Genomic DNA, 55874 nt, shown 5'->3' with positions numbered 1-55874 from the left:
TCGTCACGAGCGCCGCGGGCGAGTTGGGGCCGTGCTCGGCCTGACCGAGGAGGTCCGCCGCGACGATCTCGGCGTCCGCGGTCTCGTCCGCGATGACGGCGACCTCGGAGGGGCCCGCGAGGAGGTCGATCGCGACGCGACCGAAGAGCTGGCGCTTGGCCTCCGCGACGAAGGCGTTTCCCGCACCGACGACCATGTCGACGGGCTGCTCGCCGAGCAGACCGAAGGCCATGGCGGCGAGCGCTTGCACTCCCCCGAGCGTGTAGAGGTGATCGACGCCCGAGAGGTAGGCGGCGTACGCGACCGCGTCGTTCGGTCGGCCGTCGGGGCCGGGAGGCGTGCAGCCGATGACGGTGGGCACCCCGGCGACCTTGGCGACGCCGACGGTCATGAAGGCGCTCGCCGTGAGGGGGAAGCGACCGGCCGGCAGGTAGGCTCCCACGCGGGCGACGGGGATGTAGCGCTGTCCTGTCACGAGTCCCGGGACGAGCTCGGCCTCGAAGTCGGTGAGGTGCTCGCGCTGAAGACGGGCGAATTGCTTCGTCCGCTCCGAACCGAGCTCGATGGCCTCGCGGAGGGCGGGCTCGAGTCGATCGCCCGACGATGCGAGCCGTTCCGCCGACATCTCGAAGTCGGCGTCCTCGAAGCGGTCGAGTTCGCGGGCGTAACGCCGCACGGCGTCGATCCCGCTGGCCTCGATGTCCGACAGCATCTCCGAGACACGCGCACGGACGGCCGGGTCCGACTGGGCCGGGGGCGCGTCGACCGCGGGCGCCTTGAGGTGGCGGAGGCGATTGTCGTACTCGGAGAGGAAGCGGGGGCTCAATTTCATGATGTTCACCCTGCCAACCGGCTTCCCCCTGGACAATACCGAATTACCGTCGACATCCCATAGGTTTGACCTATGGTCGCCAGCAACCTCACGCTCAATCAATTGCGTGCCTTCCTCGCCGTCGCGGACGTCGGGACGTTCACCGCCGCCGCGAGCGCGCTCGGTATGTCGCAGCCCTCCGTGTCGGAACTCGTCAAGCGGATCGAGCATCTCTACGGGGTGAGGCTCTTCACGCGCGGGCCCCGGAAACTCGCCCTGACCAGCGCGGGCGAGGAGCTGCTCCCCTTCGCGCGTGAGGCGGTCACCGCGGTGGACGGCGCCGACGCCGCCCTCCGCTCGTCCACGTCCCTCCTCGGCGGCGTCGCGACGTTCGGGCTCTTGCGCAACGCGAACTTCTACTTCCTCAGCCAGTTGCTCGAGACCTTCCATGAGCGCTATCCCCGCGTGCGGCTGCGCATCATCGGGCAGAACTCCGTGGAGGTCGCCGACGCCGTGGCGGCGGGCGACCTCGAGGCCGGACTCGTGGTGCTGCCGATCGAGAACGAGGGACTCACGGTCACGCCCCTCATGCGCGACGAGGTCGTCTTCGCCTCCGCCGACCCCGCGAAGACGGCGAAGCCCGTGACGATCGCCGACCTCGGCGCGACGGATCTCGTGCTCTACGACGCCCACTACGGCTGGCGCGACCCGACGAGACGCCAGCTCGCGAGCCGGGCTCAGGTCGAGGGCGTCGACCTCACGCCGACCCTCGAGGTCGAACACGTCGAGTCGGCCCTCAGCATCGTCGCGCGGGGCGGGGGCGACACGATCGTCTCGCGAGCCGTCGCGGCGAGCCGCGTCTTTCCCGAGAACCTCCACACGGTGGGCTTCGCGGAACCGCTCTGGGACGTGATCGCGATGGTTCAGCGCCGCGACACCGTGCTCTCCCCCGCCACACGTGAGATCGCGCGGCTCGCGCGGCGGATGCTCCTCGAGCACTGACGCGGGAGGATCCGCGGTGCATCGCGGCGCCTGATGCGCCGGGTCAGTGCTCGACCGGGGCGTTCCACACGCGGATCGCCGGGCGGCCGTGCTCGAAACCGAGTTCGCTGAGCGTCGACGTCGAGAGGGCGAAGATCGTGCCGGCCGTCGGCGCCAGCTCGACCCAGGCGATCGCGATGGCGCGCAGCATGTGGCCGTGGGCGAAGAGGATGACGTCGCCGTCGGGAAGCGCGGCGCGCGCCCGGTCGAGCACGCGATCGGCACGCTTCCGCACGTCAGCCGCACTCTCCCCCGGGGTCGTCCCGGCCGGGACGCCGTCGTGCCAGAGGTCCCAGCGGTGTCCGAGCTCTGCGCTGATCTCCGCAGTCGTGCGGCCCTCGTAGGCGCCGTAGTCCCACTCGATGAGGTCCGGCTCGACGATCGCGTCGGGGAAACCCGCGAGCTCCGCCGTCCGGCGCGCCCGCGCGAGAGGACTCGAGAGCGCGAGCCCGAAGTCCGACGCATCGAGGACGGTCCCGAGGAGCATGGCCTGCTGCTCGCCGACCGTCGTGAGCGGGAGATCCGTCGACCCGGTGTGCTGACCCGATCGGCTCCACTCCGTCTCGCCGTGGCGGACGAGGACGATGCGTCCGGTCGGTTCCGCCGGCGTTGCCGGTTGGGGATCGATGCGAGATTCCGTTGAAGTGGTCACTCCTCCATCTTGGGCCACGAAAGGGCAGACATTGCCCGCTTGCCCCCGTCGGGCGGGTGCTCTAGCCACTTCCCGCGACTCGCGCCATCCCCGCCGTCGATCCGGCGTGCACGAAGCCGGCGCGTTACCCTCGCTCTTCACGGAGAAGATCACGAGGAGTCGCCACGATGACGGACAAGAACCTCCTGGGCCGGCCGAGACCCGACGAGACGGGACCAGAGGGCGAGCTGCGGCACGACCGGCGCGTCGGATCCCAGGAGCTCACGGACTGGCGGACCCCGCTCGGCCGGTTCTTGGCCGCCCTCTTCCACCGAATCAGCCGTGCGCTCGGGCCGAACAAGGCGCTCGTGCTGCTCCTCGTCATCGGAGCGGCCATCGCCACGGCCCTCACGTACGTCGTCTCGGAGGTCTACGAGGCCGTGACCGAGACGGACGGCGTCGCCTTGCTCGACCAGCCCCTCCTCGATGCCGCGATCTCCGCGCGATCGCCGTGGCTCGACGGCGCCGTCACACACTTCACCGACATCGCCGGCGTCATCGGCATGCCGGTGCTCGCCGTCGCGACGATGCTCGCCCTCGCGTTCCGCCGACGGTCCTGGACCCCCGTGATCCTCATCGCCGCCGCTGGCGTCGGCTCGCTGCTCATGACCATCGCAGGGAAGGAGCTCATCGGACGCGCACGTCCCGAGACCGAGGACGCCGTGCCGCCGTACGAGACATCGCCGTCGTTCCCGTCCGGGCATACCCTCAACGCGACGGTCATCGTCGGCATCGTCGCGTATCTCCTGATCCTGCGGCAATCGAGCGTCGTCGCCCGGGTCCTCACGATCTCCGTCGCTGCGGTCTTCGTGCTCGCGATCGGAGCGAGCAGGGTGTTCCTCGGTCACCACTGGTTCACGGATGTACTCGCCGCGTGGGTCCTGGGGCTCGCCTGGCTCGCGGTGGTCATCACGGCGCATCGCCTGTACCTCACGACGCGAGAGCGCGATGCGGCGGGGATCGACCCGGGGAAGGGCACGGCGGCACCGTCCCGGTGATCCGCGGCCGCGGGTCCGATCGGGGCGAGGACCGTCAGCCCCGCCGCGCCACCCGATACGCGGGTTCGCGGAGCGCCCGCGTCCAGCCGTAGGTCGCGGCACCGGGTGGAGGCGACAGCACCGGGTCGAAGCGCAGCGCAGCCGTGTCGAGCTCCGCGCCGGGCCTCGTCGAATCCGGGGCCGTCGGAGCGCTGAGCGAGACGGTGGCGAACGGGCGCCATCGACCGTTCGGCACCGCCCACAGCAGCTGCAGGAGCCACGGCGTGCGAGCGAGTTCGATCGCGACTCCCCGCGCCGAGGCCGACGCCGGCGCTCCCGAGACGGTGCGGGCGCCCACGAGCACGGGTCCGTTCGGCGAGCGGTACGGCATGACGGTCGTGAAGACCGCTCCGTGCGCCGACAAGCGGGCGACCGGGACGAACCGCCACGGCACGCCGAGGTTCCCGACGCTCGAGAGGAGCAGGTCGCCGACGCCCTCATCGGCGAACCGGGCGCCGTCCGACGGGTCGCCGCCGTGCAGGCGGAGCGCGAGTCCCCAGATGTCGGGGGCGGGCACGGGCGTTCCGATACCGCGCGAGACCCGACCCGTCAGTTCGAGTGCGTGTGGGTCGTCGATCCACGCGATGCCGCTCGTCGCGGCGCGATCCCGCACAGGCTCGAGCCGACCCCTGACGACGACTCCCGCCGAGTGGATCGGCCGCGGCGAGCGGACGAGCCGCACCGCTCGCACGAGCGCGGCGATGCCGACTCCCGCCAATCGCGAGGCGACCCCGCCGCGAGTGCTGCTCGATCGGGACACGTCAGGACCCGAGGCTTCCCTCGCGCGCGTCCTTCCAGAGGTCGACGCCCGCGTCCGTCGCGTAGCGGTCGATCTCCTCGAGCTCCTCCGCCGTGAAGGACGTGTTCTCGAGGGCGCCGACGTTCTGCTCGAGCTGCTTCACCGAGGAGGCGCCGATCACGAGCGAGGTCACGCGATCGTCGCGCAGCGCCCAGGCGAGCGCGAGCTGGGCGAGCGACTGCCCTCGCCGCTCCGCGATCCCCGCGAGCGCGCGCACGTTCGCGAGCACGTCATCGGTGAGGACGTCGGGCGAGAACGACGTGCCCAGGGAGGCGCGGGAACCCTCGGGGACGCCGTCGAGGTACTTGCCCGTCAACAGGCCCTGCGCGAGCGCCGTGAAACCGATGACGCCGGCCCCGACCTCGGCGGCCGCGTCGAGGAGGCCCTCGGTCTCGATCCAGCGGTTGAGCATCGAGTACGACGGCTGGTGGATGAGCAGCGGGGTGCCGAGCTCGCGCAAGTGGCCAGCGATCGTCCGGGTGTCGTCCGCGCCGTACGAGGAGATGCCGACGTAGAGGGCCTTGCCCTGTCTCACGGCCGTGTCGAGCGCGACCGCGGTCTCCTCGAGCGGCGTCGTCGGGTCGAAGCGGTGGGAGTAGAAGATGTCGACGTAGTCGAGGCCGAGGCGTCCGAGGGACTGGTCGAGCGAGGCGAGCACGTACTTCCGGCCGCCGCCGCCCTGGCCGTACGGGCCGGGCCACATGTCCCAGCCCGCCTTCGAGGAGACGACGATCTCGTCGCGGTAGGGGGCGAGGTCCGTCGCGAGGATCCGCCCGAAGTTGAGCTCGGCCGCGCCGTAGGGCGGGCCGTAGTTGTTGGCGAGGTCGAAGTGCGTGATGCCGAGGTCGAACGCGCGCCGGACGATCCCGCGCTGAGTCTCGAACGGTCGGTCATCACCGAAGTTCTGCCAGAGGCCGAGCGACAGCAGCGGCAGGTCGAGGCCCGATCGACCCGTGCGACGGTACCGCATCGTTCCGTCGTAGCGAGAGGGGGCGGCGACGTAGGTCATTCGTTGTCCTTCCGAGGTGGTGCGCGGCGTGGCGGGCGTGCGCCCGGCGACGGCGGATCGCGCTCGTCCTACTCTGGTCCGCTTCACCCGCCGGCGTCCAGCCGTGGCGCGTCGAGCCGGACCCCTTGCCTCACGGGTGCCGACCTGTAAAGGCCCCGACCCCGCGCAGCGCCACGGCTATCGTCGCTCACGACACGACACGAAGGAGAACCCCATGGAGAGTCGCACCATCGGAAACCGCACCGTCAGCGCCATCGGCCTCGGCGGCATGCCCATGTCCATCGAGGGCCGGCCGGAGCGCGAGCGGTCGATCGACACGATCCACGCCGCCCTCGACGCCGGTGTGACGTTCATCGATACGGCCGACGCGTACCACCGCGACGCCGGCGAGGTCGGCCACAACGAGTCGCTCATCGCCGAGGCGCTCGCGAGCTACGGCAGCGACACGTCGCACGTGCTCGTCGCGACGAAGGGCGGACACCTCCGGCCGGGCGACGGGTCCTGGACGCGCGACGGCCGCCCCGAGTACCTGAAGCAAGCGGCGAAGGCATCGCTCGCGCGTCTCGGAGGCGACGCGATCGGCCTCTACCAGTTCCACCGCCCGGACCCCGACGTGCCCTACGCCGACTCGATCGGAGCGCTCAAGGACCTGCTCGACGAGGGCGTCATCGAACTCGCGGGCATCTCGAACGCGTCGGTGGACCAGATCGACGAGGCTCACGGCATCCTCGGCGGATCCCTCGTCTCGGTCCAGAACCAGTTCTCGCCGCGGTTCCTCTCGAGCCGCCCGGAGCTCGAGCACGCCGCGTCACTCGGCCTCGCCTTCCTCCCGTGGAGCCCGCTCGGCGGCATCTCGAACGCCGCGGAGCTCGCCTCGAGTCACGCCGCCTTCGCCGAGGTCGCAGATGCCCACGGAGTGAGCCCGTACCAGGTCACGCTCGCATGGGAGTTGTCTATCGCGTCGACCGTCATCCCGATCCCGGGAGCGTCGCGGCCGGCATCGATCACCGACAGCGCGAAGGCTGCGGACCTGCAGCTGACGCCCGACGACATCGCCACGATCGAGGCCTCGCTCGTCGGGTCCTGACCGGTCGTCGACGGACGAGGGGGCGAGGCGACTCGCGGCCAGCGCGCAGCCGGAAAGGGATACGTTGGAATCATCCCCGACCGGAGGCACCATGTCCGAGAACTCCGCCCCCTCCTCGCTCGACGACATCCCGTTGACGACGATCGACGGGGTCGCGACGACCCTCGCCGACTACGCACCGGTGAAACTCATCGTCAACGTGGCATCGCGCTGCGGCCTCGCGCCGCAGTACGAGGTACTCGAGCAGCTGCAGAAGACGTACGGGGAACGCGGCTTCACCGTCCTCGGCTTCCCGAGCAACCAGTTCCTGCAGGAGCTCTCCGGTACCGAGGCGATCAAGGAGTACTGCTCCACGACGTGGGGTGTGACGTTCCCGATGTTCGACAAGGTGAAGGTCAACGGCCGCTCGGCGCACCCTCTCTACTCGGCGCTCACGCAGACGCCGGACGCGAGCGGAAAGGCCGGCCGGGTGGCGTGGAACTTCGAGAAGTTCCTCGTGACCCCGGACGGCACCGTGCATCGCTTCCGTCCGAGCGTGCAGCCCGACGCGCCGGAGATCGTCTCAGCGATCGAGGCGGCACTGCCTGCGTGAACACTGCCGGCGTGAACACGGTCAGCGTGAACACTGCTGGCGCGAACACGGCCGGCGTGAACACCGCCGGCGTGAGTCGTGTGCGGGGCTCGGCCCGCTAGGCAGCGACGGCGTGGGCGTCGACGACCCGCACCTCGAGGTCGGAGTCGATCGTGACCCAGTCGCACTCGTCACTCGCGCAGCGCGTGACGTCGACGGGGCCGTCGATACCGGGCCAGGAGGCGAGACCGGCGTTCATCGTGTCGTCGCCGCATTCGGGGCAATTCCTGATGTCCATGGCTCCACGGTAGATCGCACCACCGACATCGCCCGGAACGCTCGTCGGCGCGCCTCCCGACCGATGTCAGACCGGTCCACGACCGGTCCCCGGCCGGTCTCCGCAGGCCCCGCAACCGGTATCCGGAGCACGTCGCACAGGGCACAATGGAGCGCATGCTCGCCGTCGACGCCCTCAACGAGATCGGATTCTGGCTGGAGCGATCCTCCGCCCCGTCGTTCAAGGTCGGCGCGTTCCGGAAGGCCGCCAGGATCATCGCCCCGCTCTCACCGGAGGAGTTGGCCGACCGGACGCGAAGCGGTCGGCTCACGTCCATGAAGGGCATCGGCGGACGAACGGCAGAAGTCATCACCCAGGCCGTCTCCGGCCAGGTGCCGGACTACCTCGCGGATCTGCGCGAGCGCAACACAGACCCCCTCACGACGGGCGGAGCGGAGCTTCTCGCGCAACTCCGCGGGGACCTGCACGCGCACAGCGAGTGGTCGGACGGGTCCACGACGATCGAGCAGATGCTGCACGGCGCGGAACTGCTCGGCCGGGAGTACCTCGCTCTGACCGACCACTCCCCCAACCTCACGATCGCGAACGGACTGAGTGCCGAGCGATTGACGGAGCAGCTCGCCGTGGTCGCCGACATCAATGCGGCCGGCGGACCCGTCCGGCTCCTCACGGGTATCGAGGTCGACATCCTCGAGTCGGGCGAGCTCGACCAGTCGCCCCAGATGCTCGACCGGCTCGACGTCGTCGTCGCGAGCGTGCACTCGAAACTGCGCTCGGATCGAGCGACGATGACCGAGCGCATGCTCGGGGCGATCCGCACTCCCCGGACGAACGTCCTCGGCCACTGCACGGGTCGGCTCGTGCAGGGATCGCGCGGAACGCGGCCGCAGTCCGAGTTCGACGCCGCGGCCGTGTTCGCGGCGTGCGCCGAGAACGACGTCGCCGTCGAGATCAACTCGCGGCCGGAACGGCAGGACCCGCCCGACGACCTCATGAGGCTCGCGCTCGACGCCGGGTGCCTCTTCAGCATCGACACGGACGCGCACGCGCCCGGGCAGCTCGACTACCTGGCGTACGGGGCCGAGCGCGCCGAGCGCAACGGCGTCCCGGCGGACCGCATCATCACGACGTGGCCGGCCGATCGCCTCCTCGACTGGGCGCGCGGCTGAGCCCGACGGAACGAGCGATCACCGGAACCGCAGCCCCCGTCCAGCGAGCAGACGAGTGACGATCAGGTAGACGAGGTGCGTGCGCGGCCTGGGTCACGTCGGCCCGTTCGGGCGGTTCACACGAGCAGCCCCGTCAGGTCGCGCGCGAGGTCGCGCGTCGCGTCTTCGAGCTCCGCTCGTCTCGACGTGACGGCATCGGCCCCGCCCGTGAGGCACGCCGCCCCGACCACGAGGCCGCTCGCATCCCGGATCGGGGCGGACACGGAGAGCAGCCCGGCCTCCTCGATCGATTCGATCGAGATGACGCCGTCGCGCGAGACCACGTCGATGCGATCGATGAGCGCGTCGAACTCGAGCTGCGGATGCCGCTTCCCGAGCAGCCGCCCGAGATCGTCCGGCGCGAAGTCCATCACGAGCGTCGGTCCACCGTCCGAGCCGATGATCGGGTGGGGGCGTCCGAGCCACGGCATCATGACGAGCCCGCCGTCGGGATCCCCCAGCTCCTCGACGACCGTGAAGCTGCGGATGCCCTTGAGGATCGTGATGAAGCCGTAGGTGCCGGTCGCCGCTGCCGCGGCCGCGACGAGCGCACGGCCGCGTGTGACGAGGGTCGGCCCCGTCGCCGTACGGTGCCAGCCGTGCACGCCCCAGCTCATCTCCCACACGCCGCGTTCGGGACGCTCGGCGACGATGCCGGCGACGGTGCAGGACTCGACGAGTCGGCTGACGCGGTCCGGCCGCAGTCCCGTCGCGCGGGCGATCCCCGCGAGCGAGTCGGGTGCCGTCGCGAGGTGCGCGAGGATCCGTCCGGCCGCCTCGAGAGCGGCGGCGCGATCGGACGTCGTGGGCGTTCCGCCGGGCTCCGCGGGCTCGGGGGGCCGGGGGGCCGTCATCTCGACCTCGGCCGCGATCACCGCCTCGATCCGACGTCGCGCGGCCTCCACGGCGCGGCGCGCTCGCGGCACGCCGCCACGGGAGCGATTGACGGGCAGTCGCACCGCGACAACGGCGATGCACTCGCCGTCGGGCCCGAGGACCGCCGAGGCGACCTCGATGCGCTTGCCGCTCGTGCCCTCGACGATCCGACCCGTTGCGCCACCGGGGGCGTCTCCGCGATCGGCACCGCTCACCCCGGCCGCGCGGGCGATCGCGCTGCCACCGGAGATCCGTTCGCCGAGGTCCGCCGACGCGTGCAGCGTCCACTCCGAGCCGACGGTCGCGACGACGTGCAGCTCCTCGCCCGCTCCGGCGGCGAGGCACGCGGTCTCGCCGGTGAGCTGCGCGGCGATCGTGAGCGCGTACCGGACGGCTTGGGCGAAGGGAGCGGCGGCTCGCCCGGAGAGCCGCATCGCCGTCCCCCCGAGGCGGAAGGTGCCGTACGCGCTCCCGTGATCGAGCAACCCGACGCCGACGAGGTCGGCGCAGAGCCTCGAGGCGCTGCTGGGCGAGATGTCGAGCACCCGGGCGATCGCACCGGAGCCGAGGGCGGCCGTCGGATCGGTGCGTTCGGCCACGACGCGCACGGCACGGAGCGCCGCCTCGAGACGGGCCGTCACCGGTCGGCTTCCGCCGTGAAGTGCAGGGACCGCAATTCGCTCAGCCTGGGATTGCGCACGGCAAGCACTGTAACAGCCGGGCATCACGCGCTCTCTAGAGTGACGGCACCCCGCGAACGGACCACCCGCCGCCGGGGAGTGACAGAGCCCCACCCCCGTCCGCCCTGCCTTCACGCTCGAGGAGACACTCATGACCGCCCTCCCCCCACACCGACGCCCGTCGCTCTTGCTCACGACCCCGCGACCGTTCCGCCGACGCATCGCTGTCGTCGTCACGATCGCCACGAGCGGGCTCCTGCTCGCGGGGTGCGCGTCCGACACGAGCGGCGGAACCGGCGCGGGTTCCGACCCCGCTCCCGTCGAGACGATCGGATCGGACTTCATCGCGGGCACGTTCGATCAGGAGGCGGCGGATCTCCTCCCGGCCGACTTCGCCGAGGCCGGCGTCATCCATGCCGCCGGTGGTCCCGGTTACGCTCCGCACTTCCTCCTGGCCGACGACGGCACGACCCTGACCGGCAACGACATCGAGCTCCTCCTCGCCGTCGGCGACGTGCTCGGCGTGACGGTCGAGCACGAGGACGTCGGGTTCGACGCAATGATCCCGTCGCTCCAGTCCGAACGCGTCGACATGGCGAACGGCGCGATGAGCGTCACCGACGAGCGGCTCGCGGTCGTCGACTACGTCACCTACTTCGCCGGCGGCACCTCGCTCATCGTCCCGACCGGCAACCCTTTGGACATCGGCCTCGACTCCCTCTGCGGACGGCGCATCGCCGTCCAGCAGGGCACCGTCTACGCCGACGACTACATGCCCGAGTTCCAGGCGGCGTGCGAGGAAGCAGGCGACGAGGAGATCGAGGTCTCGGTCTTCCCGACGCAGCCAGACGCGACTCTCGCGCTCACCTCGGGGCGCGCCGACGCGAGCATGTCCGACTACGGCCCGCTCACCTACGTCGCCGAGCGGTCGGGCGGCGCCCTCGAGGTGCTCGAGGAGACCTACGACCCGAGCACATGGGGCTTCACCTTCCCGCAGGGCTCCGATCTGACCCCGGCCATCGCGGCAGCCGTCAACGTGCTCATCGAGGACGGCACCTACGAGGAGATCCTCTCGAAGTGGGGCGTGACGAGCGGAGCGATCGAATCGTCCGAGATCCTCACCGCCGGCGCCTGATGACGTCTCGCAGCGGAACCGACGTGGACGGGGGCGGGACGACGATGACGGAGGATCGGGGGATCGACGGGGACGCCGTGCGCGTCGTCCCCGTCCGCCGCTACGGCCAATGGCTCGCAACGATCGTCGTGCTCGTCGTCGCCGGCCTCGTCGTGACGTCGCTCATCACGAATCCGCGGTATCAGTGGAGCCTCGTCTTCAGCTACCTGTTCAACGCCCAGATCGTCGAGGGCCTCGGGACCACCCTGTGGCTCACGGTCGTCGCGATGGTCGTCGGCGTGGTCATCGGCATCGTGATGGCGCTCGCCCGCGAGTCCCGCAACCTCGTCGTCGCCGCAGCCGCGTCCGTCTACATCGCGTTCTTCCGCGGAACACCCCTGCTCGTGCAGCTCATCTTCTGGTTCAACCTCGCGGCCCTCTACCCGGTGATCTCGCTCGGCGTCCCGTTCGGGCCGACGCTCTTCTCGGAGAGCACCAACGTGCTCATCACCCCGTTCCTCGCAGCCGTCCTCGGACTCGGGCTCAACGAGGGCGCATACATGTCCGAGATCGTGAGGGCCGGTCTGCAATCGGTCGATTCGGGACAGACCGACGCGTCGCACGCGCTCGGGATGCGGAAGTCGCAGACGTTCCGCCGCATCGTCCTGCCGCAAGCGATGCGCGTCATCATCCCCCCGACGGGCAATGAGACGATCTCGATGCTCAAGACGACCTCGCTCGTGAGTGTCATCGCGATCCCCGAACTGCTCTGGCAGGCCCAGGCGATCTACTCGCGCACGTACCAGGTGATCCCGCTGCTCATCACCGTGAGCCTCTGGTACCTCGTCGTGACGACGGTCTTGAGCATGGGGCAGTACTACCTCGAGCGGCACTTCACGCGCGGCGACTCCCGCCGGCCCGAGCGGTCGCTGCTCGGAACCATCGTGCACGGTCTCGTCCCGCGGCATGCAGCGGTCCGGAGACCGGCGACCACCGACGTTCAAGACGAAGGGACGCGCTCATGACGGACGACGCGACGACGGGAGCAGCCCCCGTGCTCGTCGAGGCGAAAGGCGTGCACAAGCGCTACGGGAGCAACCTCGTCGTACGCGGCATCGACATGACCGTGCGGACGGGTGAGGTCATGTGCCTGCTCGGGCCGTCGGGATCGGGCAAGAGCACCTTCCTCCGCTGCATCAACCACCTCGAGAAGATCGACGCCGGGACCATCAGCGTCGGGGGCGAGCTCGTGGGCTACCGGCGCCAGGGCGACCGACTGCACGAACTGCGCGACGCCGAGATCGCGACACGGCGCAGCGAGATCGGCATGGTCTTCCAGCAGTTCAACCTCTTCCCCCACATGACCGTGCTCGAGAACCTCGTCGAAGCGCCCGTGCAGGTGCGGCGCGAGAGCGTCAAGAGCGCTCGCGAACGCGCCAGGGCACTCCTCGACGTCGTCGGCCTCGCCGACAAGGCGGACGCCTACCCGCGCTCGCTCTCGGGCGGCCAGCAGCAACGCGTCGCGATCGCCCGTGCCCTCACCATGCGCCCGAAGCTCATGCTGTTCGACGAGCCCACGTCCGCTCTCGACCCGGAACTCGTCGGCGAGGTGCTCGACGTCATGCGTGGGCTCGCCGCCGACGGCATGACGATGATCGTCGTGACGCACGAGATCGGCTTCGCCCGGGAGGTCGCGGACACCGTGACGTTCATGGACGGCGGCGTCGTCGTCGAGAGCGGGCCGCCCGAGCAGGTCCTCCGTGCTCCGCAGCACGAGCGCACCCGCTCGTTCCTCGCGAAGGTGCTGTGACCGATCCCCTCCCCCTCACCCCCTCTTGCCCACCCCCACGAATGAAGGACACGCACCACATGGAGACATTCGACGTCGCCGTCGTCGGACTCGGCGCTCTCGGAAGCGCCGCCGCCTACCACCTCGCGCGGAAGGGGGTGACGGTGGTGGCCTTCGAACAGTTCGATCTCGGTCACGTGCGGGGAGCGTCGCACGACACCTCCCGCATCGTCCGCACCTCGTACGGCGCACGCGAATACGTCCGCCTGGCACAGTCCGCGTACCGCGACTGGGCCGACCTCGAGGCCGTGACGGGCGAACGACTCGTCGACATCACCGGCGGAATCGTCTTCTTCCCCGACGACGGGCCGCACTCGATCGACGACTTCGTCGAGAGCCTCACCGCGACGGGCGTGCCGTTCGAGATGCTCGACAACGAGAGCGTGCACGCGCGCTTCCCGCAGTTCACGATTCCCGCCAACGTCCGCGCCATCTACACGGCCGACTCCGGGATCGCCCATGCCTCCCGCACCGTCGCGACGCTGCAGATGCACGCCCGCACTGCGGGAGCGGAACTCCGCGACCGGACTGCCGTCGACCGTATCGAACCGGATGCCGACGGGGTCGTCGTCCGCACCTCCCGCGGCGACGTGCGCGCCCGCAAGGTCGTGCTCGCGACGGACGCGTGGACGAACCGCCTCCTCGAACCGCTCGGAGCGGCCATCCCGCTCGTCGTGATGCAGGAGCAGGTCTCCTACTTCACCCCGGCGGACCCGGCGACGTTCGATCGGAGCCGTTTCCCCGTGTGGATATGGGAGGACGTGCAGTGCTACTACGGCTTCCCCACCTACGGCGAACCGACGATCAAGGCGGCTCGCGACGTCTCCGACAACGTCATGGCGCCGGAGGACCGCACGTTCGTCCCGTCGCCCGCTCTCATCGACCAGTTGTCGAGTTTCATGGCGGGCACGATCCCGGCGAGCGGCGAGGCGCTCCGCACCATCACGTGCCAATACGCTCTCACCGATAACCGCCGCTTCGTGATCGGTCCTCTCGACGACCACCCGGACGTCATCGTCGCCCTCGGTGCCGGCCACGCCTTCAAGTTCACCCCGACGATCGGCCGCGTGCTCGCGGAACTCGCCGTCGACGGCGTGACGACGGAGGACATCGGGCGCTTCACCGTCACGGCGCCCGTCGAGGGCGCGGTCCCCTTCCCCGTGGGGTGAGCCGACGCTCCTCCGGGCCACTCGCTCCTGGTCCCGCCTCTCGCACCGGAGGCGGGATCAGGACTCGTCCAGGGCGACCGGCTGCCGCAGGATCGTCCGCAGCCTCTCGGCAGCCGTTCTTCGCGCGTCGCTCACGTAGATCTCGTGGTGCCTCCCGGTGAGGCGGAGGCCCCGCTCGGGGACCTCGTGCTCGTGGAGTCGCGCGAGCACGGCGGCCTCGTCGTCGTAGGGACCTACGTGGAGCGTCTGGAGGCACATCCCCTCCTCGAGGACGTCGAGGCGGACGTCGCGGACGCGGGAGGGCTTCTTCCGTGCGGCGACCTCCTCGATCGCCTCGGAGAACAGGGAGGCGGTGACGGCGTCGGGCACCAGGATCATCGCCGTCCACCGCCAGCGGGCCTTGTCGCGCCGGGTCGTGAAGGTGCTCATGTCGTCCGACCACCACAGGGCCTCGAGCGGCATGACGACGAAGTCGTCGCCGGCCTCCCGGCGTACCGCGGCCTTGAGCGCGTAGGCGACAGGGAAAAGCGCGGCGATCGCATCGGCGTAGAGCGGCGAGGTGTTGGGGTCGCCCTGCCCGTCGACCATGAGGTATCGGCGCGCCGGCACCTCGACGACCCGGAACTCGCCGCGTCGCGCGCGGTAGTCGTCGAGCGTCTTCTTCCGGTCGATCGCCATGCCGTCACCCTGCCACTCGCGATCAGGTGAGGCAACGACCGGCGCGGTCCGTCACCGCGGTGCGTTCGAGCGGCCGCCATCGTCCGACCGTCCCGCTTCCGCACTTCCCGATCGCAGCGCCTCGGCGAGAGCGGCGATCGCATGCCGGCGCTCCCCTCCACGCCGGACGGCGAGCGAGACGACCCACTCGGGCATGCGGTCGGAAAGCGGGACGACTCGACACCCGACGGCGCCGATGACATCGGGAACGACGGCCACACCGATCCCCGCGGCGACGAAGGGGCCGACGCTCGGCAGGTCCGCGACCTCCGCACTCAGGCGTCGCGTGATCCCCTCCTCGCGGAGCCGGGCGTCGACCTGCACGCGGTTGCCGAAGCCCGGGAGGACGTCCACCCAGTCCTCGCCCGCGAGATCCGCGAACGACAGGGTCCGGCGGGTCGCGAGGGCGTGCGCCTCCGGGACGACGGCCACGAAAGGCCTTCTGACGACCGCTTCCGCCGCGACCCCGGCGGGCACGGGGAGAGCGACGAACGCGAGATCGAGTCTGCCCTTCACGAGGTCGTCGATGAGGCCCGTCGAGCCGGTCGCCGACGTCACGAGTTGCACGTCGACGCCGGGGTGCTCGAGGCGGAAACGACCGAGGACGCCGGGGAGGTCGAAGACCCGGAGCGCTGCGAACGTGCCGACGCGGACGCGACCGCGCAGCCCGCTGCCCGCCTCCCGCGCCGTCGAGCGCATCGTGTCGAGACTGTCGAGCATGTCGCGGACGATCGGGAGCAGGTCCTGGCCAGCAGGCAGGAGCGACACCGACTTCGTATCGCGGTCGAAGAGGCGGACGCCGAGCTCCGTCTCGAGGCTCCGCAGACCCGCTGACACCGTCGATTGCGCCACGAAGAGCCGCCCAGCCGCTCGTGTCAGGTTCCGCTCGTCCGCGACCGCGACGAAATACTCCAGCATGCGCGTGTCCATGACGTGATCATAGACCGCCTCGATCGTCATGATCGAAAACATCCGCTTCCATCGATGAATCGGCGAGAGCATGATCAACGCATGACCACCACCGCCTCTCCGTCCGTCGCCCCACACGGTCCTACCGGGACTCGACGCGCCGCGCTCCCCCGCGTGCCCCGCGTCCCCCACCGCGCGGGCTTCTGGATCACCGCCGTCGCCTTCCTCGTCATGATGGCCTTCAACACGGTTCCGACGCCGCTCTACTCCCTCTACGCGGCTCGCGATCACTTCCCGACGATCATCGTCACGGTGGTCTTCGCCGCCTACTCCGTCGGCGTGATGATCGCGCTGTACCTCGTCGGCCACATCAGCGACCGCGTCGGCCGCCGCCGCATGATCCTCTCCGCCGTCGTGCTCGAGACCGTCTCGGCCGTCCTCTTCCTCGTGTGGTCGACGACACCCGGTCTCATCGTCGCGCGCCTCGTCGCCGGGTTCGGCATCGGCATGCTGACGGCCGCCGCGACCGCGCACCTCGCCGACCTCCGCCGCATCACCCACCCCGCCGCGACGGTCGGCTTCGCCGCCACGATCGCGGGCGTCGCGAACATGGGCGGTCTCGCCATAGGCCCCCTCGTCGGTGGCGCCTTCGCCGAGTGGGCGGACGCCCCGCTCGTCACACCCTTCGTCGTCTTCCTCGCCGCCCTCGTCGCGATCGGCTTTGCCTATGCCTTCGTGCCGGAGACCGTCGTGAAGAACGCAGCTCCCTCCGCGTACCGTCCACAGAAGGTGCGCGTGCCCGCGGAGAGCCGCTCGACCTACTGGGCCGCGGGGATCGGCGCGTTCGCGGCGTTCGCGATCACGGGGCTGTTCGGCTCCATCGCCCCGACGTTCCTCGCTCAGATGCTGCACGAGCCCGACCACCTGCTCGCGGGCGTCGTCGCCTTCTCGGTGTTCGGAGCGGCGGCCGCGTCGCAACTCGTCTTCGCCCGGATGGCCGCGCGCCCGCAACTCGTCCTCGGCGTGTCCGCGATGGTCACGGGACTCCTCGTCCTCGGCGCGGCCGACGTGTTCGTGTCCGCCGCGGCCTTCGTGATCGGCGGGGTCATCGCCGGAGCGGGCGTCGGGCTCGTCTTCCGCGGGGCTCTCGCGACCGCGGGAACCCTCGCGATCGACGGCAACCGCAGCGAGGTCACCTCGGGCATCTTCCTCCTGGCCTTCGCCGGCATGACGATCCCGCCCCTGCTCGTCGGCGCGGCGCTCCTCGTCCTCCCGCTCGTCCCGGTCTTCGGAGGTTTCGTGGTTCTCGTCCTCGCGCTCATCGCCTGGGCGGGTCCGCGCATGATCCGCACCACCGCCTGATCACCAGATCCGGCCGTCGGCGAATCCGGCTGGACGCCTGACCGCGGACCCTCTGTCCCCGCTCAGGCGTCGAGCTGCTCGTGGAGCCAGGTCGCGATCCGCTCGCGCAAGTCGTCGTCCAGGATCGCGAGCGCGTGCCCCGATCCCGCGACCGGCACAAACTCGGCCTCGATCCCGGCCTCCTCCAGGCGGGCCACGAACGCCTCGGCCTGCTCGACGGGGATGAACTCGTCCGTCGAGTGCGCCACGAAGAACGGCGGATCGCTCGCATCGACGCTCGTGACGGGTGAGGCGTCGGCGGCGATCCGGCAGTCGTCGTAGCTTGCACACCCGAGGTAGTCGAGCTGCACGCGCTGGAAGTCGCTGCTCAGCCCGCCGAGCGCCGTACCCGCGAGGGTCAGGTCGATGGGTGCGCTCAACTCGACGACCGCGTCGACGCGAGTCCCCACAGTGCGTGGTCCCTCACCGCGAGTCCCGAGCAGGGAGACGAGGTTGCCTCCGGCGGAATCGCCGAACGCGCCGATCCGCTCGGGATCGTGTCCGAATCGCTCGACTTGCGCGTTCTGCCGCGCCCAGCGGACGGCTCGCGACACGTCCTCGATCGCCGCGGGATACGGATGGTCGGGAGCGAGGCGGTAGTTCGGTTGGAAGACCACGAAGCCCTCACTCGCGAGCCACGCGCACGTGTCGCGCCACGGCCGCTGCGCCTTGTCACCCTGTCGCCACCCCCCGCCGTGGACGGACACGACGGCGGGCGCGTCCTCCTCGACGTCGTCGGGCAGGCAGATGTCGAGGAGGACTCCCTGGGGAGCTCCGAAGTCCACGTCGTCGACGAACGCCACGCCGGCGTAGTCGGACGACGGCGGCACGATGCCGGCGACCGACGGTTCCGCGGTGCAGCCCGTGAGCGCCGCAAGGAAGACGACGGCGCCGGCGGCGGCCCGGCGGCCGATGCTCCTCTCGGCGGCGGCCCGGCGGGTCCTCACCCGACGTCCTCGAGGTGGGGAGCGAGTCGCGCGGACAGGGCCGTCGCGAGGGTCCGCGAGAAGGTCGCCGTGAGGTGGTGCTCGTCGGAGTAGACGAGTGTCGCCCCGATGACGGCCGGACACATCGACACGTTGCACAGGTAGTCGGTGAGGTCGATCACGGCTCCGTCGCGCTCGGCCGCGACCGTTCGCTGCGCCTCCCGGATGGCGGGGTTGAGCGCGTCGGCCCGCTCGATCGCACACGCGTCGGCCGCGTCGAGGTGTGACGAGAGGCACAGCACGGGTGAGGCCGCGAACTCGGGAGAGTCCGCGAGGGTGATGACGCGGCTCGAGGCGGGCAACCGGTCGTACAGCTGCGAGAGTCCGTCGATCCAGTCGGCATTCTGCACATCGGGGTCCCGGCCCGGCGTGGGACCGAGGTGGTTCGCGAGCACGACGATGTCGGGCGCATCGGCCGTGATGCGGGCGACCGCCGCCTCCCGCCAGGCGGAGCAGGAGGCGTTCTTCGACGATTCCCACGCCGCCGCAGTCTCCTCCGAGCGGCACCCCGACTTCGTGTAGGTGTCGAGGCGGTAGCCGAGCGCCGTCGCGGCCCGTTCGAGGGCCGGGAACCACCGCCCGGCGTGGGAATCACCGAAGAGGGCCATCGTGCGCGGCGAGTCGAGCTCCCCGAAGGAACACGTCAGCACGGTGGACTCGCGGAGGTTCTGCTGACAACCGTTCGTGTAGATCTCGCCGGTGTCGGCTATCGCCCGGTCGAGGGTCGGCGAGAGATTCGCGGGGACGAACGGCGTCCCGGCGGGGAGCTCGCCAGCGGAGCGCTCCGGCTCCGTGCGCGCCGAGGTGAGCGGAAGCACCGACGCCGCCGCGCTGCCGGCGACGAGACCCGTCACGACGACGAGGGTCGCGGCCGTGAAGGCGATGAGGACCCGGCGCGACGGGCCGCGCCAGCGACGGACCGGGGTCTCGACGACCGTGAAGAGCACCCACGCGACGGGCACGGCCGCCGCCGCGACCGCGAGGCCGACGGGCAGCGCGAGCGGCGCGTCGATGCCGAGGTGCTCGTGCGCCAGGACGAGCATCGGCCAGTGCACGAGGTAGAGCGAGTACGAGATCGCGCCGACGACCTGCAGCGGCCGTACGGAGAGCGCTCGATCGACTCCCCCTCGCGCCCCGAAGGCCACGACGAGTGCCGCTCCCCCGACCGGAACGAGCGCGGCGGACCCGGGATACGCGACGTCCGACGAGTAGAGCACACCCGTCACGAGGATCGTGAGGAGGCCGGCCCAACCGAGCGCCCCGGCGATCACGCCGGGGACGCGCGCGATGGCGGCGCCGAACCCCGCGACGAGCGCGCCGACGCCGAACTCCCACGCCCGTGTGTGGGGCGAGAAGAAGGCGAGGGACTCGGACACGGGCGTCGTGACGACGCTCGCGCCGAACGAGGCGACGGTGATGACGGCGATGGCCGCGAGGAGCACCGTACGGGACCGCCGACCGATCAGATACGCCGCGAGAAGCAGCACGGGCCAGACGATGTAGAACTGCTCCTCGACGCCGAGCGACCAGAAGTGCTGGAACGGCGACGGCGCCGTACCCGCGAGGTAGTCGGTCTGCCGCACGGCGAAGACGATGTTCGGGACGTACAGGGCTGACGCGACGGCGTCGTGCACGATGTCGACGAGTCGCAGCGGCGACACGACGAGGAAGCTCGCGAGCGTCGTGAGGACGATCGTGACGAGCGCAGCGGGGAGGATGCGGCGGGCCCGCGCGGCGTAGAAGCGCGCGAGGTCGATCCGCCCGGTCCGGTGCAGCCCCTCGAGCAGGTGCCCGGTGATCAGGAACCCGGAGATGACGAAGAAGACGTCGACGCCCACATATCCGCCGCCGAGGAGCGGAACGCCAGCGTGATCGAGAACCACGAGGCCGACCGCGATGGCCCTGAGCCCCTGGATGTCGGCTCGGAACGGTCGACGCCGCGGCTCGCGCTCGGCGGGCGCGCGCGCGTTCAGCCGGTCCTCGACGGTCGTCACCCTCCCATGCTGACGGATGGAGGCGAACGGCCGGTGAACGGGCTAACGTCGAGGACATGACAGCGCGCGAGGGAGCGGGCGAGGCAGCGGGCACATGATCGCGGACCTCGTGTCGTTGCTCCTGTCCGCCAGCATCGAGAGCATCGACGACTTCTTCGGACGGCGGCGGCGGCGGAAACGCAGACGCTTCACCGACAGCCACGTGTTCGTCGACGAACGCTTCTCGCTCGGCACGGAGACGCGCACGCGATCGCGATACCTCGCCATCCCCGTGAGTAACTCCGCTGCGGACTATGAGGAGTACTACCGCCTCTCCCGCACCGAATACTCCCACTTCACGACGGACCTCGCCGCTGCCGTCGCGTTCGCGGACGAGTGCCGCGCACGGCATCGGGACGACCGTTTGATCGTGCAGCCCGGCTCGAGCCGCGGAGTGCCGCGCTAGCGACACTGTCCAGAGACACAACATCCCGCTCACGCGGTGCGTGAACGGGATTCTCGGTGGACTTATTGGAAGTGCTTGCGAACAATTCGCAGCCCCTTTCGGCCCTTCGTAAGGCCCTGAGCAGCGGCCGGATCGCTAAGATCCTCGAACTTCCCGTGCGCGAGAGTGCACCCGGAACCCGCTCCTTCCGGCAGGTGACGCCCGCTCTGCTCGAGCAGCTGGCCGCTGATTACCGCTCCGGCCTCAGCGTCTACGCCATCGCCGAGAAGCATGGCCTCCACCGCTACACGGTGACCGAGCATCTGAAGGCGGCGGGCGTCGTGATGCGCCGGACGATCACGGAGGCGGAAGGGCGGCGCGCCCACGAGCTCTACGACTCGGGCGCTAACTTCACCGACATTGCCCGGGCACTCGGACGCGACCCGGCGACGGTCAAGAAGGTCATCGGACGGCCAGTCACCGGGACCAGGCTTCCCATTGCGGACCCATTCCAGATACGAAAGCAGGCCCCGCGCCAGACGCTCATAGTCGGGCTCGGGCCTCATGATCGGAGCGACGCGAATGACCTTGCCGCGCCTCGAGGTCCCGCCGACCGCGGCGCGGCCCAGCACCTTCGAGCGCGAGAGCGCCCTCCCGATCCCCTCCCAGTCCTCGGGACCGCCTGCACGGGTAGTCGCCCTCTCATAGACGGCGTTGAGCCGGTGCCAGTGCTTGCCCACCCTGTTCACCAAAGAGGGCTCGGTAGCCAGCACGTCGCGCATCCGCGAGGGAAGCTGCTCCTCCGTCATGAACTCCGACGGCCGGTACAGCCGGTGGACCTCCCACTGCTGGGTCGGTGACAGCACGGCGTAGATGCTGGGCGTGAAGAGCCAGAGGTCCCGGAGGAGACGGTAGCGGTCGAAGTGTTCTCGGGAGGACGTGCGCGGCATCAGCTTTGCCGTACTCCGATCGCGACGCGACTGCGAGACCTACTCATGACTTGACCGCACTACTGCGTGAGGGGAACCGCTCCCATCGGACGGATGATGATGGCCTTGTGTCGAGCCCTGGTGATGGCAACGCGAAGGAGTCGGCGCGTCGCAAGGTGTGGATACTCTTCCCTCTCGGAGAAGAAGACGCCCCGATGAAGATGACCCTCGACGACGATCACGCCGTCGAATTCCTTACCCTTCGACTTATGCATGTTCATGAGGACGAAACCTTGCGGCTCCCGCTGCTCGCTGACGAGTCGTCCCTGATCTAACGTACGTCTGACAATGTCCGTAGCACGGCCGTAATTTCCGGCCCGGTCCCATTGTTCCGACAGCTGCCCGCCGATCTCGTCGGTGGCACCGAAAAGTCGCACGAATCGCACCGCCTGCACGATCTCTTCCAGCCCGCTGGCGCCTTCCAGGATCGTCCGCGCCGCTAGCCAGTCAGCCTTTGGGTTCCCAACGAACGAGACGCCACTCACGGCTTTCGCGAGGATCCATTTCGCTCCAATCGGACGAACGCCCTTTCCGTCTCTCAACGCCTGGGCGTTAACCCTGTAACGGTCCCGAAGCACAACGGCACTCGCGATCGGCCCGTTCGTAGCTACGGCACTCTTGACGTCGAAGAACGAAGCCACGGCTTCCAGCGTTGAGGCGGCGTCAGAGGACGGGTCCACGCCTGACCACTCGAGTATCGAAGCCACGACCTGCGCGGCGGCGGCCGATATCTCGGCGTCCCAGAGGACGTCGTGCGAGACAGGACCGTACTCCTTGCCCTGGAACTTATGCGTCTCCGACAACCAGCCGGAGATCTCCGAGACCAGCCCGTTCGTACGCGCGAGCACGGCGATGCTCGGCTTAGTCACGCCTTCTTTCCGAAGTTTCGCGTAAAGCCAGATCGAGGCTGCGTGCGTTGCGGCGGGATACGATCGTGGCCAGACGCTCATGACCCCGACGTCATCCGTTTTCGGAAGCTCTCGATTTTGAAGTACCGCGTCGGCGAAGTTCAGAATGCCAGCGTCGGGACTTCGGTGGTTGTCTCCGCCAAGGTCAAACTCCACTGGAGCGAGCAACGCACGGACCTGGTTGAGTCGTTCAGGGTCGACCCGGTCGTCATATTCGAAGATGCGTTGATCCGGGTCAGCCAGGACGATTAGCTCACTGCGCTCCGCGAGCGCGTGAACAAGCTCCCACTGGGCGTCGCTCGTATCCTGGAACTCATCGAGGATGATTACCGGGAAACGATCGGCGACCAGCTCGGCCACTTTCCTGACCTGCGCCACCAGAGACGTTGCTCCGCTGGCGAAGTTGTCGAACGCATAGAGGTTTTCCTCGACAGCTAGCCGGTCGCGCTCGACCTTCCAGTCACCGTCATGGCTGGCCTTGCTGATCTTTTCCCGATCCGGAAACAAGATGCGCGCCGGTTTTCCGCTCAGTAGTCGGCCGTGCGCGCGGAGGATGTCCATGCAAAACGCATGGTAGGTCTGAACAGTGATTCGTGAACCCTCGTCACGCGTGAGTACGTCCTTCGTGCGGTTCATCACCTGCCGAACTGCCGCCCGCGAGAAGCTCAGGAAGAGCACGTTCTGGCCGGATTCCAGGCCGGGAATGAGCCGCTGCGTCTTGAGTAGCGAGAGGGTCGTCTTCCCGGACCCAGGACCGCCGAGAACCATTATCCGACCGTCGTGGTCGTGGGCTTCCTGCGCTGGCCCGGAAAGCTCGAAGCTCATGCCCCGGCTTCGTCCTCAGCTACGGTCGCTTCATCACCGGCATCGCCGGACGCTACGTCGACGGCATCGGGCTCCGCGCCCAACTCAGGTTCCCCCTGGAGCTCCGAGTCGATTCCCAAAAGTACGTCGACGAGTTCTTCGGGGAGCTCCGCCTCGGTTTCGCAGTGTTCGATCAGGACGGCGGCGTAGGCATACGCCTCACCCTTGCGAGCCTTGAGCACCTTGCCGGTGAGCGCTGGAACATCCTCGTCCTTAATCTGCGGGTCATAAGGAAGGTGGGGGTAGTCGGGCCGGCCTGACACATCCGCGAGGAACCGACGGTGCGTTTCCACGGGAATGCCTTTCACAAGCACGTCCTCGATGCCCTTTTCGGGCGACTCCCAGAAGCGGTCGAACTTGGTCCGGTCGTCGATCTGGTCCTGTGGCAATGTCCCGTTCGGCTTGTCGCATGCGCCCCAGGTCTTCTTGCCGAGGGCCTTGAAGATCGGTCCGAACTTGGCGACCGAGCCGTCACCCGGAGTCGCGAACATGGAGACCCCCGAAAAGTCGAGGTGCGTGTAGCCGTGGTGTACCCGTTCCAGCACGTTCGACACGGCGGGGAACACGACCGCCTCGGTGGAACCTTCGACCACAAGGACGCCTCGGGCGAGAATTGCTTCCGCAAACTGCCGCTTGTTAGTGAGGTAAGTCTTTCGCTTCACCTTCGAGGGGTCGATCGGCGTTCCGATCAGCTTCGTGACTTCACGGTGCAGCATGACGATGCTGTCGGGCTCGAACTGCTCGATGACGGGACCGGAATGGGAGGTCACGATCGACTGGCCCATTTCTTTAAGCACGTACCGGGTGACCCGGCGCTGGGTGTGGGGAGGCAGTGCGATCTCCGGTTCCTCCATCGCGAAGATGACGGACTGCGAGCCCTTCAGGTCAGCGATGATCGTGAGGAGCGCGAAGACGAGCAGGTTGATAGATCCGGTGCCTTGCTTGTCGTAGGGCACGAGATGGTCGCTGGGTTGGGTCGCGACGAAGAGACGCACCACTTCTCGGAGGTGCTGGCGGGTCAGGTCCGAGGCGAAGAAGGCGGCGGAGTTGTCGCCCGGCGTCATGTTAACGAATCGGCCGAGGCGCTCGCGCAGGTCCTCACGAACCTCCTTGAGCTGCGGGACGTCGCCTACCGCCGGGTCCAGGTCGGTGAGTTTCGCGAGGGTGTCGCTCCACATCTCTGCGGAGCCGTCCCCGCTCAATCTCAGGATCGTGTCGAGCAACGATCCCCGCTGCAGGCTGAGCGCGCGGGAGCCGGTACGGAGGGCCCGGAGGTATACGTAGCCGGCGAGACGCTTATGTGCTCGGCGGAACGGGACCAGGCCGGCGCCCAGCGAGGCGAGAGTCTCGACGTCGGTTTCGTCGACGATCGGTTCGGGATGGCAGAAGAATGTGTCGCCGACGAAGTCGTCCTCGTCGCGGTCGTAACGTCCGATGAAGCAGACGGGTAGCGCCCAGTCGACGCCTTCGTCTCCAGAGCGATCGACGCCGCCGTCATCCTCGTCGATGAATTCGCTAGCTGCTTCGTCCCAGAGCCTGAGGTGCTGATCTCCGAAGCGTCGTCGCTCCTCGGGCGTCAGTTGGGTGAGTACGACGTCTATTCGCACTTCGACCGGTTCGCCATTTCCATCGACGTACTTACCCATGTAGAAGTCGTGTTCGTCGATCACCGGACGACGATAGAGCCGTTCAGGACCGAGCACGAGGTCGAGGGCCTCGCAGATCGTCGACTTTCCGGCGTTGTTGCCGCCCACCAGCAAGGTGTGGGCTTTGAAGTGGATCTCGCTGTCCTCAATCCCACGAAAGTTCTGAATGCGCAGATGCCGAACCCTCATGATCGAACTCCTTGAGGACCGGTTGCTGATGGAGGCGTAGTTGTCTTACCCATATGTGCCTCTGATTGTGACAGCACCCCACGACATTGCAAGCGTGATCAGGCCGCAAACCGTAGCGACATTGACAACATCACCGGTACATCGCTCAGGGGTGGGAATCGGCCCGATCGGACGTACCGGTGCGAAGGACCCTAAGGCGGTTGGAACAGGGAAACAGGGGTCAGACGGACGATCCGCGGAAACGAAGAACCCACCGGCATGTACCGGTGGGCCCGTCCGATCGGACATTACCCCTGGTGAGGGCGGATAAGAATGAGAGCTTGGTGGACTTATTGGAAGTGCTTGCGAACAATTCGCAGCCCTTGTCGGCTCTGAGGAAAGCCCTTAGCAGCGGACGGATCGCCAAAGTGCTCCAGCTTCCCGTTCGCGAGAGCGTGCCCGGCACCCGCTCCTTCCGACAGGTTACGCCAGCCCTGCTCGGGCAGATGACGGCCGACTACCGCTCCGGCCTCAGCGTCTATGCCATCGCCGAGAAGCACGGTCTCCACCGCTACACGGTGACCGAGCATCTCAAGTCCGCCGGCGTCGTGATGCGGCGCACGATCACGGAGGCGGAACGACGGCGCGCCCACGAGCTGTACCGTTCGGGCGCAAACTTCACTGACATAGCCCGGGCGCTCGGACGGGACCCGGCGACGGTGAAGAAGGTGATCAGGACGGCCACTCCCCCGGACCCGGCTTCCCCTGGCGGACCCACTCCAGGTACGAAAACAGGCCCGGCGCCAGGCGCTCGTAATCGGGCTCGGGCCTCATGATCGGCACGACCCGGATGACCTTCCCTCGCTTCGACGGACCGGCCACCGCGGCGCGTCCGAGCACCCGCGAGCGGGAAAGCGCCCGCCCGATCCCCTCCCAGTCCTCGGGATCGCCGACCCTTTCCGCCGCCCATTCGTGTACGGCAACAAGCCGCTTCAAGTGTTTGCCGGCCCTGTTCACCAGAGATGGCTCTCCGGATAGCACGTCATGCATCCGGGATGGAAGCTGCTCCTCCGTCAGGAACTTCGACGGCCTGTAAAGGCGGTGTATCTCCCACTGCTGCATCGGCGACAACACGGCGTAGATGCCGGGCGCGAAGAGCCACAGGTCCCGCAGGAGACGGTAGCGGTCGAAGTGTTCGCGGGAGGACGTGCGCGGCATGGCTGACCCTGACTATGCGCGCCCCTTCAAAACCGCTCGGGTCGCCAACCCTCAAGATACCTGTCGGCGAGTTGCAGAATGCCGTCATTTCCAAGCTGCTTGCGGACGTTGGCCACAGCTTTCTTGACTGTGTTTTCTGAGCCGAACAGCTCGACTACGAGGTCCCAGGCGAGACGATCCTCTGTTCTGACTTTTCGTGAACCCATAGACTGAGACAGGGACGTCGACTTCGCCGATCGGAGGACCGACCTGATCAAAACCGGATCCGAGGCAGCCGTGAGTGGCGCCTTGCCGACCGCGTCGCGTACTGCGTCGTAGATACGCCAGGCATCCCATTCACGGTCGGGTTCTGCTGGCGCATCCCTCTCAAGTCCGCTCACGAACTCGTCCTGCAGCCGCTGAGCGAAGGCCTCGCTGACGAGCTTGTGGCCGGCGCCTTCCCGGTAGCCGACGCTGTGAATGAAGTCGAGCTGAGAGGAGTACGTTTCGATGCCTGTCAGAATCTCAGCGACTAGGGCTTCCCGAGCCGTTTCGTCCTCGACCTTGCGAAGAAGGCGGAGAACTACTCGTCTTACCGTGACCTCCGGGCGACCGAGGTCGAACATCCCTGCGTTCTTCTTCTCAGGGATTCTGTCGATGAAGTTCAACAGCGTTGTCGACGCGGGAACGATCATCTCCGTCGTGAACCTCCTCTCGTATGCCGTCAGGCCTTCAAGGATCGTGTCCAGCTGGTCCGGTTCCAGTGCCAAAAGGTACGCCTTGAGCGTTTCTGCGTCGTCGAGTACGGCGAAGGCGCCTTCGGATTTCCTGAACGCAACTAGAGCGTCTGGTGCGACGCGGTCGAAGTACAGGTTGAGGTAGTCGGCGTGCGCCATTCGATGCGCGGTGCGCCAGGTAGCACGCCATTCCGAGCCGTAGCTGTTGTTCTCCACGTATTGGAGTGCGACCGGGAAGAGCCGGTTGAATAGCGCTCGTATCAGCGATGCGTCCTGGGCGAAGTCGCTAAGGAGCGCGTCGACAGCTTTCTGCGCGTAATCGTCTTTGCGCGATGAATAGTCGCGCGTCTTCGTCAGCTCCGTGCGGAGCTTGGCCAGACGCTGCATGAGGTCGGGCCGAAACACGCGGACGGCCTCCATCGCGAGGAGGTCGACGAGGTCAATCTCAGCGCCAAGACTCTTGATCGTCGATCTCGACGAGATGGCGTAACGGGTCACGTCCCGCATGTTCGAGAGCAGCGGGTCGATGATCTCGAAGTAGGCATCGCCCCAGCGGTCCTCGTCGATCTCGATGTCAGCGACGGGTGCGAGCACGCGGTTGAGCTCGGCGAAAACCTGGGAGCGAAGAAGCATTTCCGGCGCCTGTGGCACGTCGAAGCTCAGCTGCACGATCTTCTCAAGATAGGCACGCCCCGGCACGCCATCCTCCGTAAGCGCCTGCTCGACCCGGGCACGGTCGAACGCCAGCACGTAGACGATGTTCGGGAAACTGGCAGTCAGGCGAACCAGCTTGAATATCTCGCGTATCTCAGGAGTCGTGAGTCGATCGATGTCGTCGATCACCACGACGATCGGCTCCGTCAGCGCTAGGAGTTCTTCGGTGATCTTCTCGCGAACCTTCTTCGCGCTTCGGTCGGCATCCGTGGTCTCAGCCAATCCGCTGACAGCTCCTGCCGCCGCCTCTCCGACCGCTCCCGCGAATGGAACCGGGATGAACTGCGATACCGGCTTGAGTATGCCGGCGTACTTCGCCAGCCAGTCAGCAGCCTGACCGAACTTGCTCTTGTTCTTGACGTTCAACTCGGCGCCGATCTCGGTGAAGAAGAAGTTGACCAGCTGGTTGGAGCCGGAGAACATCCACGGGTTGAAATCGATGACCGTCAGCTTCGGTTCCTGCTCGAACTGCTCACGCATGAGATTGATGAACGAGCTCTTGCCGTGCCCCCACGGCCCGAGGACACCGACCACCAGCCCCTCGCTGGCGTCGAGCTCGCGGACAGACTCGGCAAAATCGTGCGCGACCGGAGCCCGTCCCAAATCATCATCCGCCGACGATTTGATCGGGGCGTCGATCGGTGGCTTATCGTGGGCTTTCTCTGCGTCGCTCATATGTCCCTATTTGTGCGCCTTGATCCCTCTTTTTGCAAGCAGGCGCGCAACGATCGTGTTGAATCTTCCACAACACCACCGGTACATCGCCCAGGGGTGGGAATCGGCCCGATCGGACGTACCGGTGCGAGCGACCCTAAATCGGTTGGAACAGGGCATGCCCAGGCGTCCTAAGAGACCCGTCCACACCAACTAGAACTAACGGTGCGTCTTCGCCCAAAGCGGATCCGAATAAAGTCCAAGCTCGTGTCATGGCAAGACGCGTGACATGGCGATCTGACGGGGACGTTTGGGTTTTCGAGGAGGGCCAGTTCGTGAAAGTCACTCGACGTGGTTCTTCTCAGCAAGAGACGGTGACCTTCCGGGTGTTGGAGGTTCTGGCCGGGAACCTGGTGATGACTGATCTCCAGGGGCTATCCCGCTATGACTGGCTCGGTCCTCTCCTCAGCTGGTCCGGCGACTCTATTCTTGAGGAAATCTGACATCTGATTCCCGAGAGCTGAGCCGGGTCGCCTACGCGGCCGGCCTCTCCCGGTACACGTTCTAGAAGTTCGAGAAGGGCGAGTCCATGCCCGGCACCCCGGCCAATCCCTCGCTACGCAACGTGATGGCCATCGCGCAGGCGCTCGGTGTCGGGCTCGACGAGATCGCGCCCAAACCGTGGCCCGACCTCCATCCGGGACACGGCACCAGACAGTGACCAGCATCCCGTTCTGACGGCATGTCCTGATTCGAGGTTGCTTCCCGTCGAGGCCGATGCACGCCCAAACTCCAGTGCGGCATGACGCACTTCGCGAGCGTCTTCAGAGATTCTCCGAGACGCGGCGTTCGCCGGTCGATCTCACACCTCGCCCTGACAGCGCTAGTCCCACAAGTGGGGCATCGCGCCTGCGTCCGCCGCCGATAGCTTGAAGCTGTTCGCACCGCCTATTGGGCTAGAGGACGGTCGATTTGGGAAGCACCAAGTCGGCGGCCTTCCCCTCGGATGAGGAGAGCGAGTCTGATCGAACCCGACTCGCGTCTCCGAACAACTAAAAGCATCCATTGTCGGCCCCCGTCGAAAAAAATTGACACGCCTCTGCTGGGGTATGGTCAGGAGCTGGGATCAAGTGATTGGCACATCCGTAGTATTGTCGAGACGCTCGATACTTCGCGGAGCGCTGGTCGTCTCCGCCGTAGCGGCAAGCGTGAGGATCCCGCAGTCCGCCACCTCCCAGGCCCTGGCGTCGTCGGGCGGCACGGTCTTCGCCTCAGAGGACCTCGTCTGCGCGACGACGAAGTACTTCGATCCCGCATGGACCACGGAAAGCGTGGCATCATTCCCGGTCCGCCTGGAACTGCTCGAACGGTCCAGTACGTTGCGCCTCGTCGCGACCTGGGACCCTCGCTTGTTCGCGTTGCATGCGCCAGTGCTGGGAATCGTAGGCTCCTCGATTCGGGAGATCGAGAAGGTCAACGATGGCGAGGGTATGCTCAGTCTGGACGTACCCCCGGAGATCACCGAGATCAGTTTCCAGGTGGAGGCTCTCTCCACTTACCCGAACGACAACGTCGGCGACGTGGTCGCAACGACCTTCCAGGCCCTCGATGCCGACGGCACGCTGATCGACGAGATAATCGTCGCGCCATCCTCCACCGACTGCGCGCCGTGGAGCGTCGAACTCGCCGCCGACTGGATTTGCCTCGAATCAACGGTCGTGCCAGCGAGGATCACACTGACGAGCATGGGGCCGGGGCCCGCGCCAAAGGGTCTCACCGCGGTCGCGTCCTACGCGGACCTGCTCCCTTCGCCCGTCCTCACACTTATCGGCGACTCCCCGCCCGCCACGTTCGCGATCACGTCTGCGGACGGCATCCGCGAGCTGACCCTTGAAACGAGCCGCGAACTTGTCACGGGCGACCAGGTCGAGCTCATCTTCACCGAAGATCCGTCCGACACCAAGCCGAAGTCCTTCACAGGCGTGACGCCCCGAGTCCAGCTCGTGCCGCCGGAACTCATGGTCGGGTTGCGGGAATCGGGACGTCACACTTCTTTCCCGGTGACCGCGTCCGGATCGCAGCTGAGCACCTACGTGCCGGCCCCGACCGCGTGACGAACGACGACAGCGACAATGCAATCGAGAGAATGGCGGCACGATGGCTGACCCATGGGTACAGGCGGCGCAGGATTGGTACAACGTCACCTACAGCGCCCGTCCGGGCTTCGAGACGCTCATCGTGGACGGGGTGTCCGGTTGGGCGACGATGTACGCTCTCACCCGGGCCCTGCAGTACGAACTCGGCATTTCGTCGCTGTCTGACAGCTTCGGCGCGGGCACGTTGGCCGCGCTGACCTCGTTCGGCACCATCACGGCCTCGAACCCCAATACGAGCGCGGGGCCGTCCAATATCGTAAAGATCGCGCAGGCCGGTCTCTACTGCAAGGGATACAACGCCGACGGCGGCGACCTCAAAGGTCGATGGGCCACCGCCACCCAGCTCGCCGTCACCAGCCTGCGCGGCGACCTGGGATTGGGCACGACCTCTAGCGACCTCACGCCCAAGCTCTTCAAGTTCCTGCTCACCATGGACGCGGCCCGGCTCCTTCCCGGAGGCGATTCCGTCGTCCGCGACGGCCAGCGTTCCATGAACGCGAGGCACCAGGCGCGACGCGATTACTTCTTCGTCCCGGCGGACGGATACTTCCTGCGGGACACGCACCGCGCCTTGCTATTCGCACTGCAGTACGAGCTGGGTATGGCGGACGGCGTCGCGAACGGAAACTTCGGGCCGGGTACGAAGTCCGGTCTCCAGACGCAGGCAAACCTCTCCACGGGCAGCAGCGACACCACGAAGCATTTCGTCCGCCTGTTCCACCTCGCGCTGAGAGTGAACGGATACGCCACGACCTTCACTGGGACCTTCACGAGTACAACGGCCACGCACACCAACAGCTTCCAGTCGTTCGTCGGACTCCCGCCGACGGGGACCGCCGACCTCCAGACCTGGGCGTCGCTGCTCGTGAGCACCGGTGATCCGGACCGTCCGGGAACGGGGGCGGACTGCGTGACCACCCTGACCGCCGAGAAGTTGGCGACGCTCCGCAACGCCGGATACGTGTACTTCGGGCGCTACCTGACCAACGTTCCGGACTATTCGCTGGATAAGTGCATCAAGCACGGCGAGTTGGAGCGCATCTTCGCTTCGGGAGGCCGGGTGTTCCCTCTCTTCCAGACCGGCGGGGCGTCCATCTCGCACTTCACGCCCCGGCGAGGCGCGGAGGTCGGCGAGGAGGCGGCCAACGCGGCCTGGGGCTACGGACTCCCGAACAACACGATCATCTATTTCTCGGTCGACTTCGATGCGCTCCCGTACCAGGTCACCGACGCGGTGATCCCGTACTTCCAGGGCATACAGCAGCGACTCCAGCGCACGGGGCGTACCTACCGGGTGGGGGTGTACGGTCCCCGCGACGTCTGCAGGCAGCTGCTTGAGGCGGGCCTCGCCGTGAGTAGCTTCGTGTCGGACATGTCGACCGGATACGCGGGAAACCTGGGCAAGCCGCTGCCCGCGAGCTGGGCCTTCGACCAGATTCGCACCCTCACCGTCGGCTCGGGCACCGGGGCCATCGAGATCGACAAGAACGTCGTGTCGGGTCGGTACGCCGGCATAAATCAAATCTCACCGACCATACGGACCACGGCCGACCCGAGGATCCCCGCCGTCAAGCTGGACGCGTTCGAAGCGGAATGGTTCCGGGCCTGTCTCGAGCACGAGGACTCGATCGTTCAGCCAGCGGTCATGGTCGGCAACCGGCCGAACGTCAAGAGCAGGGTCAGCACCCACGACCAGTACATCACCGAGCTCGCCACCACCCTCGGGGTGCCGAAGGCCCTGATCATGACGCCGCTGATATGGGAAGGAATGGTGATCAACCCCGGGGACGCCGGCGCGGACGCGCTCGTCGCGGCTTACTACGCCGCGAAGGAGCTCGGCCAGACCCCTCCCCCGGGGTCGCGCAGCGACAGCTCAACGGGAGTATGCCAGGCGAAGGCCGAGACCGCGATACGTGCCAACAACTGGGGTGTCTCACAGGGCATCGTCACGTCGCGTTCGTACGACGCGGCCGTCTGGCAGGACATGTGGGACATGTGGCGCCTAATAAAGAATGACGAGGAGTCAGCGATCCTGATGGGCGCCCTCACGATGATGATGGAGGCCTCGGGGGCCGGGGGCGCGTCGAGGTCGCAGTTGCGCCAGATGACGCCGAGCCAGGTGATGGCGATGTGCGTCGGCTACAATAATTCGTGGTTCGACGGCGGCACTCCGGCTCAGGAATCCATGGTCTACGGCAGGAACAGAATGCAGCTGTATTACACGATCAAGCGATGGCACCAGTCATTCTGAGGCGACGGGAGCCGTCACGATGAAACCCCGATCGATATCCGTGGTCGTCGTGGGCGCCCTGGGGGTCCTGCTCGGATTTTTCGGTGCGGCCTTCCTCAATCTCGCGGGCCTCGACCTTCGGCAGGAAGGGCTGGGCCGCGGGTCGGCATGGGAGGAGGGGGAGAGCGAGTACCTCGTGGTACTCGGTTCCGGGCTGCTCGTCCTATGGCTCATCTCGGTCGGCGGGGTGTTCCTCCTGGCCCGCTCAGGACGGCCGGACCGGAAGGTCCACGTCCTTGGCACGTGGGTAATAGTCCTCAGCGCCCTGCTCGTGACGGGGCTCGTCGTGGCGTCGGTAGCCATCATCCCCCGCCTCTACGACTGGCAGGCCTACTGACCATGCTTCCGGCGACCAACGAGCGGTGCCCCGACCATTTCCGTGGGGGCACGTTGTTCGCACGCCGAATTGGCCAGGTCGATGGCGCGACCGACGGGAGTTCGCGTTCAGCGGCACGCTAGGAACTATAAGGATCTATCGCGAGTCTGGCTTGGCAGACGCACGAACCCGGCCGACCGATGAGTCGACGCGGCTCGACTTGGACTGGGAATCCTGATCATTGGCGCGTTCATGTCCGGCTCACTCGGGGACGGGAAACGGACCGGTTTGGGTTCCGCAGATCTTTGGCTGGTTCACAAACGAGACGGGTCTGGCGATGGCGTTGTCGCCGCTGTCGTCAACTACGTCCTCGCTGACGGCTGCTACCGCTCCCGCAGCCTGATTCAGCTAGCCACCCGCCCTCTATGCACGTGCTGACCGCGACGCACGCCGTCAGTCGCTGGCGACGCTCTTGAGGCCAGTGAAATCGCCGTTGCGGGCGGCTGCGATTTCGATCCTAATGAAGTCCTCGGCAGGATCCTCGAGCACCGTGCGTCGCACGTCGGATCGGTAGCCCGCCTCAAGCGTGTCCAGCAGGCTGGCGACGCCTGCCTGGTCCCCGTCGAGGTGCGCCTCGTAGGCTGCCTGGGAGACGGCCGTCTGCCAGTACAGATACGCCTCCGCGGTCCCGCTGCCACGCTCCCACAACGCGCTTGTCTCGGAGCCTTCGCTAGCCGTCGTCGGGATGTCTCGCAGGCCGGACTCGGACGGGAAGGACCATCCGGGCGGCATCTCGTAAGGGAAGGCCGCGGCGGCCTCGCGGTACTCGGCGTGAATTCCGGCCAAATCGGTAAGTCCCTTGGAAGGCATCTCCGAGAGGTACGCGTCCACGTCACCTGGTCCGGTCTCGACCCTGACCGGGAGCGTCGCGGCGATGGCGGCTTCAGGCCTGAGCATCAGCAGTCCGGCTCCGCCGATTGCCGCAACTTGAATTGCTGCCCGTCGGGAAACTATCACTTCTCGGTGACCGTGTACCAAGGTTCCTCCTCATGATTCCGCGGCACGCGTTGGCATGATGCGGACCGAAAGCGGTGTCGAGACCGCCTGACATATCCGATCGGTTCGACGTACCCGCAAGGTACCACGGCCCGAAGCAGACGTCACGAGTTCGTGGCGCCGAGCAGCCCGGGCCTTCCGTCCGTTGCCGAGGTAGCCGCCGTCCGAGATAGGCATGATGGTCCCGATCGGACCATTCGGACCGGGCGAGGTTTGGTTCGGCTCGCGTCTGCCGCCGCCTCCGACGGCCTTGTCAAGGACCTCAGCGAGAACGACGCCCAGCCCGACTCCAGGTCTGTGAGTCTGGCCAGTGGTGGCGTCTAGGATGCACGTATGCGGCACATCTCAGCTCTCATAGCTATCGCGATCCTCGCTCTGGGGCTCACGGGATGCTCAGACCCTGATCCGATCAGCGCCGGCGACGCGGACGCGTCGTCCTCTCCTAGCCCCACTTCGCAGACGGACGGATCCGCCGGAGAATTCGCTATCTCCGGCAGCGCGGATCCAGAGGCGCAGGCACAGGCGCGCACGTGGCTTGAATCAGTTGAACTGCCGGCCGGAGCCACCCACGCCGACGCGAGGGTAGCGAGGTTCGACTCCTTCACGGGTTGGCCCTGCGGTCCCGTCGCCGAGTTGGAGACGTTCTGGTCGATTCCGAACTCGACAATGGGCGAGACCGCGAACTGGCTGATGGACAACCCCCCTGCCGAACTCCTCTCCACGGCCGTCGGACCCTTACCGAACGACGCCTCCTTAAAGTCGGCAATCGTCGGCTTCGTGCCCGAGGAAGGCGCCCAGGAGGGCATCGTGTTTACCCTGCAGAAGACGCAGGACGGAGTTGCTGTGCGCGCCGAGGTCGCGGCACAGACTGATGACGCAACGTGCCCCGACCTCCCCGACGGAGAGGGATACGGGGCACCTGGCCAGGGATGAGACAAGGTGCCGGTCCCAGCGGCCCTGTGGCAAACCGGCGCGATCGGCTCATCGGATCGATCATCTGATACCGCCGAGCAGACCTGTCTCCCGACAGCCGAGATGGCATAGGCCATGAACGAGGGTCTCGACCTCGATCTGCTGATGCCCCTAGGATCGGTCCATGCGCATCGCCCGGCCCGCCATCTTCGCCCTCGCGGCCCTGCTGCTCGCCGGATGCAGCGGCACGGCCGTCGGGGCGCAAGGTTCTGACGGGGTTGGCGGACTCTCCCCAACCCCTTCGGTGACGCCAAAGGCCGCCGCGGATCGCTGCAGCCCGAGCGATGAGCCGATTCCGATGATGGATCCGATAGACGGGGGCAGGCTTTCAGCCGATGCCTTCGCCCATATGCGCGATCTCGGTCCGCACGAGTTCGCGACGGGCGACGTGACAATCAACGAAGAAGGTCAGCCAGCTACGTACACCGTCGCGCCCGGCGACGTAGCGTCGGTGGTCGCCGGCCGCTTCTGCATCTCGGAGATGGAGCTCAACCTGTTGAATGCCGTGCGCCTCTGCGGCCACGGCATCCACCCTGAGGACGTCTACAACCTCGACCCCTACACGGTCTCGAGTGCCGGCGGCAGGGCGACTGGCGCATGTGACAACGCGATCACCTTCACCCTCCCATAGCTCCGAAGCCCATCTCGCGTTCATCTGCCACGACACCGGGGACCACGTCCTCCAGATTGAAAGGAACACTCGTCCATGGCATGGTCCAACTCGTATCCCGAGGCACGACAGAACGGTAGCGGCGAACCGATCAACTACTACACGTGGAGGAACATGAAGGGGCAGGTGCAGTTCCGCTTCACGGATATCGAGGTGGACGGTGGCGCCCAGTGGTACTCCGCCTACGGATGGATCAATCTCATCGACAACACCGGCAAGGTATGGGCCGACAAGGCGGTACACAAGTCGTGGGGAGTCACCCCTGCATTCACCAACCTTTGCTTCATCCCCGGCAATAGGCTCGTCCGAATGCAGGTGACGATGCACGTGATCAACCGCGCCGGCGCGGGCTACTACAACCACTGGACCAGCCACTTGCGCTGGAACAACTCGACCGCGGTCTGACGAGCGAAACACGCCGCGTGAGCTGGCGGTGCGGCATCCTCGAAGTCTCGAGGCCCACGCTTGACAGTGCTGCGGGAGCACCGGGTTGGCCGTGCCGGATCAGCGGTTACCGTGACCGCGCGAGGTCGATGGGCTCGGTCGCCCGCGCGCCCACCCTCGGGCCGGGCACAAAATCGTGCGGCTCTGCGCTCCATTGCTCGCGCTCCTAGTTCAGAACCAGGCTTCGACAACGTCGACGGAGACCAGTTCGTTGGTGTGAGGGTCGGCTATCTGCACCGTCCAGGTGGCGCCGCTCATGTCGAGGCTCGTCGCCCGGATGGCTCCGGGACGCATGATGATCATCCATCGCCCTTCGGCGAACCATTCCGCGCCGTTGCCGGCGGCGGCGTAGGTGCCGGGCTCGGTGCCGCACGAGAAGGTCACGTCAACGAAGGCGATCGGCTCGCTCAGCATCGGCCTACACAGGTAGCGGGTCCCGTCTTCTCCGAGGCGGTCGAGGGAGAACGACCACGGGTAGCGGGTGTCGGACGCCTGTTCGGCACCGACGAGACCGTCGGCCGAGACGAAGGACGGCGGAGCCACCTGACTGGCTATGCGCACCAGACCGCCGGGCGTACCGTCCGAGTAGAATGGGTCGCGCTCCGTCAGGCACACGGCAACCTCATCCTTTAGCCGGAAGCACGGGTCGTAGATGATCCCCCCGTCGGAGCCTCCCCAGGCACACAGCATCGCGTCTACGCGCGCCGAGACGAAGGACCACTCCCAGCAGTCGGCATACGAGAGCTCCTCCACGGGCCGTTCGTCGAGTTCCAAATCATAGGAGCTTCCCGGAACGAAGGTGTGGATCTCGGTGGGTCTGCTCGGGCCAGCGTCGGCCACGATGCCCGCCCCTCCCGACGCTTCCGTCGATGCGGGCGGTATGGCCGTGATTGTCCCCGCCGCGCCCGCCACGAGGGCGGTCGTGATAGCGACCGGCACGAGGAGGACTCGGACGACGTCCCTCGCGCGTAAGAGGATCCTGGCGTCCGGCCGGCGGTCATGTCCGGAGGCGATCGACGGCAGTCCGGTTTTATAGGCGAGAGCAGAGCAAGATCAACGGCCAGCTCGCCGAGGTCGACGCACGCCTCGCCTCCTTGCAGACCGAGTTCCAAGTCCTCCAGCGCAATCTCGACGACGCCATGGCACTCATCAGAGACTGTCACGAGGCCTACAGGCGCGCACCGGATCAGCTTCGTCGCGTGTACAACCGCGCGTTCTTCGCCCGGATCCTGGTGTTCCAGGATGATCGCATTGAGGGCGACCTCGCCGAACCCTTCGCCACGATCGCGACAAGCGACAAAGGCACCGATCCTCCGGAGGGAGATTCGGTGCCTTCAAACGGTTCTTATAAGGTCAATTGTTCTAAACAGACCGATTCGGTGGACCTAGGGGGATTCGAACCCCCGACCTCTTCATTGCGAACGAAGCGCGCTACCAACTGCGCCATAGGCCCGAGTGCCTTAAGACACTATCACGATCGGCCCGGCCGATCGGACCGCCGACGGCCCACGAGGGGGTCGCACGAGTGGGCGCCGACCGCCGCGATGGGCGGTCGCTCAGCCGACGAGACGACGGCGGCCGAGGAGGTCGGCGGCCGAGATCTCCGACTCGTCGACGACACCCATCCGGGCGAAGCGCGAGTCGACGACGGGCACGTCTCCGGCCGGCACCGGGGCGGCCGTCGGACGGGATTCCGCCGCGGGAGTCTCCCGCACCGGGAGGCGCGTGACGGGCGGCGCGAGCTCGGCGGCCCGCTGTGACATCGCTTCGGCGAGGGCCGCAGCGCGGAGCCGCTCGTGGGCGTCCGCTTCCGCGATGACGCTCGCGGCGGTGGACCCCTGTGAGAGGTGGAGGGGCTTCGGGAGCGGAACCGGCGTCCACGTCGACTCGGGCACGACGTCGGCCTCGTACTCGAGGAGTTCGGCCGTCGTGTGGACGGTCGTCGCGGCCGGAACGGCCGAGACGGGGCGAGCGGCTCGCGTCGTGACACGGGCCATCCGGACGAGCAGCGCGACACACGCGATCGCGGTGGATCCACCCACGGCGAGCACCGGCCACGAGCCGGCGGTCCCGAACTGCACGCCGCCGACGGCGATAGCGGCGAGGGACGCGAAGAGGACGACGGTCGTCGTGAGGCGGGCACGACGACGCGACCGCGCGAGCGTCGCGGCGGCGGCCCCGGCGGACCGTTTGCGCGACTCGGCCTTGAGCTTGCGGGCGAGCGCCTCGGCCTCGGCTTTCGCGATCGCGGCCTGCTCGGCGCGGTGCTTCTTGAGGACCCGCTGCTGCTCGGCGACGCCACGAGCATTGGCCTCGATGCGGACCTCGGCGGGGACCTCCGAGGTCTCGGCGAGGATACGCAGGGTCTGCTGGAGGCGGACGGCGTTGCGTTCGGTTGCGATGAACTCGCTCCGGCGACGCCACGTCGGGATCAGGTAGAGGATCCAGAGCGCAGCGGCGATCGCGAACACCACACCACCACTCAGGATTCCACCACCGGCCATGTCCCTAAGGTAAGGGTTGAAGGTTCCCGAAGTCTGACGATGTGATGGGTGTGTTGCGGTAGATCCGGCCGATCAGCCCTCGGGAGTGACGAGGGGGCTCGCGGCCGCCGCGCGATCGGCCTCGGGGATCACGGTGGCGCCGCGAGGGACGCGGCCGTCCTTCCACCGCGCGAGCACTCCCCCGGGCACCTCTTCGCGCACGAGGGCGAAGCTGAAGTGGTCTGCCCACGAGCCGTTGATGTGGATGAAACGGCGACGCAGCCCCTCGTAACGGAAGCCGAGCTTCTCGACGACGCGCAGGCTCGCCGCGTTCTCCGGTCGGATGCAGATCTCCATGCGGTGGAGCCCCATCGTGAAGAACACGTGATCCGTCGCGAGCGCCACACTCGTCGGCGTGATGCCGTGGCCCGCGAATCGCTCAGCGACCCAGTAGCCGAGCGTCGCGCTCGAGACCGAGCCGTAGACGATCCCCGAGACGTTGAGCTGCCCCGCGATCTCGCCCCGGTACTCCATGACGAACGGCAGGCCCGTGCCCTGCCGGGCCTGGGACAGGAGGGAGCGGATGCTCCCCCGCATGTCCCACGGCCCGAGCGGGGCGTACGGGTTCGTGGCCTCCCACTTCCGCAGCCAGGAACGGTTCTCCATCAGCTCACGCTCGACGGCCTTCGCATCGCGCAAGCGGATGGAACGCATCGAGATGTCGCCGTCACGAAGGACGGGAAGCGGCGCTGCCATGGCAGTCCTTCCGCGGGGCCGGGCCCGTGATCAGTCGAGGTTGCCCGCGAAGTCCTTGAGCCAGGGGCCGAGATCGGCGCCGAGATCCTCACGGTCGAGAGCGAGCTGCACGATGGCCTTGATGTAGTCGAGGCGGTCGCCGGTGTCGTAGCGACGACCCCGGAAGATGACGCCGTAGACGCCGCCGGCGATCTCGTCGTCGGCCGCGAGCACCTGGAGGGCATCGGTGAGCTGGATCTCGTTGCCCTTGCCCGGCTCCGTCGTCTCGAGGACGTCGAAGACCTCGGGCCTGAGCACGTAGCGTCCGATGATCGCGAGGTTGGACGGGGCGTCCTCCTTCGCGGGCTTCTCGACGAGACCCGTGACCTTCACGACGTCAGGGTCGTCGGTGGCCGCGACCTCGGCGGCGCCGTAGAGGTGGATGGAGTCGGGGTCGACCTCGAGGAGCGCGATGATCGTCGCGTTACGACTCTCCTGCTCGTCGAGCATGCGCGTGAGGAGCGGGTCGCGCTCGTCGATGAGGTCGTCGCCGAGGAGCACGGCGAAGGGGTTGTCCCCCACGTGGCTCTTCGCGCGGAGCACGGCGTGACCGAGCCCCTTCGGGTCGCCCTGACGGAGGAAGTGGATGTCCGCGAGGTCCGTCGACTCCATCACGCGGGCGAGCTTCTTCTCGTCGCCCTTGGCGAGGAGGTTGTGCTCGAGCTCGGCGACGCGGTCGAAGTGGTTCGCGATCATGTTCTTGTTGCGGCCGATGATCATGAGGACGTCGTCGAGACCCGCACCCACCGCTTCCTCGACGACGTACTGGATGGCCGGCTTGTCGACGACCGGCAACATCTCCTTCGGCATCGCCTTGGTGGCCGGAAGGAAGCGCGTTCCCAGACCAGCAGCAGGAATGACGGCTTTTTGCACTCTCTGTCCCATGGGGCCAGCGTATCCACAAACGCCCTCTCGGCTCTGTCGAACTCACAGAGGACACGCCGACCGGACACCGGAACTAGAATGTGCGCATGACGACCGACACGGAGCACCGCAAACGCGCCCTCCGGGCCGAACTGCGTGAACGCCGGCAGAACCTCACCTCGTCCGAGCAGGAACACGCGTCCGCCGGCCTCACCGAGAACCTGCAATCCCTCACCCTCGCACTCAGCGCCCGATCCGTCGCCTGCTACCTCTCCGCCCCGTCGGAACCCGACACGCGTCCGTTCCTCACGTGGGCCCGGGCCGAGGGCATCCGCGTCCTCTTCCCCGTCAGCCGGGAGGACGGCCTGCTCGATTGGACCGTAGGGGAGGACGGCGTCGAACTCGTCGGCATGTTCGGCATGCCCGAACCCTCCGGCGAGCTGCTGAGCCCGCTCGCGATCAACGACGTCGACCTCATCCTCGTCCCGGCAGCGGCCATCGGTCGCGACGGCATGCGTATGGGCTGGGGCAAGGGCTACTTCGACAAGACGCTCGGCTCGATGGAGAAGTGCCCGCCGGTCTACGCCGTCGTCTACGACTCCGAACTCGTCGACGACGTCCCCCGGGAGCGTCACGACCAGCCGGTCAACGGCGTCGTCACGCCCGACCGCATCATCGACTTCTGACCGACGCGACGACGCTCCTCCGGTCCCGCCGTCACGGCTCCCGGCGACGCTCGACGCCCCTCACGACGCCCCTCACGACGCACACCAGCACCACACGACGAAAGACACCGATGCCCACCTACGCCTACCGCTGCGCCGATTGCGGAAACGCCTTCGACATGTACCAGTCCTTCAGCGACGCCACCCTCACCGAATGCCCCGTCTGCGGCGGCCGACTGCGCAAGGTCTACGGCTCGATCGGCGTGACCTTCAACGGGAGCGGCTTCTACCGGACGGACTCCCGCAACGGCACCTCCTCGAGCACACCCGCCACGGGATCGTCCGACTCCGGATCGAAGAGCGACTCTGGAGCGACGTCCGATTCTGGATCGAAGAGCGACTCGGGGTCGACGAGCGGATCCGGTTCGTCGAGCTCGGGCTCCTCGGGCTCGGGGTCCTCGGGCTCGGGGTCCTCGGGCTCAGGCTCGTCAGGCTCAGGCTCAGGCTCAGGCTCGAGCTCGTCAGGCTCAGGCTCGAGCTCGAGCTCGAGCTCCTCCACCGTCTGATCGCCGACCGGCGATGAGTCCACTCGCATCAGGGAACGAGGGAACACACGTGATCAAGGGCTTCAAGGAGTTCATCCTCCGCGGCAACGTCATCGACCTCGCGGTCGCCGTCGTCATCGGGGCGGCGTTCACCGCGGTCGTCACCGCGATCGTCGAGAACCTGTTCAACCCGCTCATCGGCGCGATCTTCAACGCCTCGACGCTCGAGAAGGCGCTCCCCGTCGTGATCCCGACGATGAGCGGCGGCGAGTCGATCATGTACATCGGCGCGATCATCGGCGCGATCCTCAACTTCCTCATCGTCGCGGCCGTGGTGTACTTCGCGTTCGTACTGCCGATCAACACCCTCAAGAAGCGGGCGGACAACCTCCTCGCGAAGAACCGCCCCGTCGGCGACAACGCGGCGCCGCTCGCGCCGACCGAGGTGGAACTGCTCGCGGAGATCCGCGATCTGCTGAGCGCCAGCGGAGCAGCGTCCGGCGAGGCCTCGATTCCCGCCACCCGGCGCGAGGCGCAGAACCGAGCGGAGCCGCAGGACCGACCGGAGGAGTAGGCGCACGATCGCTCAGCGGACGAGAGATTGCACGGCGAACGCACGCGATCGCAAGCGGATCGACCCGTCGTCCTCGAACGGCAGCTGCCGGTAGACGGCCGACCGCAGGGTGTCGACGGCTCCCGGTTCGAGGGATGCGATGTAGGTCGGTGCCGGCCCTTGACCTCCGAGCATCGGTTCCCAGTAGTCGCTGAAGTCGGCGAACGTCGTCTCGATCTCGATGTCCACCAACTCGACGTCGGCGAAACCGGACCCGCGGAAGCGCCGGGCCAGCTCGCTCGCACTCCAGGAGGCGAACCGACGCCCCTCGTGGAGTCGCCGCGCGATCGGGTCGAGCAGGATCGCCGTGTCCCAGAAGATCCGTATCGCGGACAGCGGGTACGAGTAGTCCCACACGTATGCACCGACCGTTCCCCCTGAGCGCGTCACACGCCGGGACTCGGCGAGAGCGACCGCGGGGTCCGCGAGGACGTTGAGGACGAGCGCCGAGACCGCGACGTCGACCGAAGCGTCGGGAAGGCCGACGTGCTCGGCGCTCTCGAGGCGGAAGTCCACAACGGGATCGTGCTCGAGCCGACGAGCGTGGTCGAGGTAGTGCTGGGACGTATCGGTCGCGAGCACCGACGACGGTCGCGCGTGCTCCAGGATCGAGGACGTGAGCGCACCCGTCCCGCACCCCGTCTCGAGCCAGCGCGCCTCCGGAGGGACGTCGATCCAGTCGACGAAGCTCGGGGCGACGAGTCGACTCCACCGGCCGATGTACGGCTCGTAGTGTTCAGCGTTTGTCCACGCGACGGCGGACGGTGAGAACTGCATCGGGCTGCCTCTCAGCGATGTTGACCTGTGGTCGCCCGTCCCTCCCGGTGCGCTGCGCCGTGCGGCGTCCTCAATGTATACACCCGCTCACCAGTGCGGCGGAACGTCCTGCCGCAATCGGTCGTCGTTCTCGCCGCGCGGACCGGGCGTGGAATCGGCGGAGGAAGGGGCGTCACCCCGGCGCGGCGCATCGGGCGACGGGTCGGTTCCGGGCGCCGGTTCGAGTCGCGCGCGACGGGAGCCCGCAACGCGACGGATGAGCTGACGCGGAGTGGACTCGCCCTCGTCCCCGCCCTCGCCCTCGCCCTCACGCGGCGCCTCAGGAGAACTGGGCACTCGGAGTGGAGCCTTCCGGGACGGGAGCGCCGAGGATCGACATGATGTTGCGCGCCACGGCCTCGGGATCGGCGAAGAGGTCGAAGCTGTGCACGCGCACGTAGTGCCAGCCGAGCCGGCGGAGCACGTCGGGTCGCAATCGCAACGATTCACGCAGCGACTCGAGACCGACCTCGGGGTCCGATTCGATCGCGACGGCCTTCGACCCGTAGGCGGCGACGAGCGCGATCGATCCGCGGTACCCGATCTCCACGTTGAGGCCGTAGCGGTAGAGGCGTTCGGCGAGGTCGATGAGCATCGGCTGCGCCCCCTCGGTCGCGGGCGGCCGGGGGTCGCGTCGCGGCGGCTCGCGGAGGATCTGCGCGAGAGCGACGATGCCGTACTGCATGCGCTCCGGGTCGATGTCCTCCGGCCGGATGCACGAGACGATGACCATCGACCGCCGGGCCCGCGTCATCCCGACGGCGAGCAGGCGATCACCTCCCGGTCGACCGAGCGCGCCGAACGTCGACAGCACGCGGCCGTGCGGCGTGACGCCGAAGCCGAGCGAGAAGATGACGCGATCGCGACTCTCCGCCTCCGACTGCTCGAGCGTGAGCACGGTGAAGGGCTCGGCCCGCTCCCGCAGGATGAACTCCGAGAGGTCGCTCCGACGCGAGAAGGCGTCGAGCACCGCCTGGTGGACGCGTGACGCGTGCTTCTCGCTCGCCGTGACGACCATGAGCGACTCACGGGGACGGTTGGTGGCGTGTTCGAGCACGAGGCTCACGACCCGCGCGACCTCGGGATCGACCGACTCGACCGTCCCCGTGACGGGGTCGGGCATGCCGTGGCCGTTCGCGACGTAATCGAGGGTGAGAGATCCGTGACCGAGGAACGAACCGGCCCACGGCAACGAGTCGATCTCCCCGCCGTAGAAGCGCTGGTTCACGAGTTCCGCGAGGTCCTCGCCGCCCGCGCGGTAGCTGCGGGTGAGGCCGAGACCCGGGAGGAGTTCGCCGAGGCGGGCGAAGGCCGAGCGGCTCGCGAGCTCGTCGACGTCGACGTCCGCGTCGGCCGCCGTCTCGTCCTGAGCGCCGACGGCGATCTGGAAGGGCGTGGGACTCTGCGTCACGGGGTCGCCGAAGACGACGACCTGCTTGGCACGACGGATCGCGCCGACGTTCTCCGAGAGGAGCGTCGCTCCCCCGTCGAGCAGGAACACCGCATCGAATCGCAGCGAGTCCGGGAGCGACGGCACGTCGTACGGCGACATCGCCCAGATGGGAGAAAGCGAGCGAGCGAGGTGCGGCGCGGCGCTCTCGACGTCCGCCGGCGTCACGGTGCCGTCGCCCCGCAACAGCGTGCGCAGGGCGTGGGCCTCGTCCGGCCAGTCGACGAGACCGATCTTCCACATGTCGGCGAGCATGCCGGCGAGGATCGCGCCGGACGCTGATGCGTGCGCTTCGTCCACGAGACGGAAGTCGGACTCGAGCCGGTCGATGACCTGGGTGTTCGCGCCGAGCAGCGCCTTGTCGTTCGACAGCGCGTTCTCGAGGACCGACTGCCACCACGCGAGCTCGAGCTCGTCGGCGACGAGGTGCTCGGGCACGTGGCGGCTCGACAGATCGACGAGGAGGTCGTGGAGACCTTTCTCGCGCAGCTCCGCGATGAGGGTCGTGCGCTCCTGGAGATTGTCCATGACCTGCGACTCGGCGGCGAGGCCCGACATCATGCGGACGAGTTCCCGGACCGGCGCGGCGACGAGACGGTCGGCCTCGGCTTCCCTGCCGAGCGGCGCGTCGAGGGCTCCGAGATCGGCGACGACGCGCTGGTACGCGACCTGCACGTCGGCGATGCCGAGGGGCACTTCGGGGGTGACGCCCGCGTCGACGTAGCGCTGCCAGAGGATGCGCTGCTGCTGAACACGACGCAGCGCGGCGTTGAGGTCCGAGATGTGCACGCCCGGGCGGACGTACTCCTTCGCGAGCTTCTTCAAGCGGCGGCGGTTCGCCGAGGACATCCCCGGCGACTCGCGTCGCGAGTCGGTGGCGGCGATGAGCTCGGCGAGCGAGCGGTCGAAGACGGACGGCACGAACTTGTCGAGTGTCTCCCGGACGTCGAGGAGGAGGCGCAAGTAGATGCCGAGCTCCTCGAGCGTCTCGAACGGGCGCATGCGCGTCTGCCCGATGAGTTCGTACCCGCGCTCGAGGAGTCGCGGGAGGTCGCTGCGGTTGAGCTTCTTGGCGAGCTCGTGGGTGGCCTTCGCGTCGGCCGTCGTGGCGAAGTGCGCGCCGTACCACGGGGAGTCGCCCGGACCGTACTGGAACTCGCCGAGCGCCGCAGCGTGCGCGAGCGCACGAGCGGTCTCGTCGCGGCCCTGTGCGAGGCGCGCGATCGAATCCATGCTGAGACGCGCGGCCGTCGACGGCGGTTCCGGCTTGTTCGCGAGTGCCGTCAGGGCGTCGAGCGCGTCGACGACGGAGACCCCGAGCATGTGGTCGATCGATACGAGGGACGAGCGGTAGTCGAGCAGCACCTTGCGCAGCCGGACGAGCGCGTCGTCGACGTCGGAGACGCGCGGCGCCTTCGCCTTCTCGTTGCGGGAGATCGCCGTGACGAGGTCGCGGCGGAGCGTCGCGGGGTGCGCGGCGAGGCCGGGCAGCCCGACGCCCGTGAAGCGGTGTCGCATGCCGTCGAGGCTCGACCGGCGGGGGCTCACGACGAGGACGCGCTTGTGCTTCGACACGAGTTCACCGAGCGCGTTGACGATCGTCTGCGTGCCGCCGGTACCCGGGAGCGTGCGCACGACGATCGACTGGCCGGCCACGATCTGCGCGATGACGTTCTCCTGCTCGGAGTCGGCGTCGAGGAGGAGCGTGTCGGTGGTCGGGGGCCGCTCGTCCTGCGGCACGGGGTCGACCGGCGAGCTCATCCCCTCGATGAGTCGACGCGAACCCGGGTTGCCGGCGAGAGCGTCGAGCACCGGGTGGTCGAGCGAGCGAGCGTCCTCGATGAGTCCGGCGCTCGCGTCGGCGAACGACGAGACGACGAGTCGCGGCTGCACGTTGAACCAGTCGAGGTGCGAGGTGAGTCCGCGCAAGCGGTCGATCACGGGCTGAGGCTTGAAGACGTCGCCGGCGTGGGCGAGGGCCTCGAAAGCCGTCGCGTCGAGCGTGATGCCGAACTGTTCGCGGAGCGCCCGCGCGAGCTCGGGGTTGAGCACGGTCGTGCCCGTGAGCTTCAACTCGAAGTCGTTGCCGTAGCGGCGGATGGCGAGCGGCCGGAGGAGGACCGGGGCACAGAAGTCCTCACCGTCCTTCCGCCAGTGCGCGAGACCGACGGCGAGATGCACCGCGCCGATGCCGCGCACGCTGCGGAGTTCGATGCCCTTCGACGTGATGAGGTCGGCGGAGACCTTCGCGCGCCGCAGCGCGACCTCGTCGCGGATCAGGTTCGACAAGAGCGTCGACTTGCCCGTGATGAACTGCGGCAGGCCGCCCGGGTGGGTCGCGCTCAACTCGATGGCCGTGTGCGCGGCGTCCACGAAGTGCAGGAGCGGCGACCGCCCGCCGACGTCGGCGAGCTCGGCTCGCCACTGCTCGCGCGTCCGGTCGGCGATGTTCGCCACGGTCACCGTGGGGTCGCCGAGGGAGAGGTCGTGCGGCTGGGTCGTGTTGGGACCGAGCACGTCGTCGCCTCCGGCGACGCCCTCGTTCTCGAGCACGCCGTCATCGTTTCGTCGATCTAGCCTCCACACACGGCCACCATAGGCGTGTCTCGCCCGGATTCCCGGTAATCCGCGCCGACGCGTTGCCGATTGGGTCGCGATCTACAACTCGACCCGGCGTCCGAACGTGCGCGGCGCCCGCGGTCGCGGCGAGCACTCGAGCGCAGGCGTGAGCCGGACGAGTTCGTGCGGCTGCAGGGCCGCGACGGTCGCGAACTGATCGATCGACCGGAATCCGCCGAGGCGATCGCGCTCCTTCACGACGCCCTTGGCCCGCTGACGCGTCATCCCCGGAAGGGACTGCAGCTCCTTCTGCGTCGCCGTGTTGACGTCGACGGGAGCCTCCGGCAGCGCATTTTCGCCGGCCCGGGAACGCGAGCGTGTCGACGGTCGACGGGTTTTCGGCTGAGCCGGTGTCGCCGCACGTGTCGAGGATTCCCGTCCCCGGCCGATCGCGCTCGACGCGCTCGGCCCGTCGGCGAGGTAGTCGGAGCCGAGGGTGCCGTCGCCCTCGAAGAGCGCGGCCGCCTCGGCGGGCACGTCCGCCCCCGATCGGGCGCGTCGGCGCGACCGCGTGACGGTGCGAGGGCGGCCTCCGCGACCGAACAGTCGCTCACCGCGCTCACGCCGCCCCCACAGCGTGCTGAGCCACCGGCGGTTGGCCGCGAGACCGTGCCCGATTCCCAGAACCCACAGTGCGCCGTTGAGCACGATGCCCCACGCGCCCCACGCATCGCTCGAGAAGGTCACGGTCGCGCTGAAGTAGGCGACGGCCGCGGCGATCCAGACGGGTCGGAGCACGGCGAAGCCGATGAACGCGAAACCGAGCCACGTCATGACTCCGCCCGGCAGGAGCACGAGGACGAGCCAGACGCTCGCGAAGACGAGCCAGCGCAGCGACGGCGCGTCGCCCTCGACCCTCCGCCGGTTCGTCGTGGTCGTCGTCACCGTCAGCCGCCTTGACGCACGTTGAGCACCATCGTGACGGTCGCGTCTTCGTCACGCGATTCCGAGACGAGCTCGAAACCGGCGGAGTCGGCGCGGGCGCGGATGCGATCGGCGACGGCCGCCTGGACGCGCCGCGCGTAGGCGGCGTCGAGCCGCGCGATGACGTCCTCCGCGATCGACGCGTCCGCGTCGACTCCGCCGTCGCGCGAGAAGTGGGCCTCCCACACGTCCTCATCGGTCAGCGTCATCGCGAGGACGTGGCCGTCGACGGTGGCCGTGACATCGCTCTCGCCGACGACGACGTCGACGGCTCCGATGTCGGCGAGGGCCGCGTCGAGCAGGCCGCTGTCCTTCATCCGGGTGCTGACGCTCACGGCGGTTCCGACGGAGTCGTCGGTCGGCGAGCCGCCCTGCCGTCCCTCGCGCCGCGCCGCCAATGCGGCCGTGAGTCCCGTGCCGCCCGCGAGGGAGGCCGCAGCGAGCGCAGCAGGAATCAAGAGGATCGTGACACTCATCGGTTCTTCTCCTTCCGGAGCGGGCCGTCTGCGCGGGCTCCGAGGTCGTCGAACAGGGCGGCGAGGGCGGCGTCGTCCGCCCAGCCGTTGACGTCGATCCGGCCGTCGACCGAGATGCGGATCTCCACGCGGTCGCCGGACTCCGCCGCCGCGGCGACGGCGCCGAGGGCCGCAGCGGCCTCGATGGCCGCGACCGTCTCGGTGTACGCCGGCGTCAGCGCCCGGATGCCCTGGTTCGTGGATCCGAGCCAGGGCCGACGGGCGTCGGGCCGATCGCGGAGGTACGGTCCGTCCACGAGGAGATCGGTCGCCGCGAGCAACGCGGCGATGTCGGACCGTTCGAGCGCCCACTCCGAGAGCGCGTCGAGGGTGTAGCCGCTGAAGGTCATGACGGTGAGACCCGCCGAGCGGTAGGCCGCCGCGACCTCGGCGAGCGCCGCGGCCTGATCGAACGGCTCGCCCCCGAGGAGCGTGACGCCTTCGACGCCCGCCGCAACCGATCGGGCGACGAGGTCGCGGGCGACGTCCTCCGTGGAGTCGAGACGGGCGCCGGCTGCGGCCCACAGGTGCGGGTTGAAGCACCCGGGACACCGGATGGAGCACCCCTGCACCCACAGCGCCGATCGACGGCCGGGTCCCTCGGCGATCGTCGATGCGAGGAAGCGCGACCAGCGGAGCGTCTCCCCCGACTCGTGCGCGGGGATCGGTCGCGCGAAGAGCTCAGCGACCGAGCGCATCGCGGTCCTCGGTGATCACGGAGTCGTCCTGGCCGACGCTCGAGCGGTAGTAGTCCTCGGTGAACGCGGACTCGGTCGTCTCCGCCTCGAGCATGTTCTCGAGCACGGCGATGTAGTCGAGGCACTCCGGCCCCTGCATGCCGAACGTCTCCGCGTGGACCGTTCCATCGGCCCGCACCTGCACGACGAGTCTCTTCTCCGCCATCAGCGTCTCCCCGCCCCCACCGTCGTCCCGGTCACGGTGGTCCCGCTCGCCGTCGTCCGGGTCATGGTCCTGGTCGTCCGGCTCATGGTCCTGGTCGTCCGGGCCACGGTCCTGGTCGTCCGGGCCACGGTCCTGGTCGTCCGGGCCACGGTCGTTGTCGTCGCGGTCGTCATCGCCGTCGTCGTCGCGGTCGTCATCGCCGTCGCGTTCATCAGAAGTCCACCGTCCGTCCGCCACGTCGCCTCGCGAGGTCGGAACCGGTCGCGGGCACACCGGGCGCCGCCGTCTCGTCGACGGGGTCGGCGTCCTCGCTGCCCGTCGCGCGCACGGCGCGCAGAGCCGCCCAACTCCGGATGCCGGCGACCTCCTCCGACTGGGTGACGGCGAGCGGGATCATCGAGGAGACCGCGTGCTCGAGGTCCTCGACCGTGACAGCCCGGCCAGCCGCGTACGCCTCGTACATCGCGACCACGACGGCCTGCTCGATCTCCGCTCCCGAGTACTCGTCGCTCGCTGCGCTCAATCGGGCGATCGCGGCGTCGTCGGCCGCGATCGCCGTGAGTCCGTTGGCGGGCGTCGCTTGCGAGCCGAGCTGGATGCGCCAGATCGCGTCGCGCTCGTGCGCCGTCGGCAGGTCCACGAAGAAGATCTCGTCGAAGCGGCCCTTCCGCAGGAACTCGGGCGGCAGGGAATCGATGTTGTTCGCCGTCGCGACGACGAAGACCGGCTTGCTCTTCTCCTGCAACCACGTGAGGAAGTACCCGAAGACGCGAGCGGTCGTACCGGAGTCACCCGTGCCCGTCGTGTTCGAGAACCCCTTCTCGATCTCGTCGACCCAGAGGATGCAGGGCGCGACGGCCTCGGCGGTCGCGATCGCCGTGCGGAGGTTCTGCTCCGACGAGCCCACGAGTCCCGCGAAGATCCGACCGATGTCGAGGCGCAGGAGCGGGATGTCCCATGACGCCGCCGTCGCCTTCGCCGTGAGCGACTTGCCGCAACCGGGGACGCCCGTGATGAGCACTCCCTTCGGCGCTGGCAGTCCGAACGCCTCGGCCTCGGCGAGCCACGAGCCGTCGCGCCGTGAGAGCCAGCGCTTGAGGTTGTTGAGGCCGCCGACCTGGTCGAGGTCGAGCCCTCCGTCGACGAAGTCGAGGAGACCCGCCTTTCGAACGGTCTGCCGCTTCTCGTCGACGATGACGTCGATGTCGTCGGACGTGAGCGCCCCGTCGTCGACCATGGCACGGGCGAAGGCGTTCTCGGCCTCCGCCATCGTGAGCCCCAGTGCCGCCTGCACCATCTTCTCGCGATCGGCTGCCGAAGCCGTGAGCCGGATCCGGCTGCTCCCCGACGTGTTGTTCTCGATCATCGTCTCGAGCAGCCACGCGAGGTCCTCCCGAGCCGGAAGGGGGAACTCGACGAGGTTGGTGAGCTTGTCGAGCTCGGGCGGGATGACACGGACGGGCGCCGTCACGATGAGGGCTCGCCCGAGGTCGCCGTGACGGAAGTCGATGACGGCCTCGCGCACCGTGCGAATGACGGCGGGGTCACCGGGCCGGGCCTCCGACCCGAAGTAGGCGTGCAGATCGCAGAAGACGAAGACCGCGTTCTCCGTCACACCCAGAGCGTGCTCGAGGGCACGGGCGGGGTTCGTCGTGTTCGCGATGACCTTCGACTCCGGGGACACGAGCCCGCTCGCCGACGACCACGTCCACACCTGGCGGGGGTGGCGGAGCTCACCGGCCGCCCGGCCGATCTCCTGAACGACCCGTTCCTCCTCGCTCGTCTCGATGTAGAGGAGGGGCAACCGCGCCTTGAACGCCTGGTCGAGGGTCTTCGCGAAATCGGGCATCTAGGGGGTCTCCTGCTCGGTGGGGGGCGTCGTATCGTCGGGATCCGGCGGGGTCGACGAGGTGGGCGTCGTTGTCCGCGTCGTCGATTCCTCGTCCGCGTAATCGTCGATGTCGACGACCCAGGCCCCCCGCTCGGCGTCGGACTCGATGCTCAGGACGACGACGTCCGAGGGCGACCACGAGTGCCGTTCCTTGAGGGGGTCGCTCTCGATGATGATGGACTCCTGGCCCTCTTCGCGGGTGTAAGCGGTGACGAAGAAGATGCCATCGCCCGCGAACTCGAAGAGCGCGCTGACGGCGCTGCCGCGGTAGAGGAGGAGGGCGTTTCCCTGGCCGGAGACGACGTCCGTGATCTCCTCGGCGTCGAGCTCGTCGATCTGGAGCGTCCACGGATCGTCGGACGTCACCCAGAGTTCGAGTGTCCCCTCGTAGGGGAACACCACGACGGGCAGCTCCGGTTGGGGGCTCCCCACGTCGAGCGGCCACTCGGCCTCCGGGAGGACGGTCTCCGGGTCGATGTCGCCGCTCTCGGTCATGTGGAGGTCGACGTAGACATCGCTCACCTGGGTCACCTGCAGCGGCTCCGTCGTCACGTCGTCGACGCGGATGACCGCGTTGCCGGTTCCCGAGTAGTACTCGTAACCGCCGCCGTCGATGAGTTCCATCTCCGGGAGGGTCTCGTCGAACCACGGGTAGTCGCCGTAGGAGTTGCCGTCCGCGGTGTCCCGCAGGGTCCCCGTGTCGGCGTTCCACTCGAGTCGCGCGAACGTCCCGAAGGCGATGACCGCCATGACGATGGCCCCGATCGTCCACGCCACACCCTGGAAGCGGGCGATGCTGCGGCGCGCGTCGGCCGACGTGACGCCGCCGGGCTCGACGGACTGTCCCGAACTCACAGCACCCACCCCCGACGGCACGATCGACGCGCCTTCGCGGCGATCACGGGCGCACTCGCCACCCTATCGAGAGCCCGACGAGTGTCGTGATGGGGAGCGGTCCCCACTCCTGGGGACGCCTAGCTGTTGACGAACTCCTCGGCGCCGAGGAGCTCGCGAACGCGCGGCGCGACCTCGGAGCCGTACAGCTCGATGCTGTGCATGAGATTCTCGTGCGGCATGGTGCCGTTCGCGTACTTGAGGTCGAAGCGGTCGAGCTCGAGCAGCTTCGCGGCCCGTGCGATCTTCGTCGCGACCGTCTCGGGCGAGCCGACGAAGAGCGCTCCCTCGGGCCCCGCCTCCGCCTCGAACCGTTCGCGTGTAATGGGCGGCCAGCCGCGCTCCCGGCCGATCCGGTCGAGGAGCACGCGGTAGTGCGGCCAGAGCTCGTCCTTGGCCTGCTCGTCCGTGTCCGAGACGTGGCCGGGCGAGTGCACGCCCACGGGCTGCAGCGGCTGGCCGAACTGTTCGAGCGCTTGCTTGTACAGCTTGACGAACGGGGCGAAACGGTGCGGCTCTCCCCCGATGATCGCGAGCATGAGGGGGAAGCCGTAGTGCGCCGCGCGAACGACCGACTCCGGGCTGCCGCCGACGCCGATCCACGTCTTCAGGAGGCCGTTCTCGATCGGCGGGTAGACCGACTGGTTCGATAGCGGGGCACGCGTGTTGCCGGTCCACGTGATGGGCTCCTGCTTGCGAACCTCCGCGAAGAGCTGCAGTTTCTCCTCGAAAAGCTCCTCGTACTGCGAGAGCTCGAAGCCGAAGAGCGGGAACGACTCGGTGAACGATCCGCGGCCGAGGATGATCTCCGCCCGGCCGTTCGACACGGCGTCGAGGGTCGCGAACCGCTGGAAGACGCGGATGGGATCGTCGGAACTCAGGACCGTCACCGCCGTACCGAGGTGGATGCGCTCCGTCTGCGCGGCGATCGCGGCGAGCAGAACCTCGGGGGCGGACACCGCGAAGTCCACGCGGTGGTGCTCGCCGATCCCGAAGTAGTCGAGGCCGAGGCTGTCGGCGAGACGCGCTTCCTCCACGAGATTGCGGAGGACCTGCGCGTGCGACAGCGTCTCCCCCGAGGCATCGACGCTCACATCGCCGAACGTGTCCAGGCCCAGTTCGAGCTTTTTCGCCATCGCGCTCATCCTCTTCCCCATCCCTCGTTCTATTCAGTTGAATCTATCTGAGGAGGGGAACCGTCGCCATGGTCTCGGTATTCCTCGGTCCGTGTCACGAGCATGTCACCCGGTCGTCATCTCCCGTCCGCCTCGCGCTCACCCAATCGTCGTGCCCGTCGGCGAGGGTTTTCTCATGCGGATCGCGATCGTCGCCGAATCCTTCCTCCCTCACATGAACGGGGTGACTCACTCGCTGCTGCGCGTGATGGAGCATCTCACCGAGCGCGGTGACGAGATGATCGTGATCGCCGCGCGCAGCGGGCGCCTCACCCCCGAGGAGCACGCGGGGGTGCGCGTCGACCAGGTGCCGTCGTTCACGCTCCCCCGGTATCCCAGCGTGCGCGTCGCGCCGGGCGGGTCGCGTCGACTCATCACGACGCTCGACCGCTTCCGGCCCGACGTCGTGCACCTCGCGTCGCCGTTCGTGCTCGGGTGGCGCGGACTCCTCGCGGCTCAGACGCTCGCGCTCCCGACCGTCGCCGTGTACCAGACCGAGATCCCGGCGTATGCGGCGCGCTACGGCATCCCCTACGCGGAGGAGCTGCTCTGGCAGCACGTCGACCGCATCCACTCGCAATCGACGCTCACGCTCGCCCCGTCGAGCGCCGCGATCCGCCAGCTCGAGGAGCGGAACATCGATCGCGTGCGTCTCTGGGTACGCGGGGTCGACGCCGAGCGCTTCGATCCGGCACGACGCTCCGAGGAGTGGCGCCGGTCTGTCGCGCCGAACGGCGAGCGCCTCGTCGGTTACGTCGGTCGCCTCGCCGCCGAGAAGCAGCTCGAGGATCTGGCGGCCCTCTCCGAGGTTCCGGGCACTCGCCTCGTGATCGTCGGCGACGGTCCGATCGGTCCGTCGCTCCGTCGACTCCTCCCGAAGGCACACTTCACAGGATTCCTCGGCGGTGACGATCTCGCGACGGTCATGGCGAGCCTCGACGTCTTCGTCCACCCCGGGGAGTCGGAGACGTTCTGTCAGACGATCCAGGAAGCCATGGCCTCGGGCGTGCCGGTCGTCGCGACCGGGCGAGGCGGACCCGTCGACCTCGTCGACTCGAGCCGCACCGGCTGGCTCTACACACCCGGGGATCTCGCCGGGATGGCCGACGCCGTGCGCGACCTCGTCGGCGATGACGGCAAGAGGGCGGCCTTCGGCCGTGCGGCGCGCGAGGCCGTGCGGACCCGCACCTGGAAGAGCGTCACCGGCGCCCTCGTCGGGCACTACAGCGACGCGATCGAACTCGCGTCCGGATCCACCATCCGGGTGCCGCGGCGCCGCCGATCCGGTCGCGCGTAGCGTCGGTCCGAGGAACATACCGGGCCAGGGACCTCCGCCCGGCTGTCTCTCCTCACGGGACTCTCGGCTCCCGGGGCTTTGCGCTCACGGGGCTCTCTGGGGTTCACGGGGCTTTGCGCTCACGGGGCTCTGGGGTTCACGGGGCTTTGCGCTCACGGGGCTCTGGGGTTCACGGGCTCTGCGCTCTGGGCTCACGGGCTCTGGGCCGGCGACAGACCGACCTTCCGGTGGGAGTCATGCTGGCAGACTGAACGGATGCGTATCCGTTCGTTCCAGCGCTCCGACACCGACGCCGTCGTCTCCCTGTGGGAGGCGTGCGGGCTGACGCGACCGTGGAACGACCCCCTGCGCGACATCGAGCGGAAGCTCACGGTGCAGCCGGAACTGTTCCTCGTCGGCGAGGCCGCGGCGCCGGACGGTACGGCGGCCCCGGATGACGGCGGCGCGCTGGTCGCGACCCTCATGGCCGGGTACGAGGGCCACCGCGGATGGCTCAATTACCTCGCCGTCGATCCGGCGCACCGTGGCCGCGGTTTCGGTCGTCTCCTCGTCTCGGAGGCGGAGACTCAGCTGGAAGCGCTCGGCTGCCCCAAGGTGAATCTGCAGGTCCGTGCCGACAACAGCGCCGCAATGCGCTTCTACGAGACCCTCGGATACGCCGCCGACGGCTCTGTGAGCATGGGGAAGCGGATCATTCCCGACTGACGGCGCCACGGTTACGATGACGTGGCGGCGCCTCTCCCCTGAGGGCGCTAGCCGGTGGCCGCGAGTGGTGGTCGTCCGCGTGTTTTCGTGACGTGGGTCCATTCGTGGTGTCCGGGTCCGCGGACGTGTGGGACTCCGTCGGGCATGCTGAGGCGCCAGGGTCCGGAGTCGATCTTCTGGTGGTGTCCCCAACACAGGAGCACTCCGTTGTCGACGTGAGTTCGGCCGCCGTGCCGGTGCGGGGTGACGTGGTGGACTTCGCACCAGC

The 55874-nt window shown here is 68.0% G+C and carries 55 protein-coding genes, 1 tRNA gene and 1 pseudogene (1 of these 57 running past the window's edge); 25 read left to right on the top strand and 32 right to left on the bottom strand.

Going from position 1 to position 55874, the window contains the following annotated elements; translation table 11 throughout:
- Positions 1–832, bottom strand: the 5' portion of a protein-coding gene (gene hisD, locus ELQ90_RS12385; protein WP_128495607.1) for a histidinol dehydrogenase. The gene continues 488 nt to the left of window position 1, outside the view; only the first 832 of its 1320 coding nucleotides appear in the window; it begins with the start codon at positions 830–832; its stop codon lies off the left edge, out of view.
- Between the two features lie 72 nt (positions 833–904).
- Here hisD and ELQ90_RS12380 point away from each other — a divergent pair, with 72 nt between their 5' ends.
- Positions 905–1813 carry a LysR family transcriptional regulator gene (locus tag ELQ90_RS12380; protein ID WP_128495606.1) on the top strand — a complete coding sequence of 303 codons (909 nt, stop codon included), beginning with the start codon at positions 905–907 and terminating at the stop codon, positions 1811–1813.
- Positions 1814–1856: 43 nt separating this feature from the next.
- Here ELQ90_RS12380 and ELQ90_RS12375 read toward each other — a convergent pair whose 3' ends face one another.
- Positions 1857–2504, bottom strand: a complete 648-nt coding sequence (locus tag ELQ90_RS12375; protein ID WP_243696162.1) for a histidine phosphatase family protein — start codon at positions 2502–2504, stop codon at positions 1857–1859.
- A 167-nt stretch (positions 2505–2671) separates the two neighbouring features.
- Here ELQ90_RS12375 and ELQ90_RS12370 point away from each other — a divergent pair, with 167 nt between their 5' ends.
- Positions 2672–3541: a phosphatase PAP2 family protein gene (locus tag ELQ90_RS12370; protein WP_128495605.1), complete on the top strand. Its 870-nt coding sequence runs from the start codon at positions 2672–2674 to the stop codon at positions 3539–3541.
- A gap of 34 nt (positions 3542–3575) precedes the next feature.
- Here ELQ90_RS12370 and ELQ90_RS12365 read toward each other — a convergent pair whose 3' ends face one another.
- Both ELQ90_RS12365 and mgrA read right to left on the bottom strand, forming a co-directional pair.
- Positions 3576–4340, bottom strand: a complete 765-nt coding sequence (locus tag ELQ90_RS12365) for a hypothetical protein (RefSeq protein WP_128495604.1) — start codon at positions 4338–4340, stop codon at positions 3576–3578.
- Position 4341: 1 nt separating this feature from the next.
- Positions 4342–5388, bottom strand: a complete 1047-nt coding sequence (gene mgrA, locus ELQ90_RS12360) for an L-glyceraldehyde 3-phosphate reductase (protein ID WP_128495603.1) — start codon at positions 5386–5388, stop codon at positions 4342–4344.
- Between the two features lie 214 nt (positions 5389–5602).
- Between mgrA and ELQ90_RS12355 the strand changes: the two genes are divergently transcribed.
- Both ELQ90_RS12355 and ELQ90_RS12350 read left to right on the top strand, forming a co-directional pair.
- The gene (locus tag ELQ90_RS12355) at positions 5603–6475 is read left to right on the top strand and encodes an aldo/keto reductase (RefSeq protein ID WP_128495602.1); all 873 of its coding nucleotides are present in this window, start codon (positions 5603–5605) and stop codon (positions 6473–6475) included.
- Positions 6476–6566: 91 nt separating this feature from the next.
- Positions 6567–7067, top strand: coding sequence for a glutathione peroxidase (locus tag ELQ90_RS12350; RefSeq protein ID WP_128495601.1), 501 nt, complete (start codon positions 6567–6569; stop codon positions 7065–7067).
- A 97-nt stretch (positions 7068–7164) separates the two neighbouring features.
- On the opposite strand, the gene ELQ90_RS12345 is transcribed toward ELQ90_RS12350, so the two are convergent.
- Entirely contained in the window at positions 7165–7344 is a 180-nt protein-coding gene (locus tag ELQ90_RS12345; RefSeq protein WP_128495600.1) for a hypothetical protein, read from the bottom strand.
- Positions 7345–7499: 155 nt separating this feature from the next.
- On the opposite strand from ELQ90_RS12345, the gene ELQ90_RS12340 reads away from it, so the two are divergent.
- Complete coding sequence (locus ELQ90_RS12340) at positions 7500–8513, top strand: PHP domain-containing protein (protein WP_128495599.1); 1014 nt, start codon at positions 7500–7502, stop codon at positions 8511–8513.
- A gap of 116 nt (positions 8514–8629) precedes the next feature.
- Here the strand turns inward: ELQ90_RS12340 and ELQ90_RS12335 are convergent, their stop codons facing one another.
- Positions 8630–10069, bottom strand: a complete 1440-nt coding sequence (locus ELQ90_RS12335) for an IclR family transcriptional regulator (RefSeq protein ID WP_128495598.1) — start codon at positions 10067–10069, stop codon at positions 8630–8632.
- A 190-nt stretch (positions 10070–10259) separates the two neighbouring features.
- Between ELQ90_RS12335 and ELQ90_RS12330 the strand changes: the two genes are divergently transcribed.
- The 4 genes from ELQ90_RS12330 to solA are packed head-to-tail and all read left to right on the top strand — an operon-like array spanning position 10260 to position 14240.
- The gene (locus ELQ90_RS12330) at positions 10260–11243 is read left to right on the top strand and encodes an ABC transporter substrate-binding protein (RefSeq protein WP_128495597.1); all 984 of its coding nucleotides are present in this window, start codon (positions 10260–10262) and stop codon (positions 11241–11243) included.
- 44 nt (positions 11244–11287) lie between these two features.
- A complete protein-coding gene (locus ELQ90_RS12325; protein ID WP_128495596.1) occupies positions 11288–12247 on the top strand; it encodes an amino acid ABC transporter permease in 960 nt (319 codons plus the stop codon).
- Positions 12244–13032 carry an amino acid ABC transporter ATP-binding protein gene (locus ELQ90_RS12320; protein WP_128495595.1) on the top strand — a complete coding sequence of 263 codons (789 nt, stop codon included), beginning with the start codon at positions 12244–12246 and terminating at the stop codon, positions 13030–13032. Before ELQ90_RS12325 ends, ELQ90_RS12320 begins: the two co-directional genes overlap by 4 nt.
- 59 nt (positions 13033–13091) lie before the next feature.
- On the top strand, positions 13092–14240 hold the full coding sequence (gene solA / locus ELQ90_RS12315; protein ID WP_166409036.1) for an N-methyl-L-tryptophan oxidase: 1149 nt from the start codon (positions 13092–13094) through the stop codon (positions 14238–14240).
- Positions 14241–14297: 57 nt separating this feature from the next.
- Here solA and ELQ90_RS12310 read toward each other — a convergent pair whose 3' ends face one another.
- Entirely contained in the window at positions 14298–14918 is a 621-nt protein-coding gene (locus ELQ90_RS12310; protein WP_128495593.1) for a GyrI-like domain-containing protein, read from the bottom strand.
- A 51-nt stretch (positions 14919–14969) separates the two neighbouring features.
- On the bottom strand, positions 14970–15887 hold the full coding sequence (locus ELQ90_RS12305) for a LysR family transcriptional regulator (protein ID WP_166409034.1): 918 nt from the start codon (positions 15885–15887) through the stop codon (positions 14970–14972).
- 81 nt (positions 15888–15968) lie between these two features.
- Here ELQ90_RS12305 and ELQ90_RS12300 point away from each other — a divergent pair, with 81 nt between their 5' ends.
- Positions 15969–17228 carry an MFS transporter gene (locus ELQ90_RS12300; protein WP_128495591.1) on the top strand — a complete coding sequence of 420 codons (1260 nt, stop codon included), beginning with the start codon at positions 15969–15971 and terminating at the stop codon, positions 17226–17228.
- A gap of 62 nt (positions 17229–17290) precedes the next feature.
- On the opposite strand, the gene ELQ90_RS16660 is transcribed toward ELQ90_RS12300, so the two are convergent.
- Together ELQ90_RS16660 and ELQ90_RS12290 are read right to left on the bottom strand one after the other, a co-directional pair.
- A complete protein-coding gene (locus ELQ90_RS16660) occupies positions 17291–18214 on the bottom strand; it encodes an alpha/beta hydrolase (RefSeq protein ID WP_166409032.1) in 924 nt (307 codons plus the stop codon).
- The gene (locus ELQ90_RS12290; protein ID WP_166409030.1) at positions 18211–20247 is read right to left on the bottom strand and encodes an acyltransferase family protein; all 2037 of its coding nucleotides are present in this window, start codon (positions 20245–20247) and stop codon (positions 18211–18213) included. Before ELQ90_RS12290 ends, ELQ90_RS16660 begins: the two co-directional genes overlap by 4 nt.
- A gap of 94 nt (positions 20248–20341) precedes the next feature.
- On the opposite strand from ELQ90_RS12290, the gene ELQ90_RS12285 reads away from it, so the two are divergent.
- Complete coding sequence (locus tag ELQ90_RS12285; RefSeq protein ID WP_208020652.1) at positions 20342–20692, top strand: hypothetical protein; 351 nt, start codon at positions 20342–20344, stop codon at positions 20690–20692.
- A gap of 323 nt (positions 20693–21015) precedes the next feature.
- On the top strand, positions 21016–21531 hold the full coding sequence (locus ELQ90_RS17215; protein WP_424980825.1) for a helix-turn-helix domain-containing protein: 516 nt from the start codon (positions 21016–21018) through the stop codon (positions 21529–21531).
- A gap of 149 nt (positions 21532–21680) precedes the next feature.
- Here the strand turns inward: ELQ90_RS17215 and ELQ90_RS12275 are convergent, their stop codons facing one another.
- Positions 21681–23393: a UvrD-helicase domain-containing protein gene (locus ELQ90_RS12275; RefSeq protein WP_128495588.1), complete on the bottom strand. Its 1713-nt coding sequence runs from the start codon at positions 23391–23393 to the stop codon at positions 21681–21683.
- The gene (locus ELQ90_RS12270) at positions 23390–25267 is read right to left on the bottom strand and encodes an ATP-dependent nuclease (protein WP_128495587.1); all 1878 of its coding nucleotides are present in this window, start codon (positions 25265–25267) and stop codon (positions 23390–23392) included. Before ELQ90_RS12270 ends, ELQ90_RS12275 begins: the two co-directional genes overlap by 4 nt.
- Positions 25268–25752: 485 nt before the next feature.
- Between ELQ90_RS12270 and ELQ90_RS17210 the strand changes: the two genes are divergently transcribed.
- Positions 25753–26082, top strand: a complete 330-nt coding sequence (locus tag ELQ90_RS17210) for a helix-turn-helix domain-containing protein (protein ID WP_424980824.1) — start codon at positions 25753–25755, stop codon at positions 26080–26082.
- Here the strand turns inward: ELQ90_RS17210 and ELQ90_RS16655 are convergent.
- Complete coding sequence (locus ELQ90_RS16655; protein ID WP_166409026.1) at positions 25979–26464, bottom strand: hypothetical protein; 486 nt, start codon at positions 26462–26464, stop codon at positions 25979–25981. The genes ELQ90_RS17210 and ELQ90_RS16655 overlap by 104 nt on opposite strands.
- A 26-nt stretch (positions 26465–26490) precedes the next feature.
- The gene (locus ELQ90_RS12260) at positions 26491–28569 is read right to left on the bottom strand and encodes a KAP family P-loop NTPase fold protein (protein WP_128495585.1); all 2079 of its coding nucleotides are present in this window, start codon (positions 28567–28569) and stop codon (positions 26491–26493) included.
- A gap of 568 nt (positions 28570–29137) precedes the next feature.
- Between ELQ90_RS12260 and ELQ90_RS17125 the strand changes: the two genes are divergently transcribed.
- The 4 genes from ELQ90_RS17125 (at position 29138) to ELQ90_RS12245 (ending at position 33331) form a co-directional block, all read left to right on the top strand.
- Complete coding sequence (locus ELQ90_RS17125) at positions 29138–29269, top strand: hypothetical protein (RefSeq protein ID WP_279432137.1); 132 nt, start codon at positions 29138–29140, stop codon at positions 29267–29269.
- A gap of 487 nt (positions 29270–29756) precedes the next feature.
- Entirely contained in the window at positions 29757–30662 is a 906-nt protein-coding gene (locus tag ELQ90_RS12255) for a hypothetical protein (RefSeq protein WP_128495584.1), read from the top strand.
- 43 nt (positions 30663–30705) lie between these two features.
- Positions 30706–32955, top strand: a complete 2250-nt coding sequence (locus ELQ90_RS12250) for a glycoside hydrolase domain-containing protein (protein ID WP_128495583.1) — start codon at positions 30706–30708, stop codon at positions 32953–32955.
- A 19-nt stretch (positions 32956–32974) separates the two neighbouring features.
- Positions 32975–33331, top strand: coding sequence for a hypothetical protein (locus tag ELQ90_RS12245; protein ID WP_128495582.1), 357 nt, complete (start codon positions 32975–32977; stop codon positions 33329–33331).
- Between the two features lie 432 nt (positions 33332–33763).
- Here the strand turns inward: ELQ90_RS12245 and ELQ90_RS12240 are convergent, their stop codons facing one another.
- A complete protein-coding gene (locus ELQ90_RS12240; protein WP_128495581.1) occupies positions 33764–34267 on the bottom strand; it encodes a hypothetical protein in 504 nt (167 codons plus the stop codon).
- A 432-nt stretch (positions 34268–34699) separates the two neighbouring features.
- On the opposite strand from ELQ90_RS12240, the gene ELQ90_RS12235 reads away from it, so the two are divergent.
- From ELQ90_RS12235 to ELQ90_RS12225, 3 genes are all read left to right on the top strand, one after another.
- Entirely contained in the window at positions 34700–35299 is a 600-nt protein-coding gene (locus ELQ90_RS12235; protein ID WP_128495580.1) for a hypothetical protein, read from the top strand.
- Positions 35300–35462: 163 nt separating this feature from the next.
- Positions 35463–35969 (top strand): hypothetical protein, encoded by a 507-nt coding sequence (locus ELQ90_RS12230; RefSeq protein ID WP_128495579.1) that lies wholly within the window; start codon positions 35463–35465, stop codon positions 35967–35969.
- A 75-nt stretch (positions 35970–36044) separates the two neighbouring features.
- Positions 36045–36413 (top strand): hypothetical protein, encoded by a 369-nt coding sequence (locus tag ELQ90_RS12225; protein ID WP_128495578.1) that lies wholly within the window; start codon positions 36045–36047, stop codon positions 36411–36413.
- A 210-nt stretch (positions 36414–36623) separates the two neighbouring features.
- Here ELQ90_RS12225 and ELQ90_RS12220 read toward each other — a convergent pair whose 3' ends face one another.
- From ELQ90_RS12220 to galU, 5 genes are all read right to left on the bottom strand, one after another.
- Positions 36624–37391, bottom strand: a complete 768-nt coding sequence (locus ELQ90_RS12220; RefSeq protein WP_166409028.1) for a hypothetical protein — start codon at positions 37389–37391, stop codon at positions 36624–36626.
- Positions 37392–37832: 441 nt separating this feature from the next.
- Positions 37833–37905 (bottom strand) — tRNA-Ala (locus ELQ90_RS12215).
- 103 nt (positions 37906–38008) lie between these two features.
- Positions 38009–38956: a hypothetical protein gene (locus ELQ90_RS12210; RefSeq protein ID WP_128495576.1), complete on the bottom strand. Its 948-nt coding sequence runs from the start codon at positions 38954–38956 to the stop codon at positions 38009–38011.
- A gap of 72 nt (positions 38957–39028) precedes the next feature.
- Positions 39029–39691 (bottom strand): GNAT family N-acetyltransferase, encoded by a 663-nt coding sequence (locus ELQ90_RS12205; RefSeq protein WP_128495575.1) that lies wholly within the window; start codon positions 39689–39691, stop codon positions 39029–39031.
- 30 nt (positions 39692–39721) lie between these two features.
- Positions 39722–40615, bottom strand: coding sequence for a UTP--glucose-1-phosphate uridylyltransferase GalU (gene galU, locus ELQ90_RS12200; RefSeq protein ID WP_128495574.1), 894 nt, complete (start codon positions 40613–40615; stop codon positions 39722–39724).
- Positions 40616–40701: 86 nt separating this feature from the next.
- Between galU and ELQ90_RS12195 the strand changes: the two genes are divergently transcribed.
- Together ELQ90_RS12195 and ELQ90_RS17140 are read left to right on the top strand one after the other, a co-directional pair.
- A complete protein-coding gene (locus tag ELQ90_RS12195; RefSeq protein WP_128495573.1) occupies positions 40702–41280 on the top strand; it encodes a 5-formyltetrahydrofolate cyclo-ligase in 579 nt (192 codons plus the stop codon).
- A 110-nt stretch (positions 41281–41390) separates the two neighbouring features.
- Positions 41391–41483: pseudogene (locus ELQ90_RS17140) on the top strand (FmdB family zinc ribbon protein); the annotation flags it as partial.
- A 62-nt stretch (positions 41484–41545) separates the two neighbouring features.
- On the opposite strand, the gene ELQ90_RS17135 reads toward ELQ90_RS17140, so the two are convergent.
- Positions 41546–41848, bottom strand: a complete 303-nt coding sequence (locus ELQ90_RS17135) for a hypothetical protein (RefSeq protein ID WP_341810332.1) — start codon at positions 41846–41848, stop codon at positions 41546–41548.
- Between the two features lie 29 nt (positions 41849–41877).
- Between ELQ90_RS17135 and mscL the strand changes: the two genes are divergently transcribed.
- A complete protein-coding gene (gene mscL, locus ELQ90_RS12185) occupies positions 41878–42378 on the top strand; it encodes a large conductance mechanosensitive channel protein MscL (protein ID WP_424980823.1) in 501 nt (166 codons plus the stop codon).
- 12 nt (positions 42379–42390) lie between these two features.
- On the opposite strand, the gene ELQ90_RS12180 is transcribed toward mscL, so the two are convergent.
- From ELQ90_RS12180 to ELQ90_RS12135, 10 genes are all read right to left on the bottom strand, one after another.
- Complete coding sequence (locus ELQ90_RS12180) at positions 42391–43194, bottom strand: class I SAM-dependent methyltransferase (RefSeq protein ID WP_128495570.1); 804 nt, start codon at positions 43192–43194, stop codon at positions 42391–42393.
- A gap of 87 nt (positions 43195–43281) precedes the next feature.
- Positions 43282–43530, bottom strand: a complete 249-nt coding sequence (locus tag ELQ90_RS12175; RefSeq protein WP_128495569.1) for a hypothetical protein — start codon at positions 43528–43530, stop codon at positions 43282–43284.
- Positions 43514–47236, bottom strand: coding sequence for an AAA family ATPase (locus tag ELQ90_RS12170; protein ID WP_243696161.1), 3723 nt, complete (start codon positions 47234–47236; stop codon positions 43514–43516). Before ELQ90_RS12170 ends, ELQ90_RS12175 begins: the two co-directional genes overlap by 17 nt.
- Before the next feature lie 105 nt (positions 47237–47341).
- A complete protein-coding gene (locus ELQ90_RS12165; RefSeq protein ID WP_128495567.1) occupies positions 47342–48187 on the bottom strand; it encodes a ComEA family DNA-binding protein in 846 nt (281 codons plus the stop codon).
- A 2-nt stretch (positions 48188–48189) separates the two neighbouring features.
- Positions 48190–48702: a hypothetical protein gene (locus ELQ90_RS12160; RefSeq protein ID WP_128495566.1), complete on the bottom strand. Its 513-nt coding sequence runs from the start codon at positions 48700–48702 to the stop codon at positions 48190–48192.
- Positions 48699–49439: a 4Fe-4S single cluster domain-containing protein gene (locus tag ELQ90_RS12155; RefSeq protein ID WP_128495565.1), complete on the bottom strand. Its 741-nt coding sequence runs from the start codon at positions 49437–49439 to the stop codon at positions 48699–48701. The genes ELQ90_RS12160 and ELQ90_RS12155 overlap by 4 nt, the downstream gene beginning before the upstream one ends.
- Positions 49423–49881, bottom strand: a complete 459-nt coding sequence (locus tag ELQ90_RS17035; protein WP_243696160.1) for a DUF2997 domain-containing protein — start codon at positions 49879–49881, stop codon at positions 49423–49425. The genes ELQ90_RS12155 and ELQ90_RS17035 overlap by 17 nt, the downstream gene beginning before the upstream one ends.
- Entirely contained in the window at positions 49856–51493 is a 1638-nt protein-coding gene (locus ELQ90_RS12145) for an AAA family ATPase (RefSeq protein WP_128495564.1), read from the bottom strand. Before ELQ90_RS12145 ends, ELQ90_RS17035 begins: the two co-directional genes overlap by 26 nt.
- A complete protein-coding gene (locus tag ELQ90_RS12140; RefSeq protein WP_128495563.1) occupies positions 51494–52390 on the bottom strand; it encodes a hypothetical protein in 897 nt (298 codons plus the stop codon). It lies immediately after the preceding gene.
- Positions 52391–52509: 119 nt separating this feature from the next.
- Positions 52510–53565, bottom strand: a complete 1056-nt coding sequence (locus ELQ90_RS12135; protein WP_128495562.1) for an LLM class flavin-dependent oxidoreductase — start codon at positions 53563–53565, stop codon at positions 52510–52512.
- A 175-nt stretch (positions 53566–53740) separates the two neighbouring features.
- Between ELQ90_RS12135 and ELQ90_RS12130 the strand changes: the two genes are divergently transcribed.
- Together ELQ90_RS12130 and ELQ90_RS12125 are read left to right on the top strand one after the other, a co-directional pair.
- A complete protein-coding gene (locus ELQ90_RS12130; protein WP_128495561.1) occupies positions 53741–54901 on the top strand; it encodes a glycosyltransferase family 4 protein in 1161 nt (386 codons plus the stop codon).
- A gap of 255 nt (positions 54902–55156) precedes the next feature.
- Complete coding sequence (locus tag ELQ90_RS12125; protein WP_128495560.1) at positions 55157–55606, top strand: GNAT family acetyltransferase; 450 nt, start codon at positions 55157–55159, stop codon at positions 55604–55606.
- Between the two features lie 47 nt (positions 55607–55653).
- Here the strand turns inward: ELQ90_RS12125 and ELQ90_RS12120 are convergent.
- A partial coding sequence (locus ELQ90_RS12120; RefSeq protein WP_133425023.1) for an HNH endonuclease occupies positions 55654–55874 on the bottom strand: 221 nt, incomplete at its 5' end.

The organism is Labedella phragmitis, assembly GCF_004078635.1.
Taxonomy (GTDB): domain Bacteria; phylum Actinomycetota; class Actinomycetes; order Actinomycetales; family Microbacteriaceae; genus Labedella; species Labedella phragmitis.
The sequence above is the reverse complement of the archived record's forward strand: the minus strand, read 5'-3'. Positions and strand labels throughout refer to the sequence as shown.

What these genes read in the sequence shown, in the direction of transcription:
- ELQ90_RS12380 (WP_128495606.1), top strand. Translation starts at nt 905, where the DNA reads ATGGTCGCCAGCAACCTCACGCTCAATCAATTGCGTGCCTTCCTCGCC.
- ELQ90_RS12370 (WP_128495605.1), top strand. Translation starts at nt 2,672, where the DNA reads ATGACGGACAAGAACCTCCTGGGCCGGCCGAGACCCGACGAGACGGGA.
- mgrA (WP_128495603.1), bottom strand. Translation starts at nt 5,388, where the DNA reads ATGACCTACGTCGCCGCCCCCTCTCGCTACGACGGAACGATGCGGTAC.
- ELQ90_RS12355 (WP_128495602.1), top strand. Translation starts at nt 5,603, where the DNA reads ATGGAGAGTCGCACCATCGGAAACCGCACCGTCAGCGCCATCGGCCTC.
- ELQ90_RS12350 (WP_128495601.1), top strand. Translation starts at nt 6,567, where the DNA reads ATGTCCGAGAACTCCGCCCCCTCCTCGCTCGACGACATCCCGTTGACG.
- ELQ90_RS12345 (WP_128495600.1), bottom strand. Translation starts at nt 7,344, where the DNA reads ATGGACATCAGGAATTGCCCCGAATGCGGCGACGACACGATGAACGCC.
- ELQ90_RS12340 (WP_128495599.1), top strand. Translation starts at nt 7,500, where the DNA reads ATGCTCGCCGTCGACGCCCTCAACGAGATCGGATTCTGGCTGGAGCGA.
- ELQ90_RS12330 (WP_128495597.1), top strand. Translation starts at nt 10,260, where the DNA reads ATGACCGCCCTCCCCCCACACCGACGCCCGTCGCTCTTGCTCACGACC.
- ELQ90_RS12325 (WP_128495596.1), top strand. Translation starts at nt 11,288, where the DNA reads ATGACGGAGGATCGGGGGATCGACGGGGACGCCGTGCGCGTCGTCCCC.
- ELQ90_RS12320 (WP_128495595.1), top strand. Translation starts at nt 12,244, where the DNA reads ATGACGGACGACGCGACGACGGGAGCAGCCCCCGTGCTCGTCGAGGCG.
- solA (WP_166409036.1), top strand. Translation starts at nt 13,092, where the DNA reads ATGGAGACATTCGACGTCGCCGTCGTCGGACTCGGCGCTCTCGGAAGC.
- ELQ90_RS12310 (WP_128495593.1), bottom strand. Translation starts at nt 14,918, where the DNA reads ATGGCGATCGACCGGAAGAAGACGCTCGACGACTACCGCGCGCGACGC.
- ELQ90_RS12305 (WP_166409034.1), bottom strand. Translation starts at nt 15,887, where the DNA reads ATGGACACGCGCATGCTGGAGTATTTCGTCGCGGTCGCGGACGAGCGG.
- ELQ90_RS12300 (WP_128495591.1), top strand. Translation starts at nt 15,969, where the DNA reads ATGACCACCACCGCCTCTCCGTCCGTCGCCCCACACGGTCCTACCGGG.
- ELQ90_RS12285 (WP_208020652.1), top strand. Translation starts at nt 20,342, where the DNA reads ATGATCGCGGACCTCGTGTCGTTGCTCCTGTCCGCCAGCATCGAGAGC.
- ELQ90_RS17215 (WP_424980825.1), top strand. Translation starts at nt 21,016, where the DNA reads ATGCGCCGGACGATCACGGAGGCGGAAGGGCGGCGCGCCCACGAGCTC.
- ELQ90_RS12275 (WP_128495588.1), bottom strand. Translation starts at nt 23,393, where the DNA reads ATGAGCTTCGAGCTTTCCGGGCCAGCGCAGGAAGCCCACGACCACGAC.
- ELQ90_RS12270 (WP_128495587.1), bottom strand. Translation starts at nt 25,267, where the DNA reads ATGAGGGTTCGGCATCTGCGCATTCAGAACTTTCGTGGGATTGAGGAC.
- ELQ90_RS17210 (WP_424980824.1), top strand. Translation starts at nt 25,753, where the DNA reads ATGACGGCCGACTACCGCTCCGGCCTCAGCGTCTATGCCATCGCCGAG.
- ELQ90_RS16655 (WP_166409026.1), bottom strand. Translation starts at nt 26,464, where the DNA reads ATGCCGCGCACGTCCTCCCGCGAACACTTCGACCGCTACCGTCTCCTG.
- ELQ90_RS12260 (WP_128495585.1), bottom strand. Translation starts at nt 28,569, where the DNA reads ATGAGCGACGCAGAGAAAGCCCACGATAAGCCACCGATCGACGCCCCG.
- ELQ90_RS17125 (WP_279432137.1), top strand. Translation starts at nt 29,138, where the DNA reads ATGCCCGGCACCCCGGCCAATCCCTCGCTACGCAACGTGATGGCCATC.
- ELQ90_RS12250 (WP_128495583.1), top strand. Translation starts at nt 30,706, where the DNA reads ATGGCTGACCCATGGGTACAGGCGGCGCAGGATTGGTACAACGTCACC.
- ELQ90_RS12245 (WP_128495582.1), top strand. Translation starts at nt 32,975, where the DNA reads ATGAAACCCCGATCGATATCCGTGGTCGTCGTGGGCGCCCTGGGGGTC.
- ELQ90_RS12240 (WP_128495581.1), bottom strand. Translation starts at nt 34,267, where the DNA reads ATGCTCAGGCCTGAAGCCGCCATCGCCGCGACGCTCCCGGTCAGGGTC.
- ELQ90_RS12235 (WP_128495580.1), top strand. Translation starts at nt 34,700, where the DNA reads ATGCGGCACATCTCAGCTCTCATAGCTATCGCGATCCTCGCTCTGGGG.
- ELQ90_RS12230 (WP_128495579.1), top strand. Translation starts at nt 35,463, where the DNA reads ATGCGCATCGCCCGGCCCGCCATCTTCGCCCTCGCGGCCCTGCTGCTC.
- ELQ90_RS12225 (WP_128495578.1), top strand. Translation starts at nt 36,045, where the DNA reads ATGGCATGGTCCAACTCGTATCCCGAGGCACGACAGAACGGTAGCGGC.
- ELQ90_RS12210 (WP_128495576.1), bottom strand. Translation starts at nt 38,956, where the DNA reads ATGGCCGGTGGTGGAATCCTGAGTGGTGGTGTGGTGTTCGCGATCGCC.
- ELQ90_RS12205 (WP_128495575.1), bottom strand. Translation starts at nt 39,691, where the DNA reads ATGGCAGCGCCGCTTCCCGTCCTTCGTGACGGCGACATCTCGATGCGT.
- galU (WP_128495574.1), bottom strand. Translation starts at nt 40,615, where the DNA reads ATGGGACAGAGAGTGCAAAAAGCCGTCATTCCTGCTGCTGGTCTGGGA.
- ELQ90_RS12195 (WP_128495573.1), top strand. Translation starts at nt 40,702, where the DNA reads ATGACGACCGACACGGAGCACCGCAAACGCGCCCTCCGGGCCGAACTG.
- ELQ90_RS12180 (WP_128495570.1), bottom strand. Translation starts at nt 43,194, where the DNA reads ATGCAGTTCTCACCGTCCGCCGTCGCGTGGACAAACGCTGAACACTAC.
- ELQ90_RS12160 (WP_128495566.1), bottom strand. Translation starts at nt 48,702, where the DNA reads ATGAGTGTCACGATCCTCTTGATTCCTGCTGCGCTCGCTGCGGCCTCC.
- ELQ90_RS12155 (WP_128495565.1), bottom strand. Translation starts at nt 49,439, where the DNA reads ATGCGCTCGGTCGCTGAGCTCTTCGCGCGACCGATCCCCGCGCACGAG.
- ELQ90_RS12145 (WP_128495564.1), bottom strand. Translation starts at nt 51,493, where the DNA reads ATGCCCGATTTCGCGAAGACCCTCGACCAGGCGTTCAAGGCGCGGTTG.
- ELQ90_RS12135 (WP_128495562.1), bottom strand. Translation starts at nt 53,565, where the DNA reads ATGGCGAAAAAGCTCGAACTGGGCCTGGACACGTTCGGCGATGTGAGC.
- ELQ90_RS12130 (WP_128495561.1), top strand. Translation starts at nt 53,741, where the DNA reads ATGCGGATCGCGATCGTCGCCGAATCCTTCCTCCCTCACATGAACGGG.
- ELQ90_RS12125 (WP_128495560.1), top strand. Translation starts at nt 55,157, where the DNA reads ATGCGTATCCGTTCGTTCCAGCGCTCCGACACCGACGCCGTCGTCTCC.